We start from the raw sequence: 57,671 nt of genomic DNA, 5'->3' as shown, positions 1-57,671 counted from the left end.
AACCCCGAACTCTTCATTGTGAAGGGACTGATATAGATTGATCAATTCAGGAACTGAATCAACTTTCATGTAAATAACATTATTAACAGGCTGGAAAGAACTGATTTTGTAAGCCCTCAAAGTAAAAGGCTCAGCATCTTTAGCAATGCCTTCAATCTTTTTAGCGATCTTATTAATTTCTTCATCTGTTGCATCAAACGGTTCCTTTAATGTCAGGTGAGGCGGAATTAAAGAATAATGTGGATCATAACGCTTTCTGTACGAGTTAGCAAGATCCTGTAATTTTTTTGAAGGAAATACTGCGATACCGAACTTCATGATTTGTCAGCCTCCTCATATCAAACATAAATTGTGAGTTTCTTCATACAATTATATCAAACAAACGTGTCAAAATTGCCTCTATTAATAAGAAGTTTTTCTAAACATTTTTTTCATCACACGTGGTAAATCAGGCTGCCAGAATTTCCATGAATGATCACCATCAAATTCATCATAAAAAACACTGTATTTTTGCTCCTCCATGATTTGATGGAGTTCTCTGTTCGGCTCAAGGAAATTAGCTTCAGAGCCATCCGTCTTTTTAACAGCAGTTTCACCTGTTCCAATAATGTGATAAAAGTTAACCAATTGAACATCTTTAAATTGCTGAGCGTTATTCAATACATCATCATTTACCAGTGGTGACTGCATGATTACTCTCCCAAAGGTGTTAGGATATTTTAAAGCAGTTTGGAATGAAACCGTTCCAGCCAGAGAATCACCGATTAATGCACGTCCAATTCCGATATTATAAGTAGGATATTTATCATCAATAAAAGGAACCAACTCTCTTGCGATAAATCTCACATAAGCATCATGCTGGCTTCCCTGTGGATGATATTTGTCATAACGGTCTTTCACATTTTTATATGGGACTCCTATAAAGATCAGGTTTTCGATCTCTTCATCTTCATTTAATTGATCAAGCAGTCTGGGAATTCTTCCAAGCTGGAAGTAATCTTTCCCATCCTGAGCAATTAACACGGTGTATTTATATAGAGGTGAATAATTATGAGGAAGATAAACGAGCAGATCCATATCCTCCTGAAGTGCCTCACTGTAAAACGTATGTTCTTTCACTGTCCCTGTCTTAGGCATGAAAAGTCCTCCTGTTACAAAAAAAGTTTGAAGCGTTTACAAATAGATTGTATCATATCATTCTATAGAGTTCGCAAATTCAGTCTATCTGATCGTATCTCTTGAATCCCAGGCGACTTCGCTTAGTAGGCCAGTTATCATATGAAAGGCCGCTTGGATCTCCAAAAAAAATGATATATGAAGGAGTTTTAATATGACACAGGAAAGAGTCCATTCCCATGACGTAACTCAGGCAGCCCATGATGTATTGCTTGAAAGAGGCGTCAAGATCAGTGATATAGCAGAAATTGTTTTTGAAATGCAGGGGCCATATAATGAAAAGCTAAAAATGGAAGAATGCATTGAAAGTGTAGAGAAAGTGCTATTAAAAAGAGAAATGCAGCACGCAATCCTCGTTGCGGTGGAACTGGATCGTCTTGCAGAACAAAAAAAGCTTTCAGAACCACTGCAGACGCTTGTTGAAACAGATGAAGGACTATTTGGAGTAGATGAAACGATTGCTCTTGGCGCTTCTTTGGGATATGGAAGCATTGCTGTTACAACTTTTGGTCACCTCGATAAAAACAAAATCGGTATTATAGAAAAGCTGGACACTAAAAGAGGTGGAGGTATTCATACGTTTTTAGATGATATGGTAGCTTCAATTGCAGCTAATGCTTCCTCAAGGTTAGCGCACCGTTTGAGAGATATTGAAGAAAATCTGCCGAAAAATGAAAGAAGAATTATCGAAGACGAATAAAAATATTCAAATTTTATACAAAACCCCTTAATATTTTACACAAAATATTACAATTAGTGTCAAGTTCATTCACTTTTAGATAGCGTTTTCATTGCTGTCTTATCAATATTTAAAGAAACATGAATATTGACCGAAGTGTTTTAGGTTTGACACAAATGTAATAATGCATGATAAAATAGTATACGCAGTTATGCAATTTTATAAAAGGGGGAACTACTTTGAAAAACAGAAAGTTTTATCTAAGCATGATTCTGCTACTTGCAGTATCAATGATTCTTGCTGCGTGCGGCGGAGACGAGAGCGGCAGCGGAGATGGTGAAGACGGCGGTTCAGACCAGCCTGAATTTATTAACATTGCTACAGGCGGTACAGGCGGTACATACTACCCGCTTGGTGGAACATTTGCTCAGCTGATTGAAGACGAAACAGGTATTACAACTACTGCTAATACTTCAAACGCTTCTGCTGAGAACATGGCAATGATCGACAGTGAAGAAGTTGAAGTTGCATTTGTTCAGACGGACATTGCTTCTTACGCTGTTGAAGGGTCACAAATGTTTGATGCACCGATCGAAACAATTCAGGGGCTTGCAACACTATACCCTGAAACAATTCAAATCGTAACAAGTGCTGATTCAGGTATCGAATCAGTAGAAGACCTTGCTGGTATGACTGTATCAGTAGGAGAATCAGGTTCAGGTACACGCCTGAATGCAGAACAGATTCTTGAAGTCCACGGACTGTCATTTGATGATATGGATGTTCAAAATCTTTCATTCGATGATTCAACAACTGGTATCCAGGATGGATCAATCGATGCAGCATTCATCACTGGAGGAACTCCAACTGGAGCTGTAGAAGGTCTTGCTGCACAAGTTGATGTAGTAATCGTGCCAATTGAACAGGATATGGCTCAGTCTTTAATGGATGAATACCCATTCTATTCAGAGGATGAAGTTGCTTCAGGCACATATGGTCTTGAAGAAGCAGTTCCAACTGTAGCTGTTCAGGCAATGCTTGCTGTGTCTTCTGAGCTTTCAGATGATGTTGTTTACGACATTACAGCTGCAATCTTTGAAAACACTGACTCGATCACTCACCCTAAAGGTGAATTCATTACTGTAGACACTGCACTTGATGGCATTGGAATCGATGTACATCCTGGTGCTCAGCGTTACTTTGATGAGCAATAATTAAAGATTGTATGAAATGATATGAGGCAAACAGGTCCAATTGGGCCTGTTTGCCCATTCTTATGGAGTTGTAAATGAAATGCAGAAGAAAAAAATCATTCCGATACTGGTTATCATTGTAGCAGGAGTATTTTTTGCTGCTGTATTTCTACCATTCAAACAAGCAATTACGTTTCATCATCAGGAAACTGGAAACCTGATCAGTTATATCCCAATGACAAATCAGAATGAGTTCCAGTTGCAATACACGCATTCAATTCACAAGTCAGATGTCATTGATTACTATGAAATCACTGACACAAATGAGATTAGACAAATTGCACTTGAATATGAAGATATGGCAATTGGCATGCCATCGAATGCACTTTATGAAGGTGAAGAATTTGTTCAGGAAGATGGAAAATACAGGATAGAAAATATGAATCGTCTGTTTCCATCTATTAATCTGCATACAAGTCAGGTTGTAGTCAGTCATGTTTTTCATTATGATAACAGTGACTATGCCCTGCATGATTATATTGAAACAGGAACGTTTATTACAATATCTATTAATCAATTAACTTTATTGGATTTATGGAGAGGAGTTGGAATGGATGACTGAGGAAAAAAGCAAAGCCGAGCTGGAACACAAAGATGATGAACAGTTCGGAGAAAAAGAACAGAAAGACCTGTTAGCTAAATATGATCCGGATGCGAGAACCAAGCAATATAAAGGTATATTAAACTGGATCGTTTTTATAGGACTTATTACTTTTTCAGTTTTTCAAATTTATGCGGCAGTTACACAGTCTATTCCAAGACAAACGCTATTATCTATTCACCTGGGATTTGCACTCACATTAGTGTTCCTTTTATTTCCCGTTACAAAAAAGAAGGTTGGGCAAAACAAGCTGACCTGGTATGACAGCATTCTTGCATTGCTGTCTATATGGGTGGGCGCTTACTATCCATTGAATGAAGATCGAATCGTCAATACAATTGGTTCAATCTCACCGATGGATTTCTGGACGGGACTCATTGCCATTCTGTTAGTGCTTGAGGCCACAAGAAGAGCAGTAGGACTTCCAATTACGATCATTGCGATCACATTTATGGCATATGCCTATTTTGGACCACAAATGCCAGGTTTCCTGCGTCACAGAGGATTAAACTTGGAATCATTAGTCAATACAATGTTTATTTCATCTGAGGGTATTTTCGGGACGCCGCTATACGTCTCAGCTACTTTTATATTTCTATTCCTGTTATTCGGGGCTTTTCTTGTTAAAACAGGGATTGGTCAATACTTTAATGATCTGGCAGTTGCGTTTGCAGGTAAAGCAGTCGGCGGTCCTGCAAAAGTTGCTATTTTCTCCAGTGCAATGCAGGGAACAATCAGCGGGAGCTCTGTAGCTAACGTTGTAACTTCCGGTTCATTCACGATCCCGATGATGAAAAGACTAGGTTACAGGAAAGAGTTTGCCGGTGGTGTTGAAGCAGCTGCTTCAACAGGCGGACAGCTGATGCCACCGATCATGGGTGCAGCAGCTTTCCTGATGGTCGAATTCATCGGTGGGGTAACTTACTGGGAAATCGCTAAGGCTGCAACAATTCCTGCTTTACTTTATTTTGCAGGGATCTGGATCATCACACACTTTGAAGCAAAAAGAATCGGACTTACAGGTCTTCCTGATTCTGAAATACCGAAAAAATCAGAAGTTCTTAAAAAGATTTACTTACTGACACCGATTTTTGCAGTTATCTTCTTATTGCTCGATGGTAATTCAATTATCAGAGCAGCACTTTATTCAATTGTCATTACGATTCTGGTCAGTATGATTCGTAAAGACACGCGTATCAATATCAGAAAGTTTTTCGATGGACTGGCAGATGGAGCAAGAACAGCCTTGTCTGTAGCCGTGGCAACAGCCTGTGCAGGTATAATTGTAGGGGTTGTTACACGAACAGGGTTAGGTCTTAAGCTGGCAAATGGACTTGTAGATCTATCCGGCGGAATTCTGTTGCTTACACTTTTCTTTACAATGTTTGCAGCAATTATCCTTGGAATGGGATCACCAACGACAGCAAACTATGTTATCACAGCTACAATTGCAGCACCGGCACTGATCCTGCTGGATGTACCGCCGCTTGCAGCTCACTTGTTTGTGTTCTATTTCGGAATCGTTGCCGATATTACACCACCTGTAGCGCTTGCAGCGTTCGCCGCCGCAGGGGTCTCGGGGGGAGAACCGATACGAACCGGGGTCAATGCCGCCAAACTTGCCATTGGCGCATTTATCATCCCGTATATGTTCGTACTTTCCCCACAGCTGTTATTGATTGATACCAATGCCGGTGAAATTACACTGTCAGTTGTTACAGCTCTGGCTGGTATGACGGCCATTGGTGCAGCAGTTATTGGTTATTGGTACAGACCGGTTCACCCGATTGAAAGAATCCTGGCATTAGCAGCAGGATTAATGCTTATTTATCCTGAAGGCATCAGTGATTTACTTGGAGCGGGTCTTTTCGTAGCACTGCTGGTACTTCAGTTTGTATGGAATAGAAAAGATAAAGATAACTTACAAACAGCAAAAGCATAAAACAGCATTCTGTTCCCGGATTTATATTCGGGAGCAGAATTTTTTTGTTAGCGCTGTTCAGCTGAAATATAGTCATATTTCATCAGAAAAGAGAATCTGAATTTCAAAAGGAACCTTTCTGTGCTTTACCTGATTGACAATGAAATCACTAAAAGGTATTATAATATTTGTCCTTATACATATTTTGATTCCGTAGCTCAGTTGGGAGAGCGCCACCTTGACAGGGTGGAGGTCGCTGGTTCGAGACCAGTCGGAATCATATCCTGAAACGCCTGAACCAATTGGTTTGAGCGTTTTTTTTGTATAGGCTGTGTTAATGATTTCCGCTTCAGGCGGACGCGCACGGACGGCGGTGAGCCTCCTCGAGCTGAAGCTCTGCGGGGTCTCACCTAACCGTCTTCTCATGCTGGAGTCGCCGCCTTACGCTGCAATCACAGCTGTGCTAAAACAACATTAGATTTTAACATAGCTTTTGTATAAAAATACTATTTGTAAGTTATGGGGTGTTAGCATGAAAAAAATCATTGTAATTGGTGGAGGTATTGCGGGTGCATCTGCAGCATATTATTTGTCAAAACAGTACTGTGAGGTCATATTAATTGATCGTGAAGATGCTGGCCAGGCAACTAATGCTGCAGCAGGAATCATCTGTCCGTGGCTTTCACAACGCAGAAATAAAAAATGGTACTTTCTCGTAAAAGAAGGAGCGGCCTACTATCCTGATCTTATCAGAATGCTGGAGGATGATGGAGAAACAGATACGGGATATAAAAAAACCGGTGGAATCGTACTTCACAAAGAAGAAAAGAAAAGAGATAAAATGATTGAGCGGGCTAAACAGAAGGTAGAAGATGCACCGGAAATAGGAGAGGTGACATCTATGGATGCCTCTGAAGTAATGAAGATGTTTCCATACGTATCAACAGAATTTTATGGGGTTCATGTCTCAGGGGCTGCAAGAGTAGACGGCAAAAAGCTCAGAAATTCTTTGATCAATGGAATGAAGAAGAATGGAGGGCAATTGATTACCGGTGAAGCAGAATTAGTGATGAATAATGACTCTGCGACAGGTGTAAAAGTCGATCACGAGGTCATTTCAGCAGATCGAGTGATTGTAGCGGCAGGGGCCTGGGCTCCACATATTTTTAGACAATGTGATTTTGAGCTGGATGTATCTTTTCAGAAAGCTCAAATTGTTCACCTGGGTGTTGAAGAGGACACAGATATGCTTCCTGTTGTCATGCCGCCTGGAGATCAGTATCTACTGGCGTTTGATGAGCATCGTGTTGTGGTTGGGACTACCCATGAAAATGGAGTGAAAATGGACGATAAAGTTACTGCCGGGGGTGTGCATGAAGTGCTTGGAAAAACACTTAACATTGCAGCAGGTCTGGCGCACGCAGAGCTGATTGAAACGCGGGTAGGTTACAGACCGTTTACTCCGGATTTTTTGCCAGTAGTGGGTCCGTTTCCTGATATTCATCATGTATATTTTGTTAATGGCTTAGGTTCTTCCGGGCTTACTTCAGGTCCATTTATAGGTAAAGAGATTGCGAAAATGGCTTTAGATGAACATTCCCTGCTAAATCCAAACGACTATCCTGTTCAAAACGTAATTAAAGAGCGCTAAAAAAGCGCTCTTTATTTTTTTACTTCATATACAGGGAGGGAGATATCAAAACTGGTCCCCTGATTTTTTGCACTGGACACTTTAATAGTCCCGCCTATAGCTCTGATAATGCTGTATGACACCATCAATCCAAGACCGGTTCCTTTTTCTTTTGTTGAAAAGTAAGGTTCCCCGAGTCTGTTCATTTCCTCAGCCGTCATCCCTACACCCTGGTCTGTCACACGAATAGCATATCCATCGATTTGCTGAGCTGCATAAACCTTTAATATTCCGCCTTCCGGCATCGCTTCAATTCCGTTTTTAAAAATATTAATTAAACCCTGTTGGAATTGTTTTTGTTCAGCTCTTAACATAGCGTTTTCAGGCAGGTTTTCATTGATGATTATGCTGACATTATTCATATTAGCCAGAGGTTGTATCACTTTGATGGAATGATTGATTTCTTCTTTTATATTAATTAAGGTGTGCTGTTCTGTAGCCGGTTTAGCGAATGTTAAATAATCATTAATAATATCTGTTGCATGATCGATTTCTTTCAAAGCAGTGTCGAGATAATACCGCTGTTTTTCATTATGAGTATCATCCTGAAGCGCCATTTGAATAAATCCTCTGCTGACAGTAAGAGGGTTTCTGACCTCATGTGAAATACTGGCTGCAAGGTGACTGACAACAGATAATTTTTCAGCTCTGATCAAATCATTCAAAATGAGAAAATTGGATCTGATAATTTCCCATAAAATTAATGCGATCATTAGTCCGACTATATTAATAAGGGTGAAAGTGATCCAAACATCAAGCGGCATCATCACATCAAATATAATATATGACAAAGTTAGATTGCATATAACCAGAAAAGACACCAAAAGTGTTGCAATGAGTATTTTACCCGGAATCTGCGAACGTTGAAATTTTTTCATGAAAATAAAATAAAAAACCCACATCAATAATAACGTGATTGTAGATATTAATACGCCATCTCCGCCAAGCAGTCCCCGGCTGAATATAGTGAAAACAGTTAAAAATATACCCATTGGATACCCACCGTATAGCGTACCTAAAATGATTGGGGTGGCGCGGAGATCCCATAAGAATCCCTCATTGATTGTAAAAGGGAAGGATAGGCATAATAATATCGAAATGGCCGGGAAAATTGCAGCCAGTTTCCCTTCTTTATTCTGAAGCCGGTTACGATAAGAATAAAAGTAAACAATTTGTATAAATAACAAAGGAAGGATCATTAATAAAAAATTTACGAGTAAGTCTTTAGTTAAAACATCCATATATCATACTCCATCATATTAGTCAGTACGTATCATAACATACATTTTAAGCAATAAGATTGAAAATTTCCTGCTGTTGAGCTATGATTTTTATTCAGGCTGCGTTGTTCGTATGTTCTAAGTAAGTTTTAACCTTTGATCTATAAACGGGAGTTTTAAATAAAAGCCGGATTGCCATGCCTCATCAGCGTATGAGGACGCGCATGAACGCTTTTGCGAACACCCACTTTGAGGAGTGGTGGTTTAAAAACTTTCTTAATAAAACTACGGCAAAAGCGGCTGTAAAAAACCGGGGAGTTTTCCCCGGTTTTTTTGATTCAAAATATGATCTAAAGTTCGGTTCTTAATTCCCAAAGCTCCGGAAAAAAATATGTGTCCAGCACACTTTTTAAATAATTGACTCCAGAAGAACCACCAGTACCTTTTTTAAATCCAATGATTCTTTCAACTGTTTTCATATGGCGGAAGCGCCATTGCTGATGCCAGTCTTCCAGGTCTACTAATTTTTCAGCAAGCTGATAGAGCGTCCAGTACTTTTGACTGTCTTTATAAACTTCGCTCCAAGCTGCTTTAACCTCTTCGCTTTTCTCATATGGTTTCGAAAAATCTCTGTTCAGCAGACCCTCCGAAATTGAAAAACCTGCCTGTGAAAGTTTATCGATTGCAATATCGTACAATCCTTTATTTTGATAAGCTTTTTCAAGCACACTGTATACTTCCTGATCCTGTTGATAAATTTTAAGAATATGCGGAATTTTATAACCCAAAGAAAATTCAATCAACCGGTATTGATAAGATTGGAACCCGGATGCTTTCCCTAGAGAATCACGAAATTCAATATACTCTGAAGGTGTCATCGTCGCAAGAACATCCCAGGCTTTAATGATCTGTTCCTGTATTTTAGAGACACGTGCGAGCTGTTTGAAAGCAGGCTCGAATTGATCGTTTATTAATGATTTACAAGCAGCCTGAATTTCATGGATGATCAGCTTCATCCATAGCTCGCTAACCTGATGAATCACGATAAAAAGCATTTCATCATGATGTCCGGATAGACGATTTTGTGCTGAAAGTAATTGATCCAGTGATAAATAATCGGCATAAGTCATATCATCTTTAAAATCGGTATAGACTTGCTGGTCACTCATATTCTGCACATCCTTTTAATTTATTCTTAACCGCTTATCATTTTAACAAATTTCGTTATAAATTTAAGAAATATTAAAAATAATTTCTAACTTATATGAGAAATGTGGTAAAATTGTTTCATTACATAAAAATATATAGGTCTTTATACTTTGTTTGACGTCGATTACTCAATATGTTTGAAGAAGGTGTACAAAGTGTCTAAAATCGATCATTCCCTCTTTAGAATTCAGCAGCAGCGTCTTTTCCAGCTGGCAAAAGCAAAAAAGATATCGGCACATGAACTTCAGTCCACTGTAGAACAGCTTTGTGAAGCGATGTCTGAAATGATTCAATGTGAAAGAGTAGGTGTTTGGGTATTTGACAAGGAAAGGCCTGCCTTAACAGCATTAAACATTTATGAAGATGGACATTCAAAAGGTGATGTGCTGCATAAAAAAGATTTCCCGAAATATTTTAAGTTACTTCAGGGAACAAGAGTGTTATCTATTTGTGATGTAGCGACAGATGAAAGAGTGAAAGAACTTTACCCTCATTATTTTGAGTCGGCGGGAAACATCAAGTCATTAATTGATGCTCCGATAGTCATGGCCAACGGCGTAATGGGTGTTATTTGCTGTGAGACATCACAACAGATTGAATGGGGGAAATTGGAGGAGTCACTCGCAGGTACTTTTGCAGATTTGATTGCCTTTCTTTTTGACAGTATTCAGCAGCAGGAGCTTGAACAGAAACTTGAATCTCTCGCTTATTATGATCGGCTCACCACACTGCCAAACCTAAATATGTTCTATAAAGAAGCAGAAAAACGCATGACTTATTCATGGAATCCTTCTGTTTGTTATATAGAAATTGATCAACTGAATCAGATGATAGATGCACTCGGGTATGATTCGGGAGATGTCATTGTAAAGGGGATTGCAGATAGATTTATACATTTACTCATAGATGGAGAATTTCTGGCAAGGGCAGATCAGGCACATTTTGTATTATTCATGAATCATACTAATATCAAAGAAAGAATAGAACAAATACAATTCTTATTAACAACACCGTTTAAAGTGAATGATCTTGATGTTACTGCTTCGTTCAGCTTTGGGATCAGTCAATTGCAGGGGTCTGTGAAAGAATTGCTGCAAACAGCGCAAATTGCTTTAAACAGAGGGAAAATGAAATCCTCGAGAAGCAGTCTGACTTATTTTACGGAAGATATGAAAGAGTCCAGCCGTGATTTTTTCGAAATAGAAATGAACCTGAGAAAGGGGCTGGAACTGAACCAGTTCACATTGTATTATCAGCCTCAAATCTCAGCTGTAAACGGTCAAATTGAAGGTTTTGAAGCGCTTGTCAGATGGAATCATCCTGAGATAGGGCTTGTACCTCCTAATGTTTTTATCCCACTTGCGGAATCTACCGGATTTATTGTTCCTTTAGGAGAATGGATCATAAAGGAATCAATAAAAAAACTTCAGGAACTTCATCACAACGGAATGGAAGAAATGATCATCTCGGTGAACATATCTCCAAGACAGTTTATTCATGAAAATCTGCCACATGTGATCGAGCACACTTTGGAACAATATGAAGTATCGCCGGATAAACTATGTCTTGAAATTACAGAATCAGTTGCAATGGAAGAAAACAAGCTGGTAATTGAGAGATTAAATCTGTTTAGTGAAAAAGGGATACAGATTTCAGTAGATGATTTTGGAACCGGGTTTTCGGCCTTTGTCTACTTACAGGAATACCCTGTAAACGAAATCAAAATCGACAGAGAGTTTATCAGGCTTTTAACACAAAACAAAAAAAGTGAGGCACTGGTTAAAACGATTATAGACCTGGCAGAAAACTTGGATCTGTCCGTTATAGCTGAGGGGGTTGAAACGAAAGAACAATTGTCCATACTCCGTGATCTTGGCTGTCAGAGGTTCCAGGGATACCTGATCAGCAAACCGATCCCTTCAGAGGAATTGAATATGTGGATGAATAGTTTTGAGTTCAGCTATTTTAAGCAATGAACCGCGTGTTGGAATAAGGCTTCCTGTGAGGTAGCTGAAAGTGTATAGAGATTATTTTACATGAGAAAGTCGGACAAATTTCATTTGCCCGACTTAGAGACTTAGAGTGCATGAATCTATTCAAAGGATTGAAAAGTGACGTTTCTAGGGTTTTTATAAACTTCTCTGCCTGCTATTTTGTTAATGATATGTACATTTCTGTTCACAGCCATTCCCATGTTAGTCGCTTCGGCACCATGGGTTTTTTCAATTGATGTAAGCAGGAAAACATTTCCGGGACGGTTTTCGTTAAACTGCAGAGAGTAATCTCTTGATACTGCAAAATGCCCGTTCTCCATTTTTGCATGATTGAAAGCCTTGCTGAAAAAGGATGGCAGGTTTGGCTGGTAGCCTGTGGCTGCGATTATTTTGTCAAAGGATCGTTCGAACGATATATGAGACAGCTGATGCTCGAAAGTGCTTGTCAGCATATGATCTTTTTGATAAATATCTTTCAATTCTGCATTTGGCTGGATCGTAATGTTGAGCTGTTTTCCTCCGGATGAACGGTGATACATCCAGCGGTAAATAGAGTTGAGTGTAGCGGGAGCAATTCCATTTCTAACGTAATCGAGCATAGATAATGCATGTTCTCTTTTTTCTAAAGGCAATTGATGAAAATAGTCAGTAAAGTCAGGCGTGAAAAATTCCTGGCCGAATTTTGACGATTCCAGCTGAAGAATTCCGGGTGATCTTGTATACCAGGACAGGTGATAGTTGTGATAGGGCTGAGACTCTAATAAATCTAAAAAGATTTCAGCTGCACTCTGACCGGATCCAATGATCGCTATAGACTCCGAATTTTTATACTGTTCTTTAATATTTGTGTATTCAGATGAGTGACTGAGCCCGGGAGTATTTCGTGCAGGGGAAGGCAGATAAGGATTACTGCCGGTTCCCAGACTGATATTTTTTGCAAGATAAGTTTCATTTGTACCATGTGCAGTCCCGACAGTAACTTCATAATATCCTTTTTCAGATTGATCCTGAATGGAAACAACGCTGCGGCTGTATAAGCAATTATCTAACCGGGAAGCCGCCCATTTTGCATAATGATTGTATTCTTCTCTCGGCATTTCAAACTCTTTAAATGAAAAGAACTGATACATACGGTTGTGTTCATGTAAGTAGTTCAAATAGGTGAACTGACTCTTGGGATTCGCGAAAGTGGCTAAATCTGCAAGGAAAGCAACCTGTAAATCGGTGCCATCAATCAGCATGCCGGGATGCCAATTAAACTCATCATTCTTTTCGAAAAACAGTGCGTCAAATGCATCAGCTTCCTGAATTAATGCTGCCATCCCCAAATGGTAGGGCCCCAGACCAATGCCGATCAGATCATATATTTTCATTCCATCATCTCCTGCCCTCATTCATTAAAATACCAATAAAAAATGGCTCCTGCTATATCAGCAGAAAACCATTAGAGGTTGTTATTATTGTAAATGATTAGATACTAGTAAGAAAGAGTAAAAGGGCAGTAATGACGCCTGTTCCGGCAAATCCTGTAAGTATATCCGACTTTGTATATGAAACGTTTTCTTCTCTCATGATGATGTCCTCCTATGTTAAACGTTATGTTTTAGTGATATTAGTCCATTCCCGGACCATACCTGATTAAACAATTTAAGAGCAAAAAGAAGAAAAAAGACCCATGCTTTTTTATCGCATGGGTCTTTTACCATATTACTCTGTTTTATACTGCATATACGCAACATGTGTGACAAGGAAGTCATCAAGGCCATGTTTGCCGTCAGCTCCGCCCAGCCCTGACTTGCGAACACCAGCGTGATATCCCTGCAGCGCTTCAAAATTTTCACGATTGACGAAAGTTTCACCAAACTTCAAACCATTAATGACTCTCATTGTTTCATGATAGTTTTCTGTATAAACAGAGGAAGAAAGTCCGAATTCAGTATCATTACTCATTTCAATTGCTTCATCCAGAGTTTTGTAAGTGACAATCGGTAGTACAGGTCCAAATATTTCTTCTTTAATAATTGACGATTCATGCTTTACGTTACCCAGAACAGTAGGAGGATAGAAGAAGCCTTTTTCTCGGTCAATCGGTTTTCCACCTGTTAAGATTTCTGCGCCTTCCCTAACAGCTTTCTCTACCATCTCGTGGACTTCATCAAGTCGATCTTTACTGACGAGTGGACCGATATCCAGGTCAGACTCTTCGTTAGGGTTTCCAGCCCGAGATTTTTCCATCGCTTCAGTCAATTTTTTTGTGAAATCTTCAGCAACGGATTCCTGTACGTATACACGTTCAGCATTCGTACAAGCCTGACCGGAGTTTGTTAACCTTGAAGTCACAATATGTTTGACTGCAAGATCCAGATCTGCATTCTCCGTTACAATCGCAGGTGCTTTACCACCTAATTCTAAATTGACTTTAGTAATATTCTGAGCAGCAGCTTCCATTACTTTTGTTCCAGCACCGACGCTGCCAGTCATTGTAACGATTCCAACTTTTGAATGTGAAGCCATCACGTTACCAATTGTAGAGCCAGTTCCAGTTACATAATTGTAAACACCTTTAGGGATCTCTTCCATACCATCAATGATTTTGGTGAACTCGGCGGCTGTGTTTGGCGTCTGCTGACTTGGTTTCAATACAATCGTGCATCCTGCTATAAGTGCTGTCGCAACTTTTCTTGCGAGGATAAAAACCGGGAAGTTCCATGGTACGATTCCGGCTACAACACCAATAGGTTTTTTATAGATTAAAATATTCTCATTCGGTCGGTCACTTGGGACGATCTCACCTTCAATTCTGCGTCCCCATTCTGACATATAATGAAAATAATCAATCGCTGTATCTACTTCATCAGAAGCCTGATCCTTTGGCTTACCCTGTTCCTCGATTAACAGATTAATGAAAGTCTCACGTTTTTCTTTTATTTGATCCCCAAGCTTTCTTACAATTTTTCCGCGTTCATTGGAAGGAACCTTTTCCCATTGTTTTTGAGCTTCAAAAGCTGCGTCAATTGCTTTGTTCACATCTTCTTCTGTTCCTTTTGGCGTCTGTGAAATAACTTCTTCAGTAGCTGGATTAATAATATCAATCCATTCATCACCGGTTGAGTCTGCATATTGTCCGTTTATATAAAGTTTATGTTTGATCATTATAAATCCTCCTAATTGTGTAATACTCTATGTTTTCCACAATTAGAAAGATAGAAACATTTTGATGCTCTAAATAGATTGAAAGTTTTTCTCAAGCCTGATTTCAACATTTCCTTTTAACGCACGTGAAATCATACAGCTTTGTTCGGATTGCTCCATATAACGCTCTATCTTGTCCTTATATTTGGCCTCTGCTTTTACGAAAGGCCGATGAATAATTGTTTTATAAGTGATAACACCTTTAGAATCCACTTCAACAATGCCCTCAGAACCCATAGACATTTCTTCAACTGAAATATCTGCACGTTCAAGCTTTGCAGCAAGTGTAATGATATAGCAGGTAGCTGCAGCACCCAGCAGCATTTCATCAGGATTTGTTCCGATACCCGGACCGTTCATTTCAGGAGGGATTGAGATTTCTGTCTTCAAATTTCCGGACTCAATTGTTCCGACATTATTCCGTCCACCTGGCCATTCAGCTTGTAAATGAAAAGTATGTTCAGCCATCAAATCTTCCTCTCTTAATAAAGTTCATCAATATTGTAACATCGAAGTTCAAAAAGGAAGCGTTATGAAACCTGTGCTACAATATTTTTAAAATGAACCGGGAGAGATCGTCATGAAGAAAAAAGTGCTGATCGTTGAAGATGAAGAAAAAATCGCCCGTGTATTGGAGCTTGAACTGGGCTTTGAAGGGTATTCAACCGAAAAAGCGTTTTCGGGCTATGAAGCACTTGAAAAATACAGATCAGGGGAATGGGATTTGATTCTGCTTGATGTCATGCTTCCTGAAATGACAGGGATCGAACTGCTTCGGAGAATCCGCTCTTCAGACAACCAGACGCCGGTAATTTTGCTGACTGCAAAAGATTCAGTTGAGGACAAAGTTTCGGGGCTCGATCTTGGCGCCAACGACTATATTACAAAACCATTCCAAATTGAAGAGTTGCTGGCCCGGGTAAGAGCAGTACTGCGGACTAAGAGATCTGATCTGCAGTCAAATTTGTCTGCAGGGGATCTTGTGTTGAATGAACAGACCAGAGAAGTAAAAAGAGGCTCAAATGAAATTGATTTAACACCGCGTGAATTTGATTTGTTGGTGTATATGTTGAAAAATATCAGACAGGTATTAAACAGGGAACAAATATTGAATGCAGTGTGGGGATATGATTATTACGGTGATACAAACGTTGTTGATGTATATATCAGATACTTACGCAAGAAGATAGACCTCGGGGAATGCCCACAGTTAATCCATACTGTCAGAGGGGTCGGGTATGTATTGAAGGTGACTGAATGAAGCTCCAGCATAAAATCCATTTATATACGTCTGGAGTATTTGCAATTCTCCTGTTTTTAATCAGTCTGGCCATTTATTTCACGTTCAGTAATGTTACTTATAATAGTGAGCTTAACTCGGCTGAAATGAATGCATCCAATACGGCGGCGGGCATGATTAGTAGTGCAGGACTGATTCCTGAAGAAGATTTATTAAGAGCTTTTGGTCCTCTAAATGGTGCTGCTTCAATCGTCACTAATGACTCCGCCTCTCTTGGAACAGCAATATCAGCGGGGCAAAATGAGTTGAGAAATACCGAAAAAACTTTTTACAATAATCAACTTGCTGAAATAGTGGATTTAGATCACGGAAAATATACATTTGTATCGATACCAGTCATATGGACGGATGGCTCAGTTGTGAATCTGCAAATGTATGAAAGTATTGATACGGCTGTATCAAATTTGCAAGTGTTACGAAATACGCTTGCAGGGGTAATGATACTTGCACTTATTCCTGTATTCATTTCAGGCAGGCTTTTAGGTAATGTCATAATGGGACCAATCAGGGCAATGACAGGGACGATGAAAGAAATACAAAAGAGCGGTGAATTTAAAAGAATTCCTCTTGAAGAGAAATCCAAAGACGAATTGTATGAGATGGGAGACAGTTTTAACCATATGATGAATCTCCTTGAAACCAACTATGAGAAGCAGGAGCAATTTGTTGCTAATGCATCTCATGAGCTGAAAACGCCTCTCACAGTCATCGAAAGTTATGCCAGTTTGATTAAGCGCAGAGGAATTGACAACCCGGAAGTGGTAGGGGAATCGGTTGAAGCGATTCACTCCGAGGCTATCAGGATGAAAGATTTAACTCAACAGCTGCTATTGCTTGCCAAGCACGGGGAGCAGTGGAAACTTTCGATCGAAGAGTTTGACATCAAGTATTTATTGGAGGAATCTGTTCAAGGTTTCAGAAATGCATACAGAAGAGAAATTGTATTTGAAGCGGAAGAAAGTATTGTTGCATCAGCAGATAAACAAAAATTAAAACAGCTTATTTATATCCTTATGGATAATGCCATTAAATATAGTAAACAGGAAATCAAAGTGAAATTAAATACTGAGGGTCAGCAAGGGAAAATCACCGTGGAAGATAAAGGAATCGGTATCCCGGAAGATGACCTGCCGAAAGTATTTGACAGATTTTACAGAGTAGATAAAGCAAGAACAAGAGCGTCGGGTGGTTCGGGTCTTGGTTTATCACTGGCAAAAGAATTATCAGAGGCTCTCGGCATGGAGATTTCGCTTCAAAGTACAGAAGGAAAAGGCACGACTGCATCAATCCTTTTTCAAATTAATTTTTAATGGGTTTCTCATTAAATTCTAATTTGTACCGGGTATGATTAAGGAAAAAGCTGAGGTGAAAACGGTGAATAAGCAAAGGATTATATGGATGACCGGTGGTGCCCTCATCGTTCTGATTCTGATTGTAGTCGTTCAGCAGTTTATGACTTCAGGTACTTCAGCTGCTCCAATGTCTCAAGAAGAAGCCATTCAACTCATTAATGAAAGATATCCGGGAAGCAATGCAGAACTTGTTGAAGAAAGCGGGAATACTTTTTTATTCAGCCTGGAAAATGACCAGGGTTTTTATGAGTTAGAAATAGACCGTGAAAATAACAGTGTTGCTTATCTTGAAAATATATCTTTACATGATCGTCAATCTGAAGCAGACCAGAAAGAAATAACTGAAGAGGAAGCAATTGAAGTTGCCAGGCAGCGAAGTGATGGTGAGGTGGTATCAAGTACGCTATCGGAGTCAAATGGACAAAAAAACTTTGAAGTTGTGCTAGAAGAGGAAACACGTATCGTGACACTACTTGTTAATGCGATATCAGGAGAAGCAGAAGTAACAAATGAAGAGTCGAAAGAAACCGAAGAACCTGCAAGAATATTATCTGAACCGGAAGCCATTGAAATTGCGCTCGACGCAGTAAATGGTGAAGTTGATGATGTTGACCTTGAACAGTCAAATGGTGTAACTTACTTTTTGATTGAGATTGAATCAGATGATGATGATGAAGCAACTGTTCAGGTCAATGCCATTACCGGAGAGGTTATGAGTACTGTATGGGATGATTAAGACAAAGCGGACTCAGGTAGTCCGTTTTGTCTTTTTATAACAGTGTAGTAAACTGGTCTATAGATGAAATTTTACAGGAGGTTCAAATATGCAGCCCAACTCAAAAGAAACAGTGGATTTACTAAAGGAACTGGTATCTATTCCAAGTCCATCAGGAAACACTTTTGAAATCATTACATATATCAAAGACTGGTTTTCAGAACGAAACATTCCGTCAAGGATTACCAACAAAGGCGGGCTGATTGCCACATTTCACGGTGAAAACATGAATGAGCACCGCGTTTTGACTGCGCATGTAGATACACTTGGTGCCATGGTGAAGGAGATCAAATCTGATGGCAGGTTAAGGCTGTCTATGATCGGAGGATTTCGCTGGAACGCTGCAGAAGGGGAATACTGCACAGTTGAAACATCAGAAGGCAGTAAATATACCGGCACTATTTTGCTCCATCAGGCGTCAGTTCATACATATAAAGATGCCGGATCAGCTGAACGTAATGAACAGAATATGGAAGTAAGGCTGGATGAAGTCGTTCATTCAAAAGAAGATACAGAAAAATTGGGTATATCAGTTGGAGATTTCATTTCATTTGATCCACGCCCTCAGATTACAGAAAGTGGATTTTTTAAATCACGCCATATCGATGACAAAGCGAGTGTAGCCATGCTGATGAAAGCTGCAGAACAAATCAAAAATGATGGAATCACACTTCCTTATACGACGCATTTCATCATTGCGAATAATGAAGAAATCGGCTTTGGGGGCAATTCAAACATTCCTTTCGAGACAAAAGAATATATTGCAGTGGATATGGGGGCGCTGGGAGATGGTCAGAGCTCCGATGAATTTACAGTATCGATCTGTGCAAAAGACAGCTCAGGCCCTTACCATTATGGCTTAAGAAAGCATCTCGTTCAGTTAGCAAAAGAAAATAATATTGCTTATAAAGTCGACTTATATAATTACTATGGTTCTGACGCTTCTGCTGCAGTGAGAGCGGGAGCAGACATCAAGCATGGATTAATTGGTGCAGGGGTGGACGCGTCACATGCCAATGAACGTACACACGAAAAGTCACTGTATAACACTGAGTCTCTCATTCTTCATTATCTCCAGTCTTCTTTAAGTAAAGATTGAAGTTATAGAAAAAAAGAGTAAAATATCAGATGAAGAAACCTTCTAACGAGTGAGGAATTAGAGATGAAAACAAATGAATTCATAGAAAACCTGAAAATTATTAAACAAATAGGGATACTTCCTGAAGAAATAAATGAACTTGAAGTCGATTCAAGAGCTGTGAAGGAAGGAGCGGCCTTTATTTGTCAAAAAGGTTACACAGTGGACGGTCACGATTTTGCCGGACAGGCCGTTAAGCAGGGAGCAAAACTGATTATCTCAGAAAAAGAGCTGGATATATCTTCTGCAGAAGCTGCTCAGGTGATCGTTAAAAACTCTTCACGCGCACTTGCTGTGTTATCTGACCGGTTCTACGGTTCACCATCTAACAATATGAACGTATTTGGTGTAACCGGAACAAATGGTAAAACATCAGTTTCCACGTTAATTCATGAATTGATCAGAAAACTGGGTGGGCGCTCTGCACTCTCAGGCACGATTGGATTCGATCTGGATGGAGACCTTCGCCAAAGTGCGAATACTACAAGTGATCTGTTGACAACACAAAGAATGATTCATACAGCAGAGAAGCATGGTGTTGATAATATGATATTTGAAGTATCTTCACACGGGCTTGTTGAAGGGCGTTTGTGGGGGATTGATTTTGATGTGGCCGTATTTACTAACCTCAGTCATGATCATCTTGATTATCACCATACTATGGAGCATTATGGTTACGCCAAAGGACTTTTGTTTTCACAACTTGGGCAGGATTTAACAAAGAAAAAAGCTGCGGTACTGAATCTTGATGATGAGTGGTTTGAGCGGTTTGCACAAATGACTCCTCATGAAGTGATCAGTTACAGTATGGAAAAGCAGGCAGATTTCTATGCCGAAGATATTCAATATATGTCTGATCGCACATATTACAAACTTTTATCACCTGAAGGCGAGTTTCAATTAGAAACGCAGCTTCTTGGTACATTCAATGTATCAAACACGCTGGCTGCCATCGCGGCACTCTATGCGAAAGGCTATCAAGTATCAGACCTTGTGGAAGCATTAAAAGACATTGCGCCTGTATCAGGCAGAATGCAGCTGGTGCCGACTGAAGCACCATTGTCAATCTATATTGATTATGCACATACACCGGATGCAATTGAGAAAGCAATTAAGTCTGTCATGCCATTTAAGAAAAACAGAATTCTGTTTTTAATTGGAACTGGTGGAAACCGGGATAAGACTAAGCGTCCTGCCATGGCAAAAATGGCTTCTCTTGCAGACTATGTTGTACTAACTACTGATGATCCGCGTTATGAAAGCTATGACAGCATCACGTCAGATCTTGAAAAAGGAATGATGCACAACGGCTATGCATGTATTGGTGACAGAGGAGACGCCGTCAGACATCTGATGCAGCAGGCAGAACCGGACGATATTATTATTTTTGCAGGTAAAGGACATGAAGACTATCAGATCATTGAAAGCACTAAATATCCGCATAGCGACAGTGATATTGCGCTGAATGTTATTGCAGAGAGATTTTAAATCACAAAAAGGGTTGTCCAATTAAAATGGACAACCCTTTTTACTATCTTGTTTATTAGAAGAACATACCTGCGATTGAAGCAGAAAGCATAGATGCAAGTGCACCAGCTGCTACCGCACGGATACCCAAGCGTGCAATGTCAGGACGTCTCTCAGGTGCAAGGTTACCAAGCCCGCCAAGCAGGATAGCCAGAGATGAAATATTGGCAAATCCACAAAGTGCGAATGTGATAATGGCAACAGATTTATCTGAGAAAGTATCTATTTCAGGAGCGAAATTTGCATAAGCAACAAATTCATTCAGTACTAGCTTTTGACCAATAAAATTACCGGCACGGATTGCTTCATCCCACGGAATACCAATTGCAAATGCGAGAGGTGCGAAAACATAACCAAGGATCAATTCAATTGATAGCTGTTCGAATCCAAACCAGCCACCAATTCCGCCAAGAATTCCGTTTAGCATTGCGATTAGAGCGATAAATGCAATCAGCATTGCACCTACGTTCAAGGCAAGCTGCAAACCTGTAGAAGCTCCTTTTGCGGCTGCATCAACCACGTTAGAAGCATCTTCATCTGCCTCCATTTTAAAGTCATCCGGGTCAGGTGTGTTATCTGTTTCAGGTACAAACATTTTTGCCATAACTAGTCCTGCAGGAGCAGCCATGAAACTTGCTGCTAACAAGTATTCCAATGGTACGCCTAGCGCAGCGACCCCTACAAGAACAGCACCAGCTACTGATGCAAGTCCTCCTGTCATAACTGCAAAAAGCTCTGAGTTTGTCATGTTTTTAAGATAAGGTTTAATAACCAGCGGTGCTTCAGTCTGACCAACAAAGATGTTTGCAGCTGCTGACATAGACTCTGCTTTTCGTGTGCCAAGTAACCACGATAGTCCACCACCGAGAAATTTAACAACAACCTGCATTACTTTCAAATAATACAGTACAGAAATAAGAGACGAGAAGAAAATAATAATTGTTAATACATTAAATGCAAAAACCATAGGATTGTCCGGATTTGCGTACGCGAATCCTCCAAGCACAAAATCAATACCTGCATTTGCATAGTTAATGATGTTATTAACGCCAAGAGTCAAAGTTTCTAAAAACTGTGCTCCAAAACTTGTCTGAAGAACAATAAAAGCGAAAGTTAACTGAATGGCCAGTCCCCCGAGTACAGGACGCCATTTAATCTGCATTCTGTTATTAGAAAAAATAAAGGCGATGCCCAGGACGGTTAAAATCCCTGCAAATCCCCATAAAATGTTCATGTTGACAGCTCCTAACAATTATTGTTGTGTGTGTTGCTTTATTGCTTTTCTCATTCTACAATGCAAATGCAAGCGTTTCAATAAGCGTCACAGAAACGTCAAACAAATGTATGATGTCTGACATCTGAGGAGGAGAACTACTTGAAAATCAGAAAAAGCTATGGTTCAAACGGCGAAAGATCCGTGTATATTCATGAGAACAAAAAAGAAGAATCGATCCTTGTTGCAATTCCATCTTTAGAGTGGTCCTATTTTTTCAAATATGATGAAGCAGGGGAAGAACTTTACACGAGTATCAAACATTCTATTACTAAACAAACAGATTCAAATGAAGCGGAAGAATTATCATCACGCATTCGTCAATGGACGAGTGAAATGTAATTAATTTAAAGGCTGATCATGTCTGATCAGCCTTTAATTCTGTATAAACTACTAATCTTTCAACATATCCACCATTGCCACGATCAAAATAACCTGTACATGTAATCAGGTTTAATCCTCTTTCAGGCGAGGAACCAAAAATATCTTCAATTGGTGCCTCACCAGTATCGTAAGCTACTGAATCTTTCACCACAAAAACGAGTGTTTCTCCATTAGCATCAGTCACTGTAATTTCATCACCCGGAGTCAGTTCTTTGAGATCCCAGAAAACAGCGGGAGCTTTTTCGCTGTCTACATGACCGGCAAGAACTGCATTTCCTTTTTGCCCGGGCTTGTATCCCGGTGAAAACCATGCAACTTCTTCGCCATTATCCGGTACTGCCATGCCGCCGGATTCATCAAGACCATAAGGATTAATAACAGCATCTACACCGATTGCCGGAATTGTCACTCTATTTGGTGTGAGTGAAACATTCTGCACGATTGATTTAACTGTAGCTTCATTCGTTCCAACTGTTTCAGTAGTTTCATCATTTTCCTGGACTTGTGGCTCAGTCGAATTCTGTTTCAACTCTTCACTCATTTCAGGTTCTTCTGCAGGAGGAGCAGCCGTATCTGCAGAAAAAAGCTGATCAGATGATGAGCAGCCGCCCACCATCAAAATCAGCCCTGTAAATATCAATAGTTTTTTCATTGTTTAATTATGATTGGAATACGCGCTTGCGGAATACAACCAGTAATGCTGCTCCAGCAGCCATAGCTGCAACTGCCATCATACCTGCATTCGACTGGTTAGCTGCTCCACCCATACCTGTTTCAGGCATTTCAGAAGGCATGCTTTCAGCTGCAGCTGCAGTGACCACTAATGGCTCAATGCTATCAAGCGTATTAACTGCATATACGCTGTATGCTGTACCAGCTTCTAGTGCTGTACCAGACAGATCAAGTACCTGATCACCTTCTGGCGTACGTACTTCTAAGTCATATGTGCCAGCTTCAAGTTCTACAAAATCAGTAACACCAGGGAATTCTGCTCCTGAGAATACTGCATCTCCATCGATTAGACCAACATCAACTGCCGGTGCATCCGGAGAGAAGTGTCCTGCACGAACTTTAGTCATTCCTTCACCAATTGTAAGGTCATCTTGTGTTACATTAAGCTCAATGCTATCAAGTGTTCCTACAGCAGCTGCAGTATAGTACATTCCTTCTTCAACTGTAAGAGTTTCAGAAATGACAGCTGTTTCAGTATCTCCGGCAGGGAAGATTTCAACTTCGTGATCTCCTGCAGGAAGTGCTAAGTAATCTGTGAATGCTTTAAATTCTGCGCCTTCAACGACTGCATCACCATTGACGTATACATCTACTGCCGGTGCGTCAGGTGATGCGTGAATGACTCGAACCCAACCTTCTCCGCCTTCGTGATTGTCAGCCAGAGCTGCGCCTCCCATCATTGCCATAACCATGATTGCTGCAGCGATTGAACTAAAAAGTTTCTTCACACAAATCACGCTCCTTTTTTTAATTGGTACAAGTAATGTACAACTTATTTATACAACGTGTTTAATTTTTGCACAACTCTGAATGTGCTTTTTTGCATATCGGGTTACATTGCAATATGCTATAGAAACTAATATGATGTTAAATGTAGAAATTAATACATGAGAGGAAATGGATATGACACTTATAGATGATGTAAATTCACGCCGGACGTTTGCGATTATTTCTCACCCGGATGCCGGTAAAACCACTTTAACTGAACAGCTTTTACTTTTTGGAGGAGCCATCAGAGCAGCTGGTACTGTTAAAGGAAAAAAAACAGGAAAATATGCAACGTCTGACTGGATGGAAATTGAGAAACAGCGTGGGATCTCAGTTACATCTTCAGTGATGCAGTTTGACTATCTGGATAAAAGAATTAATATTCTCGATACACCTGGACACCAGGATTTCAGTGAAGATACTTACCGCACATTAATGGCTGTTGACAGTGCGGTTATGATTATTGATGCTGCAAAAGGGATCGAAGCACAAACCTTAAAGTTATTCAAAGTTTGTAAAATGAGAGGCATTCCAATTTTCACGTTTGTAAACAAACTTGACCGTCAGGGAAGAGAACCACTTGAAATTATGGAAGAGCTTGAAGAAGTACTCGGGATAGAATCGTATGCGATGAATTGGCCAATTGGGATGGGGAAAGAATTTTATGGCATTTATGACCGTTATCATAAAAGGATTGAGCAGTTCAGAGTAGAAGAGGATCAACGTTTTCTTCCATTAAATGAAGAAGGTGAACTGGACGGCGATCATGAGATTAAAAACTCGTCATTTTATGACCAGGCACTTGAAGACATTATGCTACTTAATGAAGCAGGAAATGAATTTACAACGGAACGATTGAAGAATGGTGAAGTTACGCCAGTATTTTTCGGCAGTGCTTTAACTAATTTCGGAGTTCAGACATTCCTGGAAACCTACCTCCAGTTTGCTCCGGCACCTCAACCGAGAAAAACGGATCAGGGAGAAATAGAAGCAACTGAAGAAGAATTTTCCGGCTTTATATTTAAGATTCAGGCGAATATGAATCCTGCCCACCGTGACCGAATCGCCTTCCTGCGAATCTGTTCAGGAAAATTTGAAAGAGGAATGCCAGTGCAATTGAGCAGAACCGGTAAAACGATCAAGCTCAGTTCCTCAACATCATTTCTTGCAGATGACCGGAACACTGTTGATAATGCAGTGAGTGGAGATATCATCGGAATTCACGATACAGGCAACTATCAAATCGGTGATACGCTGACCGGCGGGAAGAAAAATTTTGCTTTTGAAAAACTTCCACAATTTACTCCGGAATTGTTTATGAGAGTTACAGCTAAAAATGTGATGAAACAAAAACACTTTCATAAAGGAATCAATCAGCTTGTTCAGGAGGGTGCTATTCAGCTGTACAAAACATACAGAACGGATGAAATCATTCTTGGAGCAGTCGGTCAACTGCAGTTTGAAGTGTTTGAACACCGGATGAAAAATGAATATAACACAGACGTCATGATGGAAAACATCGGTTCAAAAATTGCCCGCTGGATCGAAAACGAAGAAGATGTCAAAGATTCAATGTCTTCACAGAGAAGCGTGCTGGTTAAAGATCGCTATGGTAAGCTTGTTTTCTTATTTGAAAATGATTTTGCAATGCGATGGTTTTCGGATAAACATCCGGAAATTAAACTTTATAGCCTGCTTTAATCAAAGCTATCTTACAGTCCAGTGTTATTTTTTGGCAGCTGGTGATTGGAGCGTAAGGCGGTGACTCCTGCGCCCGGCCGCTGAAAGCGTGCGCCTGAAGCGGAAATCAACAGCCAACTTTAACAGAGCTTTAACTTAAAATAATTTAATCAAAAAACCTGCCTCCTTAGGAATTTATAAGGAGGCTTATTTATTTTTAAAAGCATTATCTTTTTACTAATCAGTAGGAATAAAGTATGCTTTTATAGGGTAGATATATAGCAGTATAAATGAAATTAAAAATGGGGGCGGACAAATGTTTACTAAATGTGTGAATTGCGGGGTCAGCATAAAATTTGCTGATGAGGGTACATTTCATTTGAAAAACGTGACTGAACAGGAGATTAACAGGCTATCATTTCCGGTTATCGGATTAGAAGGTACATATAAAACCGGATATCAAAGCTTGACTCAGCTCGAAGAAATGACTGGTGAAGTTACTGCACTCAATAAAAAAATTGACTGCGGAATATCATCTAAAAATAATCACGCTCAATTTATGACAGCTGAGTTATTCAAAACGAGACTTGAAAATAGAGATACGGTTGAATTTATTCAAGATGGAAAACTTGTCAGCCATCTTCAGCCAATTGTAAATATCTCAACAGGAGAAGTATACGCCTACGAGTCTTTATTAAGAGCTGACAGCAGCGAGAAAAACATCTCTCCTTATGAGCTGTTTCAAGTGGCAAGTCATGCCGAGATGCATTCACTTCTTGATCAACGAGCGAGAGAAGAAGCGATCCGTGCCAGAAAAAACCATATAAAGCCTGGTATCAAAAGTTTTATTAATTTCCTTCCTTCTACCATTTATAACCCGGAATATTGCCTTCAACACACATTCAGTGTAGTGAACAAATATAATGTAGATCCTGCAGATCTGGTTTTTGAAGTAGTCGAAACTGAAAAAGTACAAGATGTAGATCATTTGAAAAAAGTGTTTCAAACTTATAAGCGTGAAGGCATGAAAGTTGCCCTTGATGACGTTGGTGCAGGTTTTTCTACAATAGAAATGTTAAAATTGCTTGAGCCTAACTACGTAAAAATTGACCGGTCATACGTTGACCGATGTGATGAAAATATTAATAAACAGGATTTTCTTTCTGAAGTTACGCACGTATCGAAAGAACTTGGTATTACTGTATTAGCGGAAGGATTGGAAAGAATTGAAGAATTAAAAGTTTGTAAGGATATCGGAATTGACCTGTGTCAGGGATATTTAATCGGAAAGCCTGAGCCTACAGCAAAAACACCGATTATTAATACTTCAGCAGCATCATAATGATAAAGGGTTGACGGCTTAATCAATTCAATATAAAATCATCGTATGCTTTATTGCTTAAAAGCGTCTAAGTAAAACAGTATACTGCGATGATCCGACAGATTCAGTAGATTATTGACCTGCAGCAAACAGAGACTGGGAGAAAGCTGAAATCCCAGGCAGCCGGTAATTGAATTACGCCTGTTACAGTGGATGTACGATCAAAAGTGAGTGACATACTAATTTGGGTGGTACCGCGGAGTTTACTTCGTCCCTTCTGTGGGGCGATTTTTTTGTGTCTAAATTTATTCAGTCGGGAGGATTTATTGTGAAAAAGATACATCAGTCAGTAATGCCCTCTATTTCAGAGAGTTTATTAATAGTTGTAATGATTGTAGGGATTATGAGTCTGAGTATGATCGGATTTGGTTCAGTTCCGCATATTCCAATTATGATTTCAATTTTACTATTAGTTTTGTTCGGATTATTTAAAAAGATCAGCTTTAAAGAGTTGCAGGAAGGTATGACACAAGGTGCTGCTTCAGGAATGACAGCTATCTTTATTTTTTTATTTATTGGTGTTTTAATCAGTGCATTTATGTTGTCAGGGACCATTCCAACTTTAATGTTTTATGGCATGTATTTAACAGACTTTCCGTTTTTCTTTACAGCAGTTTTCGCGATTACAGCTGTGATCGGAATTAGTATAGGGAGCTCCCTTACAACTGTAGCGACAGTTGGTGTGGTGTTTATCAGTATAGCCGGTTCACGTGATTTCTCCCTGGCAGTTACTGCGGGTGCAATTGTCTCAGGCGCATTTTTTGGTGATAAAATGTCACCTTTATCTGATACGACAAACTTAGCATCTTCTGTGGTTGGAGTAGATTTATTTACTCATATACGACATATGTCATGGACAACCATTCCTGCATTTGTTCTTACAGCGATATTATTTCTGTTGTTTCCAACAAGTCAAAGTGCAGCTGGTGCTGAAGGAATTACTGTGATTAAAGATCAATTGATGGATACAGGACTGGTGCATTTGTATAGCTTACTGCCAATCGTTTTGCTTTTTATTTTTGCAGCAAAAAAAGTACCGGCATTACTGACACTGATCACAGCCATTTTGTTCAGTGTTGCCATTTCATATATTCACAGCAGTACTTCATTATCAGAGCTGTTTCAAATTCTATTTTCTGGTTATACAGGTGTATCTGACAGTGATCAAATAAATCAGCTGCTGAACCGGGGCGGAATGGAATCAATGATGTTTACAATTTCGCTTGTATTTTTAGCACTTGGATTAGGAGGATTACTTTTTACAACCGGTGTGATCCCTAAAATTTTTGCCCAAATTAAAGAGAGTAAAGGAACGCTTGTGAAAGCAGCAGGAACAGCGATTGGAACTAATATTTTAATCGGTGAGCAATACTTGTCAATCTTGTTAACTGGTGAAACGTTTGCTCATAGAGTGGACGCAGAAAAGATTGAGCGAAAAAATCTTTCAAGGGTGCTTGAGGATGCGGGCACTGTCATTAATCCACTGGTTCCCTGGGGCGTATGTGGTGTGTTTATTACCGGTGTACTCGGTGTTGAAGTGCTCGACTATCTTCCTTTTGCGTTCTTCTGTCTGATCTCACCAGTCATTACGCTTATCTATAGTTTGACTGGTTGGACCGTTACCAAAACCGACTGATATGATGATATTGTGAACGGCGCATTTTAAAATTGATTAGCGACAGGTTTGTCGGTATAGTGAAAAGTAGAGTAAAATGCTGGTCAATAAGGACTAGCGGAAGGAGCGTTTCACTTGAACATCAGTCGTTTTTCAATCAAACGGCCAGTATTTACAATCGTAACAATGCTGATCGTTCTCTTAATAGGTACAATTTCACTAACGAGAATACCGCTGCAATTGATACCTAACATCAATGCCCCGGTTTCAGTCGTAGTAACTTCATATCCGGGAGCAGGACCGACAGAAGTACTTGAAAAGGTGACGAAGCCCATTGAAGCTCAGGTTGCACAGCTGCCAGGCTTGGAAAATGTGCAGTCAACTTCAACAGAAGGTTCTAACCTAGTATTACTTGAGTTCAATTTTTCAACAGATATAGATGATGTAGAGCAGGATATCAGACGGGCAGTAGAACAGGTTCAGCTGCCGGATGATGCGAATCAGCCCCGTGTTCTAAAGTTTGATCCATCTCAGTTCCCAGTCATTCAAATGAGTCTGAGATCTTCAGATGAAAGCGAGAATATACGTAACCTTGCTGAAGAGTTAGAAGTAGAGCTTTCAAGAACAGAAGGCGTTGCCAGTGTAGATATTTCAAACTCTCTGTCAGAAGAAGTGAGAATTTCTCTGGACCAGGATGACCTTCAATCTTATGGTTTGACTCAATCAGACATTTCGAATGTCATTCAGTCAAACAATGTCTCATTTCCGGGAGATACCGTTGAAACAGATGGCAAAAGCCTGACAACAAGAATACTGAGCACATTAACCTCAGTTGAAGAAATTGAAGAGCTGGTTGTATCATCTGATCCTGAAACAGGTGATGATATTACAATCGCTGATGTTGCAGATGTACAGCTTGGTGAACAGGAGCAGTCAGTGATTACGCGTGCAAATGATGAGAATGCTGTGCTGATCAGCGTGTTGCAGGAAGCAGATGCAAATACAGCAGATGTTTCAACAGCTTTTCAAAATGCACTTGATTCACTACTGGAAGAAGAACAATATGAAAGTGTTACTGCAGATGTGCTGTTTGATCAGGGTGATTATATCCAGCTTGCGATTGGAAATATTGCGAGTGCATTGATTTTTGGTGGTATTTTCGCCATGGCCATATTGTTCTTATTTTTAAGAAATATTAAAAGTCCTATTATTATTGGCGTAGCGATTCCTTACTCAGTAATTGTGACTTTTGTATTGATGTATTTTGCTGACTTTTCACTAAATATTTTCACACTCGGCGCACTGGCTCTTGGAATCGGTATGCTTGTCGATAATGCGATCGTTGTGCTTGAAAATATTTATAGACATCTTGGAATGAAGAAAGATCCCAAATCGGCAGCGAGAGACGGGGCTAAAGAAGTTGCAAGTGCGATCACTGCATCCACGCTTACTACAATTGCGGTATTTATCCCTGTAGTATTTATTGAAGGTTTAATTGGAGATCTTTTCACTGAATTTGCTTTGACCATCTCATTCAGTTTATTTGCATCCCTTGTTGTTGCATTAACTGTTATTCCAATGCTTGCGAGTAAAATGTTAAAAGAACCGAAAGAAGATCTTGAGAAAAAAAGAAGAGAATCGCCATTTACAAAACGTTTTATGGGATCAGTAAAGTGGTCACTAAAACACAGATGGGCACCCATTCTGATTACACTTATTCTATTAGGTGCAGGTGGATTTGGTATTTCCGCCGTTGGAACTCAATTTCTTCCTGCAACAGACGAAGGCTTCTTCGATATAAGCGTATCATTAGAAAATGGTACTGCACTTGAAGAAACTGAAGCAGTGATTGCTGCGATCGAAGATGAATTAAGAGAAGAAGAATCAATTGATGTTTACCTGAGTCAAGCTGGTTCATCTGGTCAGGGTGGTATTGATAATTCGCCGGACGGCTCATCAGGGAATATTTTTGTTAAGATGAAGCCGCTTGATGATCGGGATACCTCAGTATTTGAACTGATTGAAGAGATTACCCCTGACATCGAAGCAGCAGCTACTTCGGTAAATGAAACTGCAGAAGTTTCGGCATCGCTGCAGACGGCAACGGGAACATCACCGCAGACGCTTTCATTCAGTGTGCGGGATACAAACGAGTCACGTCTGAATGAATCAATTGATCAAATCAGAGATGCATTAATCCAGCTTGATTCAATCACAGAAGTTGAAACAGATCTTGAAGATACAGTTGAAGAAGTCCAAATTGAAATTAATAGGGAAGATGCAAGAGAAGCAGGCTTGTCTCCCGCTCAAATTTCCCAGGAAGTGAATGCTGTTACACGAGGCGCACTAACGACACAGATTATCACAGATGATTCAGATGTATATGATGTGTATATCCAATACGATGAAGAAATCGCCAATACAATAGACGGACTTGAAGAACTTGCGCTAAGAGCACCTTCAGGAGAATTCATATCACTTGGCGATGTAGCGGAAATTACAATAGGTGAAGGTCCTGTATCAATTCAGAGAATTGATCAGCAGGCAGCTGTAGGGTTTACAGCTTCTTACACAACTAACTCAAATCTCGGCGCAGTGTCTCAGGAAGTAGATGAGGCAATTGCAGATCTGAATCTGGCTGATGAAACAGAAGTCGTATTCGGTGGAGACAGAGAATTGCTTGAAGATTCAATTATGGATATGCTTCTTGCAGTGGGACTGGCTATTGTTTTAGTTTACTTTGTAATGGCGGCTCAGTTTGAGTCATTTAAATATCCGTTTGTCATTATGTTTACAGTGCCGCTGATGGTTATTGGTGTGGCTATTGCACAATTTGTCACCCAGACACCTGTCAGCGTGACATCAATTATTGGTCTCCTGATCCTGACCGGGATAGTCGTCAATAACGGAATTGTACTTGTTGATTACATTAATCAACGTAAAGCATCCGGTATGCAGAGTTATGATGCAATCTATACATCTGTCAGAGATCGTGCCCGTCCAATTCTGATGACAGCACTGACAACAATTCTTGGACTTGTGCCACTCGCACTCGGTATTGGAGAAGGAACAGAAATTAATCAACCGATGGCAATTACTGTAATCGGAGGTTTAATCAGTTCAACATTCCTCACGCTTTACATTGTACCGATTGTATACAGCTTTTTAGATCCTGAAACTAGAAGAATGAATAAGAAAGCCAAATAAAAAAAGGCAGCCCCCATGTTTTAAATCTGGAGGCTGCCTTTTTCGAATGGAGTTTTTTTCTGTATAATTAAAAGCAAAGGAGTGATCATATGAAAACTGGATATTTCGTGACGGGCTTTCCCGGTTTTATCAGTGAAAAACTGCTAAGAAAATGGTTAAATGAAGACGATGAAAAGAATATTTATTTACTCGTACTGCCATCTTTTCAGCAAAAAGCTGCAGCGAGAATTGAACAGATCAGAAATGAGGTTTCAACTGCATCATCTATTCATATTGTCCAGGGTGATATTACAAAAAAAGATCTCGGGCTGTCAGCTACAGTCTCAATTCACTTGAGGGATAAGATACATTATGTGTGGCATCTTGCGGCTGCATATGACCTTGCGATTGATAAGCCAACTGCATATAGAGTGAACGTAACAGGGACTTACAACGTAAATGAATGGGTTAAGTCTCTCGCACAGTTAAAACGCTATATTTATTTCAGTACAGCATATGTAGCAGGGCGAAGAACAGGAGTGGTTAATGAACAAGATCTTATCAGGCCTGACCAGTTCAGAAATGCTTATGAAGAAACTAAGTTTGAAGCTGAAGTGCTGGTGGAAAATATGAAATCTGATTTTCCTGTAACCATTATGCGTCCCGGTATCGTCAAGGGAGATACTAAAACGGGTGAGACAAGTAAGTTTGACGGGCCTTATTACTTATTAAATATATTTGATAAAACAAAAAGGATTCCGCGTATCCCATACATCAGTCGCAGCAGTGCAACATTAAATGTTGTCCCGGTTGAGTATGTTGTAGAGGCCTCATCCTGGCTGGGGAGATCTGAAAAAAGCGCAGGGAAAACGTATCATCTGACTGATCCTAATCCTTATCCTGCAAGAGAAATTTACCGATTTCTTATGCAAAAACAAACAGGAAAAAGACCTTCAGGATTCATTTCTAATCAGCTGATGGATAAGATTTTGGCAATACCGGCAGCAAGAAAACATCTTGGAGCTGAAAGAGAAGGTTTGGAGTATTTCTTCTGGGAAGGTAAATTTGATCAATCCCAGGCTGCTGAAGATTTAAAAGAATCAGGTATTTTTTGTGCAGATTTCCTTGAGGGCCTGGATGCAATGGTTGCTTTTTATAATCGGCATAAGGATGAGAAAAGTTTCCATACATCAATAAAATAATCTTGTCAAAATCTGAGATAATGATATAATAAATTCAATTCAATAACGCTTTGACATTTGTCAAGGGGGAGTAGCTGTAGCTGTGTAATCAGCTAATTATAATCGTCACGACATGAACATAGCGGTTCATCGGTTATAATGGCATTTTAATGCTTAGCAAGACCTTTGCCTTTTATTAGGCAAAGGTTTTTTTATGTTCACTCATATTTTTATGAGGCGGACGATTAATTACTCTTGAGTTGGAGAAACTAAAAGGATATAAGAGGAGGAAGTAAGGAATGGATGCTGCGTTATTATTAGAATACGGTTGGGTGCTCATCATTCTTATAGGGCTGGAAGGAATTCTGGCAGCAGATAATGCTGTAGTGATGGCTGTCATGGTTAAGCATCTGCCGCCTGAGCAGCGTAAAAAAGCATTATTTTACGGTCTGTTTGGGGCATTTGTATTCCGATTTGCATCACTGTTTTTAATTGCAATATTAATTGATGTATGGCAAGTGCAGGCAATTGGTGCTGCTTATCTGTTATATATTTCAATCAGTCACGTGTTCAAACAGGTCCGTTCTAAGAAGGATGAATCTGTAGAAGCAGACGATGCAGAAAAATCTGCAAAAGGATCTGGCTTCTGGATGACTGTACTGAAAGTCGAGATGGCTGATATCGCTTTTGCAGTCGATTCAATGCTTGCAGCTGTTGCGTTGGCTCTAACTTTACCGGCAGTTGGTGCTTTTGAGATTGGTGGTATGGATGGCGGACAATTTATTATTATTTTCCTCGGCGGATTAATCGGCTTAATTATCATGCGATTCGCAGCTCACTGGTTTGTAAAACTGCTTGGAAAATATCCATTACTTGAAACTACAGCATTTTTAATTGTTGGTTGGGTAGGAGTAAAGCTTGTTGTGTTGACACTTGGACATCCTAACGTTCAACTCATTGACACTCATTTCCCGCACTCTACTGAATGGAAAATCATTTTCTGGTCAATACTCGTTTTAATTGCTGGAGGAGGATACATTTTGGCAAAGAAGCGTGGAGAGGAAAGTACCGCCTATTAATTGTAAGGTCTGCTCTGTTGTAGGAGCAGGCTTTTTTTATGCGACCACGCTGTGTCTCCGTAATATAATCAAACTTATGACAAAACCACCCCCTCTTGTGACAAACATATTACGTAAACTTTATTAAAATAAAGCGACCTTCCATTCGACACAAAATACCGGTACAATTTGTCTATGACGTGTTGAATAGAGGTGGAGAGATTGCTATCCTTCCTTTTGTTTGGATTATATAAATTTTCTTCAAAGCTTACCCTTGAGGAAAAAGTGAATCAAATACAAAAAGGGAATACAGAGCTTTTATCAGAAGTGTTGGAAGATTATAAGCCTTTTGTTAAAAAAGCAGCTTCAAAGGTTTGTCAGAGGTACATCTATGATTCTGATGATGAATTCAGTATCGCACTAATCGCATTTCATGATGCACTGATGAAATATCAGACTGATAAAGGAGCCTCTGTGATCAGTTTTTCAGAAGTGGTTATAAAAAGGCGGATCATTGATTATTTCAGAACGCATCAAAAAGAAAAACAGGAAATTTTATTCGAGCCTGGGGATTCTCAGGAAACGGCTGGATATTTGGAATACGACCAGTCTATGAAGGTCTATACCGCAGATTTGGAGTCTGAAGCAAGAAAAGATGAGATTGCACGCTACAGTGCTGTCTTGAAAGAATTTGGTTTAACGTTCAGCGAACTCGCCTCAAATTCCCCAAAGCACAAAGATGCAAGGCGAAATGCGATTTTTATAGCTAAATTAGTCAGTTCCAATCAGGAATGGTTTTCAGAATTAAAAAGTAAAAACAGGCTTCCTATTAAGAAAATTGAAAAAGATGTTGATGTAAGCAGAAAAACGATTGAGCGTCATAGAAAGTATATTATTGCGGTCTCAATTTTACTAAATGGACATTTTCCTTATCTTTATGAGTATGTGAAGGAGCAATTATAATGAAAAAAGGAATTGTAATAGAAGTAAAGAAAAGTCACCTCGTCCTCTTAACAAGCGATGGAGAGTTTTGCCGGGTAAAGAAAACAAATAGTCATGTTGATATTGGAGAAGAAGTCGTTTCACAGGTATCAAAAGTCCGGTCTGTACAGAGTTTTACTGCTGCTGGCTCGATGGTAGCGATTTTATTACTTACGTTTGTTTTACTACAACCATTTTTAAATCAAAAAACTTTTGCACACGTAGCTGTGGATATTAATCCGAGTTTTGAGATCGAACTGAACAAGCATAATAAGGCAGTGAACCTGGAACCGATTAATCAGGATGCTGAAGCGATTATAGCGAACCTTGATTGGGATCGAAAAGATATTCGGGATGTAATCGCAACAATAGTCAAAGAAAGTATTGATGCAGGTTATTTGTCACCGGAAGATGGAGAGATTACGATATCCACTGCTATTTCAGAAGGGACAGATGAAACTTTTGAAAAAGAGCTTCAATCTATATTGCAAGGCTGGTCTAAGCAATCCAACGTGCCAAACGTTGCATTTTTAAAGGGAAATATAGAAGATGTAAATCAAGCAAATGACAGAGGAATGTCATTCGGGCAGTTGATCTCTGAAAAAATGAGTAAGAGAGAAAAGAACACGACACCTGAAAATCCTGTACCATCTAACAAAGAAGAAACAGAAAGCGCGGAAGACACGAAAGAAGATACTAAAGATGTTACTGAAGAACCGGCTGAAAAGTCTCCCCAGGAACCGGTTGAAGAATCTCCTCCTGAAAATGAGCCTGCTAATCAAGAAGGTATGGATAAAAAGCAGAACAATGATGAAAAACGAGAAGAAAATACTCAGAATCAGGAAGAACGTAAAACTGAACAAAATGAACGAAAAGAACAGAAGCATGAAGAAGTAGAAGAACGATCCAATCAGGATAACAGCAGCAACGACAACAATAGCAATAATGGAAACAGCGGCAACACTGGAAACAACGGAAACAGCGGAAACAGCGGAAACAGCGGAAACAACGGAAACAGCGGAAATAACGGAAACAGCGGAAACAACGGGAACAACGGGAACAGCGGAAACAATGGAAATAATGGAAACAACGGAAATAACAATTAAGCAGGGATCCCCTGCTTTTTCTTTTTGCTGAATTTGCATCGGAATGCGTTATATTTAAAAAACCTATTTTAATATCAGTGTTTTTCATATAAGCTATGTATAGATTTGAATGAAAGGAATTACAACCATGTGGCAGAAGCTGAAAGACAGGATTAGAATGCTAAAACCTGCCCAACTGATTGTCACTTATTATTTCCTGGCAATCAGTTTATCATTTGGGCTACTGAGACTGCCATGGGTACATCAGTCGGGGCAGGAAGTTTCGTTAATTGATTCACTATTTACAGCAGTAAGTGCAGTAAGTGTAACGGGTCTCACGGTTATTCAAATTACAGAGACTTATACTGTTTTCGGGATCGTTATGGTCATGCTGATTTTGCAGCTTGGTGGAATTGGTATCATGTCTCTTGGGACATTTGTATGGCTGTTGATCGGTAAAAGAATTGGATTAAGAGAACGTCAGCTCATTATGCTTGATCATAACCAGTATAATTTGTCGGGCGTAGTGAAACTGATTATTGAGATTATCAAAATTCTCTTATTAATCGAGGCTGTTGGAGCCATCCTTTTAAGTTTATATTTTACACAGTTTTACGAAACCTGGGCCGAGGCTGTATTGCAGGGTGTGTTTGCATCCGTTTCAGCGACAACTAACGGCGGATTTGATATTACCGGACAATCAATGATTCCATATGCGAATGATTATTTTGTTCAGGTTATTACAATCTTGCTTATTATTTTAGGGGCAATCGGATTCCCGGTATTGATCGAATTAAAACAATTTTTAAGCCACAAATCAGGTCCTTTCAGATTTTCGTTATTTACAAAAATTACGACAATCACGTTCGGTATACTGCTTGTTGCAGGAACATTGCTTATTTACTTAATTGAATATAATAAACGGTTTGCTGATGTCAGTTGGCATGAAGGCCTTTTTTATGCATTGTTTCAGTCTGTATCGACCCGTTCGGGAGGTCTGGTGACAATTGATGTTAGTACGTTTTCTGAACCGACGCAGTTAGTATTAAGCCTGTTAATGTTTATTGGTGCTTCTCCGAGTTCGGTTGGAGGAGGAATCAGAACGACTACATTAGCGATTGCTGTACTTTTTCTGATTAACTTTTCACGTGGACGTCAGCATATTCAGGTTTTTGGAAGAGAAATTCATCTAGTCGATATTTTCAGATCGTATGTAGTCATTATTCTTGCGGTACTTATGTCGATGGTATCAGTGATCACGATCATGATCATTGAAGATTTAAGCGTGATGGCGGTAATTTTTGAAGTAACATCGGCTTTTGGAACTTCAGGGATGTCTATGGGAATCACGCCAACATTATCTACACCGAGTAAAGTGATATTAATGATTCTCATGTTTATAGGAAGAGTAGGGTTGATTTCATTTTTATTCATGATTGGTGGGAATAATAAAAAAGAAAAGTTCCGTTATCCGAAGGAAAGAGTGATTATTGGGTGACAAAAAACCGCTGTGGTGTATCCGCAGCGGTTTTTATATGGGCTTTCAATATCGTTGCCCATGATTAAAATGTGGTCGAGGTTGCTGTTTGTTCTTTAGTAAACTCAAATAGTGACGGGGACCCTGTTTTAGGGTCGTAATAAGCAAGGAGATAGACTTGTACAGGTTTACCCTCAATGCTTTTTAATCCTTCCACAAGTACTGTGTGTTTGTGCAATTCTTTTTGTTTTAAGTTAAGTGATGCAAAATGCTCACCCGCAATTTCAGGATTTGAAAGGAGTAAATCGTAAAGATTACTAAAGTTTATATCCTCCTTGTCCCACCACGGTTTGCGCGGTTTAAATTTATGTTTTTGAAGATAATCTTTCTTCATGAGATAAGTGGTATATGGGAGAGTCTCATGTTTAGATTCTTCAATAAATTGATAGAGACGCTTAAACAAATCTTCCAGCTGATGCCCGATACGTGACCAGCCTTTTTGATCCCAATAAGTACCGAAATCCTGAAAGAAATCAAAGGGTGTTTCAAAAACTTCAGTCGTTAAATAATGAATTGTGTCATCGAGCCTGTGGTCATTCCAATACTTTTCCAGTACGTCTTCCACATGTTTAATTCTTAATATATCATCAAAGGTAAGCTGGTTATTACTCAGAATTTCATAAGGAGCATGGTCCATATACACATACTGATGATCTGCTGCATTTATTCTCAGTCCTGTTCCTCTGAGCATTTTAAGAAAGCCCAGCTGAAGTTCTTCAGGTCCTAATTCATAGACGTCATTAAACGTCTGTTTAAAAGATTGATAGTTCTCTTCAGGAAGTCCGGCAATGAGGTCCAGATGCTGATCAATTTTTCCGCCGTCTTTCACCATCGTGACTGTTCTTTTAAGCTTTTCGAAATTCTGTTTTCTTTTAACAAGCTCGTTTGTGTGATCATTTGTAGACTGGACACCAATTTCAAATCGGAACAAACCTTCCGGCGCGTGATCATTTAAATACTGAATAACTTCCGGCCGCATAATGTCACCTGTGATTTCAAATTGAAAAACAGTACCGGGCAGGTGTTCGTCAATCAGGAATTCGAACATCTCCATCGCATAGCTTCTGCTGATATTAAAAGTCCTGTCAACGAACTTGATGATGCGAGCGCCATGCTTCATTAGGTAACGTATGTCTTCTTTAACAGCTTCCCGTTCAAAGTATCGAACGCCAACCTCAATTGAAGACAGACAGAATTGACACTGAAATGGGCACCCTCTGCTCGTTTCTACATAGGTAATTCTTTTTCTTAAATCAGCCTGATCTTCTGCAAATCTGAATGGAGAAGGCAGCGTTTTTAAGTCCGTTTTTTGAGGCTGAGGGGTCAGGTGCATCCTGCCATCAATTAAACTTGCGACACCACGCACCTGGTCATAATTGATTTTACCCGACAGATAATCCAGCAACTCTTTAAAAGAGGCTTCACCTTCGCCGACAACGATGTAATCTGCATCATGTTCAAGTCTTTTAAGCCAGTAAGGAACATCATATGTTACTTCCGGGCCGCCGAAGATAATTTTAATTTCAGGTAAAATCTTTTTAAGCATTTTTGCAACTTGGATCGTTTCTTCGATGTTCCATATATAACAGCTGAAACCAATGACATCCGGCTTTTTAGCGTATAAATCTCCGGTTATATTCAAGATCGGATCATTAATTGTGTATTCGGCCAGTTCGATTTGATATTCTGCGGCAGCAGCTTTCAAATATCTAATCGCTAAATTAGTGTGAATATATTTGGCATTTAAGGACGCCAGTACTGTGTTCATGTCTAAACTCCTTTATTTACAAATCAACTATATTTTACATGACAGTATGCGGCCTGACAATGGTTGTTCGTTATAATGAATAAACATTGTATGAAAAGGTTTATTTTATCAATTCATAGTGTTAGAATAGGATGAAATAATATCCGAAATTTTGGATAATGACTATTCTTTTTGATTAAGCATTTTTTTAGCTTTTGACGTTCTTAATTCAACTATTGGTTGTCCAAGTGCAGCGACCCATCTGGATGAAAGAAAGATTGTTAAGAGTAAAGACACTGCCAAAATAATGAGTAGAGAGAAATAAGGATTAATCATCAACCCCAGTCCGCTTTCCCGATAGAACTGAATAATAAATCCGTGAAAAAGATATACATACAAAGTATTCAGTCCCCATTTGGTGAAAAACATCTTATTCACTGGTGCAAGAGAAAAGAATGCAGTAACTAGCCAGAAGCTGACAGCATAAATCACTAATCTGAGCATTGGGCTTGCTTCAACCGGTGTGCCCAAATCTTCATATGAGTGAGAACCGAACAGCCACCTGCTGCTCCAGTCAGGTAAAATGTAAATAGATGCAAATGCGATCAGTATAGAAATAACAGAAATTATTTTTATTTTATTACTCTTCAGCACACTGAAGAAGTTCCGGCTTAAGTAATGACCGGCCAGGAAGAATGGAAAAAAGACAAACGTTCTTGAAAGACTCAGTGTAGAAGTATAATCATTTACAAAACCGACAATTACACCAAGAGTGATACTGATAAATAAAGCCATCTTCCACTTCAGCTTTAAAATGTCAACAAATAAAATCAACAGTAAACTCCAGAAAAATAGACTGATTAAAAACCATAGTGCCCACTGCGGGTTTAATGGGTCTATGTCAATGTTGTTTTGATTTCTAAGGAAATAATAGTAAATTGTATAAATGAATTGAAATATTAAATATGGCACAATCAACTTTTTCAGCAATTTTAAGAATAATCCTTTTGTATAGTTTGCCTTGGCAAAATAGCCGGCAATTAAAATAAACGCAGGCATGTGAAAAAAGTATATCGTTTGATAAGTAGTCATTAATAAAGGATCTTCCTGGATGATGCTTTGAATCGCATGACCGAAAACCACTAAAAAGATTAAAATAAATTTAGCATTATCAAAATAATAATCTCTCTCAGACATCATTACACCGCTTTCTATTACACTTCATTCAGTTTACATACCCGTTTTCGCTATTAATAAATCCGGTGAAGATGGCATAAACATTAATGAAGTTCATTCTAGCGAAAAGAAGGGATATTAATATGCTTTCTAGACATTTGTCACAATTAGAGCCTTTTCAGGATTGTGGAGAACAAATAGACCAAGCTAAATTTAGTTCACGAATATTGAATCATATTAGTGAGTGTGCTTTGTTGACTGACCAAAATGGAATTATACTCAATTTTAATGAACAGAGCAAACAATATTTCGAGATGAGAGCTGGAATCAAGATCTATACATATTTGAAACCTGAACATGTTGAATGGCTAAAATCCTGTATGATGAATAACAAAGCCGATGAGAGGGAAATACAGTTACTTTTTGTGGACTCGGATCATGAATGCACTTGTGAATTTATCCCTGTAACAGGAGAGGAAAGATTCATCCTTATATTTAAAGACATAAATAAAGGTCCTGAAGATGAAATCTTTACGACTATATTTGATAAAGCAATTCATGGTCTTATGCTTATCAATGCCAATGGTTCAGTAGTCAGATCCAACCTTTTTGCAAATAAGCTATTAAACCTTCAAAACGGAAGAAAGGTCAACATCTATCGCTTGTTGGATGAGTATGAAACTGAGAAGAATATACCTGGATTCGATCAACAGTTTGCTCCTCAAGCAACTGAAAATATAGTAAGTGATGTGATTAAGATCAGATCACATTATTTTGAGTTTACAAAGGTTAATGAGATATCTCAGGGATACGATTTGATTGTGATCAGGGATATAAGCGAAGTTGTGGAATACATGAGACGGGTTGATCATCAGGATACGCTCAAAGTAGTGGGTCAGCTTGCGGCAGGGATTGCGCATGAAATCAGAAATCCGATGACTTCTCTAAAAGGCTTTATTCAGCTCCTTGAACCTAATTTAAAAGATCATCAAAAAATGTACTTTGAAGTGATTAATTCGGAGCTTAAGAGGATTGAGACGATTATGACAGAATTCTTGATGCTGGCAAAGCCTAAAAACACAGTGTTTGAAAAAATTAATTTGACCAGGGTGCTTGCGGATACTGTTGACATGATGAAGCCACAGGCAATTTTACATGATGTAGATATTAAATTTAATGCCCGGCAGTCAGAACACTTAACGTTTGGTGATGCAAACCGTCTCAAGCAAGTATTTATTAATCTTATAAAAAATGCACTTGAAGCGATGCCGGATAAAGGAGAAATTTTCGTATCGGTTGAAACTTCAGGGAATCAGCATCTCATATCCGTCAAAGACAATGGATGCGGTATTCCTGAAGAAAAGCTGAATAAGTTAAATGAGCCTTTTTTTACAACGAAAGTAAACGGAACAGGTCTCGGACTGCCCGTCAGCCTGAAAATCATTGAGGAGCACCAGGGCACTGTAAATGTGATCAGCAGATTATATGAAGGAACAGAATTTAAAATTGGTTTGCCTCTGATGGAATAAAAGGATCTTGTTCAAAGTTCATTATGCTGAGCAAAATGATGCAAACAGCTGTGAGAATGCGGGACGGTGAATTCCGCGCCAGGAAAGAGCCCGTCCTGAAAATGTCAGCTATATAGGCTCACTTCCCGGCCCGAAAAAATAAGTCCCGTACATAAATGAGCAGCGGTTATGATTTAATAAAAATCCGCTCTCCTGTCGTCAAAAATTGGAATCCTTTTGCGAATTTCTTCGACTTCCTCTTCGTAAATATCACCGTACACAATTTCTTCCCTATCAGACCCCTCAGCAATTACTTTTCCCCAGGGATCAATCATGATTGAATGTCCGCCAAATTCATTTGCATGATCACTTCCAACGCGGTTACAGGCAATTACATATACCTGGTTTTCAATTGCTCTGGCTTTTAATAGAGTGGTCCAGTGATCAATCCTTGCGGCAGGCCACTCTGCAGGGATCACCACTACTTTCGCTCCACTCAGAACAGATTTTCTGATCCATTCAGGAAATCTGATATCATAACATATAAAGCCTGCAAAGTGAATTTGTTCAAGCTTAAATGAAGCATCATCAGCACCTTCTTTTAAATAGAGATGTTCATCCATTAACTTAAATAAATGCAGCTTGCTGTATTCGTGAATAAGTGAACCTTTCCGGTCAATGACTGGCATTGTATTAAAGATGTTTCCATCTTTAAGGTTAGCTGCGGATCCGCCAATAATATTTACGTTATATTGAACGGCCAGTTCTCTCAAAAAAGTAACAGTTTCATTGTAGTGATCCTGCATATTTTTCAGGTTTGGCAGATCATAACCTGTCGTCCAAAGCTCAGGTAAAATAATCAGGTCTGCCGTGTGCATTCTGCTTATCCAGCTTTTCACTTTTTCATAGTTTTTTTCAGGATCTCCGAATGCCAGATCCATTTGAAAGATTGCGATTTTCATATGTTCACCCACTTTTCAGAATCGTCTTTACAATTATACATTTCCGTTATAACATTTAGAGCAACAATTTGAAAGCGGGGCGTCCTTGTGAAAAAGTTTGAACACGCAGAACGTTTGCATCATCTTCCTGAACAGTTTTTTGCAAAACTTTCATCAAAAGTAATGGAAAAGGTAGCAGAAGGGCATGATATTATCAATCTAGGCCAGGGGAACCCTGACCTGCCAACCCCTGAACATATTGTCAAAAGGCTTCAAAAAGCGGCAGAAAATCCAATTAATCATAAATATTCACCATTTAAAGGGATGAAATATGCCAGAGAAGCTGCGGCAGCATTTTATAAAAGAGAATATGGTGTAGAACTTGATCCCGATAAAGAAGTTGCTTTGCTGTTTGGTGGCAAGGCTGGTCTGGTGGAACTGCCTCAGTGTCTCGTTAATCCTGGAGATGTTGTCCTTGTACCAGATCCGGGATATCCTGACTATTGGTCCGGGGTTTCTCTTGCTGAAGCAGAAATGGTCATGATGCCACTGCTTGAAGAAAATCATTTTCTTCCGGACTTAACAAAAATCTCTGAAGAACAAGCGAAAAAAGCAAAGCTGATGTTTTTGAATTATCCCAATAACCCAACTGGTGCACTCGCAAATCAGCAGTTTTTTGATGAAGTGATCGCTTTTGCTGAAAAATATAATATTTGTGTTGTACATGATTTTGCATATGGTTCAATCGGATTTGATGGACATAGGCCGATCAGCTACCTGCAATCACAAAGATCAAAAGTAAATGGTGTTGAAATTTATACACTGTCAAAAACGTTTAATATGGCTGGCTGGCGTGTAGGATTCGCAGTAGGGAATCCTTCAGTCATTGAAGCTTTAAATCTCCTGCAGGATCACTTACACGTTAGTTTGTTCGGTGCCGTGCAGGAAGCTGCTGAGGCGGCTTTGACTGAGTCTTATGAACCTGCTTTGGAGCTTTCAAATATTTATGAAAAAAGAAGAAATACAATGATACGGGCTTTTAATGAGGCTGGCTGGAAAGTTGAACCGCCAAAAGGATCTTTTTTTGCCTGGTTTAAAGTGCCGGAAGGCTTTACTTCGGAAGGTTTCAGTGATTATCTGCTTGAATATGCTGGTGTCGTCGTAGCGCCAGGGATCGGCTTTGGACAAGCTGGTGAAGGGTACGTGAGGGTTGCACTTCTTGCGGATGAAAAGAAAATAGAAGAAGCAGCACTGAGACTGTCTGGACTTGATATATTTTCAACAGATCATACATAAGACAGCTGCCATTCTTCAAATGGGGTGAAACCGTTGGTAAACGAACATGTTCAAATCACTATTCTTCAAACGAATGATATCCATGGCCATGTTAAATCATCTTCCCACTGGGGGACTGATCAGGAGGCTCACGGAATGGCACGTTTGTCGTCATTAATTAAAAACCGACGCATAGAAGATCCTGAACTGCTGCTGTTTGATACGGGAGATATGTTGAAGGGAAGTCCTTTAACCTATCATTATGCTAAATATAATGACCACATGCCGAACCCGATGATTTCAATTATGAATCACCTGCAATATGATTGCGCAACAATCGGGGAGTTTGATTTTGATTACGGAGTTCCTTTTCTAAGCCGTGCAATAGGCAGGTCTTTTTTTCCGTGGCTTGCTGCAAATGTCGTTCATAAAACGACGAAAGAACCTTATTTTGGATTTCCTTATACAGTAAAGACAGTCAAAGGTGTGAAAATTGCGATCCTTGGCGTATCAGCTACAAGAAAGACTGATGAAGGTCCATATATTGTGAAAGATATTTTATTTGAAGATGCCTACTTCTCCGCTAAACGTTGGGTAGGGTTCATCCATGAAAATGAAAGTCCTGATCTGGTTATATTGAATTATCATGGAAGTTTTAATGAAAAGTCTTCGCGCTCAATAGATCAGGCAGATCGCATTTGCACGATAGACGGGATTGATATTCTCCTCACTGGAAGAGAACATATTAAAATTTGCGAAGAACGCGATGGGAAATTTGTGATGCAATCCGGTTCGTTCGGTACGGATCTGGGTGAAATCCAGGTATCACTCTCAAGGTTCGGATCTTCATACAAAGTTGAGACAATAAAAGGTCAGTGGCTTTCAGCTGATCATGCGGAATCAGATAAAGAAGTAGAAAAACTCGTTCATTTTCAGGAACTTGAAACATTAAACTGGAGCATGTCTGAAACGGCTGAAAAACATTTTTCTGCTATAGATTCTGAAGATCAGCTAATCAAAGATTGGTTGGAAAATTTACGTCTAAAGGATTATATTGACTTCTTTTAGTACTCATCGCTATACTTTATATGATGAAACTGACAAAGGGATGACTGAAAATGACAGAGGAAGCGGACTATAATCAATCGTTAAAGCTGTTTATAGTTTTATCGAGAGCGTACAAAGCAATCAATGAATCCAGCAGTAAATTCTTTCAGGAGAATGGATTAAATCCTACTGAATTTGGTGTTCTTGAATTACTTTATCATAAAGGTAAGCAGCCGCTTCAGAAAATAGGCGGTAAAATTCTGCTTGCCAGTGGCAGTATCACTTATGTAGTGGACAAACTGGAGAAAAAAGGGCTGATCAGCAGAATTGCGTCTCCTGAAGACAGAAGGGTCACTTATGCTGAAATCACTGAAGAGGGTAATCGATTCATGAGCGAAATCTTCCCGGCACATGAAAAGAATTTGCATGAACTGATGACCGTACTTTCAGACGAAGAACAGAAAAAGGCAATTGAGCTATTAAAAAAGCTGGGACTTTCGATAAAAGACCTTTCTTATTAAAAGAGCAACAATCACATGACACCGGATCATTCCGGTGTTTTTTTATGGGAAGGCTTTGTTAAAGTCCATTGTTTTTTCTGCACGGCTGGTGATTGGAGCGTAAGGGGGTGACTCCTGTGGCAGGAAGGGACAGGTGAGACAATCACGGCGAAGCCTGGCAACGGAAAGCATCCCCCTGAAGCGGAAATCAACAGCCAACTTTAACAGAGCTTATTGTAAATAGCAGGAAAGCATGAATGATTAGTCGAAATGAATGAATGGAAGAATAAGTGGAGGAGACATAAAATGTTGAAATTTAAAGATTATGAATACAAGCGACCTGAATATGAACAGGTCAAAACTGAATTTACAGCATTACTTGAAGCATTCAGAAATGCAAAAAGTATGAAAGATCAGGAGCAGATCATATTAAAAATTAACCAGCTGAGAGATGATATATCCACTCAGGGAAATCTCGCTTTTATCAGAGCTTCGATTGATACAAAAGATGCATTTTATGAAAATGAAAGAAATTATTTTGATGAGACAGGACCGCAGTTTTCTGAGCTTAATACGCTATTTTATAAAGAACTTGTTACATCACCTTATCGCGGTGAACTGGAGAAGAAGTGGGGAAGCCAATTTTTCTCGCTGGCAGATTATACAATTAAGTCATTCAGTCCCGAAATTATTCCGCTGCTCCAGGAAGAGAATCGTCTGTCATCAGAGTATTCAAAACTTATAGCGTCAGCTGAAATCGAGTTTGAAGGTGAAACCCTGACACTGGCTCAAATTGATCCTTATACTGAATCGACAGATCGACAGGTCAGGGAAAAAGCAGTGAAAGCAAAATTTAATTTCTTTTCAGAAAATGAAAGCGCTTTTGATGAGATCTACGACAAACTTGTAAAAACGAGACATCAAATTGCTCTGAAACTTGGGTTTAAGAATTTTGTGGAAGTGGGATATCTAAGAATGCTGAGAGTGGATTATGATGCAGAGCAGGTTGACAAGTTCCGTGAACAGGTCAGACAATACGTTGTTCCACTCGCAACAAAGCTTAGGGAGCGTCAAAAAGAAAGAATTGGCGTAGCAGAGTTAAAGTTCTGGGATGAATCACTGGAATTCTTAACGGGAAATGCAAACCCAAAAGGTGGTCCGGACTGGATTATTCAAAAAGGTAAACAAATGTACCAGGAGCTTTCAGATGAAACAAATGAGTTCTTTACATTTATGAATGAGCGTGAACTGATGGACCTGGAAGCTAAAAAGGGTAAAGAAGCAGGGGGTTATTGTACGTTTATTGAAAACTATGAAGCCCCGTTTATTTTCTCTAACTTTAATGGTACTTCGGCAGACATTGATGTATTAACTCATGAAGCTGGACATGCTTTTCAGGTATACATGAGTAGAAGCACTGATATACCTGAATATATATGGCCAACTCATGAAGCGGCAGAAATTCATTCAATGAGCATGGAATTTCTGACTTGGCCATGGATGGAAAACTTTTTTGAGGAAGAAACTGAGAAATACAAGTTTTCTCACTTGAGCAGCGGAATCTTATTCCTTCCATATGGAGTGGCTGTAGATGAATTTCAGCACCGCATTTATGAAAATCCTGATATGTCGCCTTCAGAGCGCAAAGCAGTCTGGAAAGAACTTGAAGCCATCTACCTTCCGCACCGTGATTATGGCGATCATAATTATTTAAACAGTGGAGGTGTATGGCAGAGACAGGGTCATATATACGAAGTTCCATTTTATTATATTGACTATACGCTTGCGCAGATTTGTGCTTTTCAGTTTTGGGAAAAATCAACAGAAGATTTTGATGTTGCCTGGAAAGACTATGTCCATTTATGTACTTTAGGCGGGTCAAAATCGTTCACTGAACTTTTGAAAGAGGCAAATCTCAAATCGCCATTTGAAGAAGGCAGCCTTAAGTCTGTAGTAAATAAAATAGAAAATTGGCTTAACCGTGTGGATGATAAAGTGCTTTGACGTTAATAAAAATGAGAAGCTGCACATAAAGCTAATCAAATATGTAAAGTCATTCGTAATTGTCCAAATAAACATACGAACACAAAACAATCTCTTAAACAAAATTTTTATTGAGATCTAAGCTAAACAAGTAAGAGGATGGGACAGCTTTTTTTGTCCCATCCTCTTTTAATACTACTTTTTATAGATTTCAGTTCGTGTAGTTTTTCTTTTTAATTACATTTTTTCGATTTTAATATCATTTTCATCCAGCACTGCTTTTAACTGTTTTTCTTCAGGGAAATCGTACATAAAGTCAGTTACCTGATCCTCGATCGTTTCCTGAATGACTCTTCTTAAAGGTCTCGCACCAAAAGAAGGGTGGTAGCCAAGTTCAGCGATTCGTTCCTTTACTTCGTCTGTTACATCAAGCTTCATGTCCTGTTCTTCGATTAGTTCCTTTAATTCATTCAGCATGAGATCAACAATTTTGATCAAATGTTCTTTTTCTAGAGATTCAAACTCAATAATGCTATCAAACCTGTTTAAAAATTCGGGTTTGAAAAAGTCGCTTAATGATTCAAGAATAGAAGTTTCATCGGCAGTCTGAGTTGCTCCAAAGCCGACTGCTTTCTTTCTTGTACCTATACCTGCGTTACTTGTCATGATAATAACTGTTTCTTTGAAGCTTACTGTACGTCCCTGACTGTCAGTTAACCGTCCATCTTCCATGATTTGAAGAAACATATGCATCACATCGGGGTGCGCTTTCTCGATTTCATCCAATAGAAGAATCGTATAAGGAGATCGGCGAACTTTTTCAGTCAGCTGACCGGCCTGATCATGTCCTACATATCCTGGTGGCGAACCAATCAGTTTAGACACACTGTGTTTTTCCATATATTCGCTCATATCAAGTCGGACCATGTGATCCTTTGAACCGAATAATTCTTCAGCGAGCGTTTTGGACAATTCGGTTTTACCAACACCGGTTGGTCCCACAAAAAGGAATGAACCTGCCGGGCGATTTTTCGATTTTAGTCCTGCACGACTTCTGCGCACGGCTTTTGCTACACGTTTTACTGCTTCGTTCTGTCCAATGACATGAGTGCGCAGGTTTTCTTCTAGATCAGCCATTTTTTTATGCTCATCCTGCTCAAGCTTTCCAACAGGAATACCAGTTTTTCGTTCAATTAGTTTTTGAATCAACTCTATTTGTACAATTGGTTTTTCAGAAGAAGCAGGCTTTTCTAACACTTTTTCGAGTTCTGCTTCTTCATCTCTTAATTTGGCAGCTTTTTCATATTCTTCGTGTTTAAGTGCTTCTTCTTTTTCTGCATGAATAGACTTGAGTCGATCTTCAACAGCAGCTTTATCAGCATTGTCTAACGTAAGGTTCAGCTTTGATCCTGCTTCATCCATCAGGTCAATTGCCTTGTCTGGAAGGAATCGATCCTGAATATATCGTTTGGATAGCGTGACAGTCGCTTCGATTGCTTCAGCGCTATACGTAACAGCGTGATATTCTTCATATCTTGGAGCAAGTCCGTGAAGAATTTCAATTGCTTCTGGGATAGAAGGTTCTTTTAGGTGAATAGGCTGAAAACGGCGTTCTAGTGCTGCATCTTTTTCAATTTTACGATACTCAGTAAGTGTGGTAGCACCTACAAGCTGCAATTCTCCACGTGCAAGAGCAGGCTTCAGAATGTTTCCGGCATCCATTGATCCTTCCGCAGACCCCGCACCAACAATCTGATGGATCTCATCAATGAATAAAATAATATTTTTGCGCTGCTGCAGCTCACTGATGAGCTGTTTCATTCTTTCTTCGAATTGACCTCTGATCCCGGTATTTGAAACAAGTGATGCTACATCTAGTAAAATCACTTCTTTTTGCTCCAGCTTCTGTGGTACATTGCCCTCCGAGATTTTTAGTGCAAGACCTTCAGCAACAGCCGTTTTACCAATTCCGGGTTCACCGATCAGTACTGGGTTATTTTTGTTTCTTCTATTCAGAATTTCTATCATCTGCTCGATTTCCGCATTGCGGCCGATCACCGGATCAATTAAACCTGCATGTGCAAGGTTTGTCAGATTTCGTCCGTACTCTTCAAGGAGTCCGTTCTCTTTCTCCGGCTGCTGTTCCTGCTCCATTTGGTCAAAGGGCTGGAACTGATCGTGTCCTTTATTGTTCATCGCAGCATGTAGCTTAGATCGTTCTTCTTTATAGCATGCGGAGCACAAATGAAAATCCTGAACCTGATTATCCAATTGAACTCTGAATTTTATATTAGCTGTGTTACTCTGGCACTTTTGACAAATCATTGTGACTCCTCCTCGTAAGTTCATCTGTTATAGTCTGACTAACTTTGACTTTCTGTTTTCAGTATACTTTGACCTTAATTGACTTTCAATTAATTTGCTTCACAAAGATGATTAACATATAAAAAACCGCTTCCCGGTTAAGGAAGCGGTCAAACAATTATTCAATTGTTTCTGCCATTTGAAGAAATGCATTTTCAAGGCCTGAATCGGCTTTTGCATGAATGGCAATCCTTACATACATGTCATCAATTTCATAAAGGTAAGTTTTGAACTGGTCATCGCCAACAGCGGCTTCATACCCTGCGATCATATCATGTGAGGCATCTTCCGGCATCCAATCAGCAGCTTCTTCACCCTGGATTGCTTCAGCCTGACCTTTCATTTGATCCTCAATCAGTGCTGCTTCTGATTCAGAAACAGGATAAGTGTGAACCCGCATAAACTGTGATCCATCTTCATCAAAATAAATCTGATCAACGTTTGGTTCTTCAGGCGTAAAAGTAAAACCATCAGCTACGTATAAACTGTAATTGTTTTCTTCACTTTCCTGAAGGAATGCAGTACGCTCAGTTTCTTCACCGTTAATTGTAAATGTCATCGGCTGTTCAAGGAGACGAACTTTGCCTTCACCAGAGTCAGCTTCTTCAGTTCCTTCTTCTGTCACTTCTTCTTCAGCAGGTTCTTCTTCAGCAATATCTTCTGAATCAGTCTCAGATTCAGTTTCTTCAACTGTTTCCTCTTCATTCTCTTCTTCAACTGTGTCTTCCGGTGCTTCAGCTTCTTCAGTACTTTCTTCCTGATTCTGCTCACCGGCAGTATTTTCTTCCCCGGTATTTTCGGTGCCGCATGCAGCCATAAAAGCAGCCAGCATGGAGATCAGCAGTAACATCATAAACTTTTTCATATGATTTCCTCCATTCTATATGTATGCTGTTATTGTAGTAGACGTGTAAGAAATAAAAAAGTTTCAAAATACTCATAAAGTGATATAAACAATTTAATATGAAAAAGCAGGTGATGAAGAATGAATAAAGAAGAGGCATCAGTATTACTGGACCAATTAAAATCAGGTGAACTTGCAGAAATCGTAATTGAAAAAGAAAACTTTGATCTTTTTAGAAGTGTATTACTTTCACGGGAGGACTTTAAGCATTTTCGTGGAATCGCCAGGCACCACGGGAAAACAGTGTATCAATATCAGGAAGAAGCGAGAAGCTGAGGAGGAAATCATATGAAAACTGTAGTTGTAACTGGTGCAGCAAAAGGAATCGGACTGGCCATTGCAAAGGCATATGCTGAAGAGAAAGCCAATGTTTATATGGTTGATGTTAATAAGGATAAGCTGTACGAAGAAGCGGGAAAACTTGAACATGCTGAAGCAATAGTAGCAGATGTTTCCAAGTATGAAGAAGTAAAAAGAGTATTTGAGATCGTAAAACAACAATCCGGGATACTTGATATACTGATCAATAATGCAGGTATTTCTGAATTTAAATCGATCTGGGATGTAACGGTTGAAGACTGGGAAGGTATACTGCATACCAACTTATCAAGTGTATTCTATTGTTCAAGGGAAGCGGCAACCTTAATGGATCAGGGTGGCTCGATCGTTAACCTGTGTTCTACCAGGGCACATATGTCAGAACCGGATACTGAAGGGTATGCGGCAACTAAAGGTGGAATTTTTGCGCTCACGCATTCACTTGCAGTTACTCTTTCCGAAAAAAATATTACGGTTAATGCGATCAGCCCGGGATGGATTCAAACTGAAGACTATGACAGTTTAAGAGAAAAAGACCATGATCAGCACCTTTCAAACAGAGTTGGAAAGCCTGAGGATATTGCACGTGCGTGTCTGTTTTTAACTGATGAAGCGAATAACTTTATTAATGGCGAGAACCTCGTGATTGATGGTGGAATGACCAGAAAGATGATCTATGAACATTAATTTCATGTTGAAATAATATAAGCAGGACAGACGTAATAAGTTCTGCAGATTAGCACCTGCTATCCCTTTAAGTGGAATATGATCGGGAAATGTAGCAAGTACGTCCGCAGAACTTATAACTAAGTCTATTTTTTTTGAAACTTTTTATCAGAATTTTAAGTATAGTTAATTATATACAATAAAGAACTGGGAGTGATGTTATGAGAAAGACACTGATCGATGAAGTAGGTAAATCAGTTGTTGGTAGGGAAAAAGAGATTGAATTATTAACGATTGCTTTGCTTCAGGGAGGACACGTATTACTTGAAAGCGTTCCGGGCACGGGCAAAACCCTATTGGCAAAATCATTTGCACAGGCAGCAGGCGGAGATTTTTCACGTATACAGTTCACTCCTGATGTTTTACCTTCAGACGTAACAGGTCTTCACTATTTCAACCCGGAAACGAGAAAATTTGAGTTGAAAAAAGGTCCTGTTATGACAAACTTTTTATTAGCAGATGAAATTAACCGGGCTACACCGAGAACTCAGTCGAGTTTACTTGAAGTGATGGAGGAAAAACAGGTAACAATTGATGGAGAAACATTGCACTCAGATTTTCCTTTTATGGTGATTGCTACACAAAATCCTGTAGAGTCACAACAGGGAACTTTTCCACTGCCATATGCTCAGCTTGACCGTTTCATGTTCAAATTACCTGCTGATTATCCTCAGTTTAATGAAGAGTCACTAATATTAAAGCAGTGGATCGCTAAAGAAGATCAACCTTTGTTAAATGAAGTTCTGACAATAGAAGAACTGAAAAAAGCAGCTGCTGAAGTGAGGGATGTTTCAATTCATAATGAAATGGTTGACTATATTCTAACCCTTATAAGAACGACACGGTCACACCCTTCGATTGAGTGGGGAGCAAGCCCGAGAGCAGCAGTTACACTATTAAAAGCAGCACAGGGTTCAGCGTTTATACATAATCGGAATCACGTCATCCCGGAGGATGTGAAAAATCTTTTTCACTATGTTCTCGGTCATCGCATCCAGCTGACTGCTGAAGCCTCTTTAATGAAAAACAATGAACAGATTTTATCTGAAGTTTTACTCTCGACTGATGCGCCAGTGGAACTGAGGTTATAGGATGTGGCTGGAAGTGAAGTCTGCTAACAGGAACATCAATGCACTTGGTGTAATAAGTTTTCTCAGTGGATTGTTTTTTTTCCTTGGCAGTCAGTTTGCAGTATCAGCTGCTTGTGTTTTAATTCTGATTTATATCAAACTTCACTTACATTATAGCGAATATGCTGGTTCTGACCTGAAATTTCTTCAGGAAGATCCACCGGAAAGGCTAAATGTAAACGATGATTCAATCTGGACGATTGTTTTTCAAAATGGTCGATACCCTATTAGAAATGTAGATTTAACGTTGACTTTTACTGATCAGGCAGATTTTTTGAATGAACCTTCAAGCAAAGTTGGTCATACGATTCAATGGACCGGCAGTTTGTCAATGGACAGATATGAAGAGGTTCAGATTAACATTCCTTTTAAAGCAGTGAGAAGGGGAAAATTAAAGATGGTATCCTGCCAGTTGATTGTTCCACATCTATTTGGTCACGGATATAAAATTCTGCAATATAAAGGTCATTTTAAGCAGGAAAAGCGTATTTATCCGGAAATTGAACGAGTGAAGTTCTCAACCGTATCTCCTTCTCAACTTCCAGGAGGTGAACTGGCACCTTATTCACTTTACGAAGATCTGACAATGCCATCCGGTACGAGGGAATATAGATCCGGAGATACAATGCAGCGTATTAATTGGTCTGCTTACGCAAAAACCGGCCAGCTTCAGACAAATATTTATGAACCTGTTATTGAAGAGAAATCAATGGTTATCTTAAATGTAGCCTATGGCCACTCAAAAAATATTCACTTCGAAAATCTGATTAAACAGGCTGCTTTTATGATTACAGAGGCACATCGCAATAACAGAGTGATCGGACTATGTGTAAACATCAGAACAAAAGAATCACCGAATTTTTACTACATTGCGCCAGACAGAGGGATAAGCCATAGTAGAAAATGCCTTGAAATACTCAGCATCCTTTCAATTGGAGATGTGACACTTCCAGTGAATGCGATGATAAACCAAATTTCATTAATGCAGGTTCGTGTTACAGACACGATTTACATTGGGAGTCTGCAACCGTCTGTCAACCTGACACTATTGAAAGGAAGAGTATGGGTCGTCAGTGAGAATGGGGGAGGTGCGGTCAGGTGGAATCAACAGACAGGCATTCAATAAGGGTATCAATATCATTAATATTTGACTCCTTATTTCCTCTATTAGTATTTACAGCATATGCATCAAACGGAATTTTTCCTATACACTACGTTGCTATGATATTTGGGTTAACGCTCGCAGTGCTTGTGCTGTTTTTGAAAAGTGAATCATCCAAAAAAGGGTTGATCACCGCTTTATTTATTCTGACATTGATCTCGGCTGCAGCCGGTAATTGTCCAATTATATTAATAGGTGTATTATTCATTTTCTTCCTGTGGAGATTACAAGCAAGGACACAAAACAAAGATTTAACTCAAATGACAACAGGTCAATTAATCGCATTTTTTCTTGTGTTTATGTCCATGTTCATCTTCCAGTTAACTTATGGCGTTTACCCGTCGGAAATTTTAATCGTGTATTTAATTCTTGGTTTTTTACTTTACAGTTCTGGGCCATTCTTCAGCAGTTACTCGGGTAAAAAAGCGAATTTGCTTTTTGTTAAATGGACGATGCTTTTCAGTGCTTCATTCATTTTAATTTATTTCCTTGCTGAACCTTTAAGAAGGATCATTATGCTGATAGCGAATCAGGTCAATTATGGCATCATCTATCTTCTGTTACTAACTGGACTGGATATCAGTCTTCCACAGGTTGATGAAGAGGCTTTTGAGTCTGAGTCATCATCAGTTGAAAATATGAATGAGACGAATCCTTTTGAAAGAACGGATATAGAAGAAACTGTTAAAATAGAGACTTTAGAATTGATTGTGTTAGTCGTTGGCATTGTCATCATTGTCATGCTGTCTAAAATTATTTTTAGTAAATTCAGTCAATCAACGATGAAAGAAACGAACCACGATGATACTGTCACAATAGAAAGGAAGAAATTTAAAAAAACTGAACCGGAAAAAATCAGGATTCCAAATCACAAAGTCCGAAAAGAAATATTAAAAATTGAACAAAAGGCACAACTAAATGAAGCTCACAGATTCAAATCTGAGACAGTAAGAGAATGGTTTTCTAGATTAGGTTTTGAAAATGCCGCTTATTATGCTGGTATCTATGAAAAAGTGCGATATGCAAATGAAAACATTTCTGAAGATGAATTAAACGCATTTGAACAATTTGTTAAGGTATTCGATAAAAGAATGAAATCAATGTAGCTTTCAAAAGAAGATAAGTTCAGCAAATTTATTGTGCTTATGCTGGTGTCATGCTATTCTTATGATTTAAAGAGCTAGTTTAATTTCATTACCTATAAGTGAAACAATTTTTGTTGACGGCAACGTCTGAATTCGATAACTTATTAAGGTGATGTTGTAAATACAAGTGTAGAAAAGGAGAAGATATATCATGACACAGAAAACTTTTACAGTAACAGCAGAAACTGGGATTCACGCTCGTCCGGCTACAATTCTTGTACAAAACGCAAGCAAATTCGATTCTGATATCCAGCTTGAGTATAAAGGGAAGAAAGTAAACCTTAAATCAATCATGGGTGTTATGTCTCTTGGTGTAGGTAAAGATGCTGAAATCACAATTTTTGCAGATGGAAGCGACGAAGAGGAAGCGCTGGCAAGTCTCGAAGAAACACTTAAATCTGAAGGTCTGGCGTAAGAATGTCTTCAGTATTAAAAGGAATTGCGGCATCAAGCGGAATCGCGATTGCAAAAGCTTACCGTCTAGTAGAGCCTGATCTTTCATTCGAACAGACGAAAGTTGAGGATGCGGGTCAGGAAGTACAGCGCTTCCAGGAAGCTTTGCAGACTTCTAAAAATGAGCTTGAAGTGATACGTGACCGTGCCAAGGTTGAACTTGGTGAGGATAAAGCTGCAATTTTTGAAGCGCATCTTCTTGTATTGAGTGATCCCGAGCTAGTGTCACCAATTGAAGAGAAAATTAATCAGGAACAGGTTAATGCAGAAGCGGCACTTAAAGAAACAGCCGATATGTTTGTGACAATGTTCGAACAAATGGATAACGAATACATGAAAGAACGTGCTGCAGATATCCGTGACGTAACCAAACGGGTACTTTCGCATCTGCTTGGTGTAAAAGTATTAAACCCAAGCATGATTTCAGAAGAAGTGGTCGTTATAGCTGAGGATTTAACGCCTTCTGATACGGCACAGCTCAATCGTGAATTTGTTAAAGGATTTACAACAAATATCGGTGGGCGTACGTCCCACTCGGCCATTATGGCACGCTCTATGGAGATTCCGGCGGTTGTAGGTACGAAAGAAGCAACAGAAACAATTGAAAACGGTGATATAATCATTGTCGACGGGCTGAATGGAGAAGTTCATATTAACCCTTCAGATGATATGATCCGTAAGTATGAAGAAGAAGCTGCAGGTTTTGCTGATCAAAAAGCAGAATGGGCTAAGCTTGTTGATGAAAAAACAGTTACTGCTGAAGGCAGACACGTAGAGCTTGCTGCTAATATTGGTACACCTAAAGATCTTGAAGGGGTAGCCAACAATGGCGGCGAAGGAATTGGGCTTTACCGCACTGAATTTCTTTACATGGGACGGACTGAGCTTCCTTCTGAGGATGAGCAGTTTGAATCTTATAAAGCAGTACTGGAAGGTATGAAGGACAAGCCGGTAGTTGTCCGAACACTTGATATCGGCGGAGACAAAGAACTTCCTTATCTTAACCTGCCTGAGGAGATGAATCCTTTCCTTGGTTTCCGTGCAATTAGACTTTGCCTGGAGCAGACAGATCTTTTCCGTACACAACTGCGTGCGCTTCTGCGTGCAAGTTCATATGGAAACTTAAAGATCATGTTCCCGATGATTTCAACTCTTGGGGAATTCAGAGAGGCTAAATCACTCCTTCTTAAAGTAAAAGACGAATTGGCTCATGAAGGCATTGAAGTTTCTGATTCAATTGAAATTGGTATTATGGTGGAGATTCCATCAACTGCTGTAATGGCTGACCAGTTTGCTAAAGAAGTAGACTTCTTCAGTATCGGTACCAATGATCTAATTCAATATACAATGGCAGCTGACCGCATGAACGAAAGAGTTTCTTATCTTTACCAGCCTTATAATCCG

At 39.4% G+C, this 57,671-nt stretch carries 48 protein-coding genes, 1 tRNA gene, 1 other RNA gene and 1 riboswitch (2 of these 51 running past the window's edge); of the genes, 35 read left to right on the top strand and 15 right to left on the bottom strand.

The features are described 5' to 3' along the window. Together E2626_RS12950 and E2626_RS12945 are read right to left on the bottom strand one after the other, a co-directional pair. A protein-coding gene (locus E2626_RS12950; RefSeq protein WP_134382189.1) for a YjcG family protein crosses the window boundary here: on the bottom strand, nt 1–318 show its 5' portion. Its footprint begins 201 nt before the window's first position; 318 of the gene's 519 nt are visible here — the first part of the coding sequence; it begins with the start codon at nt 316–318; its stop codon lies beyond the left edge, outside the window. An 84-nt stretch (nt 319–402) separates the two neighbouring features. Then, complete coding sequence (locus E2626_RS12945) at nt 403–1,137, bottom strand: alpha/beta hydrolase (protein ID WP_134382188.1); 735 nt, start codon at nt 1,135–1,137, stop codon at nt 403–405. Nucleotides 1,138–1,330: 193 nt separating this feature from the next. On the opposite strand from E2626_RS12945, the gene E2626_RS12940 reads away from it, so the two are divergent. The 6 genes from E2626_RS12940 to E2626_RS12915 all read left to right on the top strand — a co-directional run bounded on the left by E2626_RS12940 (nt 1,331) and on the right by E2626_RS12915 (nt 7,281). Further along, nucleotides 1,331–1,876, top strand: a complete 546-nt coding sequence (locus tag E2626_RS12940) for a phosphatidylglycerophosphatase A family protein (RefSeq protein WP_134382187.1) — start codon at nt 1,331–1,333, stop codon at nt 1,874–1,876. A 218-nt stretch (nt 1,877–2,094) separates the two neighbouring features. Then, nucleotides 2,095–3,069 carry a TAXI family TRAP transporter solute-binding subunit gene (locus E2626_RS12935; protein WP_134382186.1) on the top strand — a complete coding sequence of 325 codons (975 nt, stop codon included), beginning with the start codon at nt 2,095–2,097 and terminating at the stop codon, nt 3,067–3,069. Nucleotides 3,070–3,148: 79 nt separating this feature from the next. Next, complete coding sequence (locus tag E2626_RS12930) at nt 3,149–3,670, top strand: DUF1850 domain-containing protein (protein WP_134382185.1); 522 nt, start codon at nt 3,149–3,151, stop codon at nt 3,668–3,670. Further along, entirely contained in the window at nt 3,663–5,651 is a 1,989-nt protein-coding gene (locus tag E2626_RS12925; RefSeq protein ID WP_134382184.1) for a TRAP transporter permease, read from the top strand. Before E2626_RS12930 ends, E2626_RS12925 begins: the two co-directional genes overlap by 8 nt. A gap of 186 nt (nt 5,652–5,837) precedes the next feature. Then, nucleotides 5,838–5,910, top strand: a tRNA-Val gene (locus E2626_RS12920). Between the two features lie 252 nt (nt 5,911–6,162). Next, on the top strand, nt 6,163–7,281 hold the full coding sequence (locus tag E2626_RS12915) for an NAD(P)/FAD-dependent oxidoreductase (RefSeq protein WP_134382183.1): 1,119 nt from the start codon (nt 6,163–6,165) through the stop codon (nt 7,279–7,281). 11 nt (nt 7,282–7,292) lie between these two features. On the opposite strand, the gene E2626_RS12910 is transcribed toward E2626_RS12915, so the two are convergent. Further along, nucleotides 7,293–8,561 (bottom strand): ATP-binding protein, encoded by a 1,269-nt coding sequence (locus E2626_RS12910; RefSeq protein ID WP_134382182.1) that lies wholly within the window; start codon nt 8,559–8,561, stop codon nt 7,293–7,295. Nucleotides 8,562–8,654: 93 nt separating this feature from the next. Here E2626_RS12910 and ssrS point away from each other — a divergent pair. Beyond that, nucleotides 8,655–8,847, top strand: a non-coding RNA gene (gene ssrS, locus E2626_RS12905) — 6S RNA. A gap of 43 nt (nt 8,848–8,890) precedes the next feature. Here the strand turns inward: ssrS and kynA are convergent. Beyond that, nucleotides 8,891–9,709 (bottom strand): tryptophan 2,3-dioxygenase, encoded by an 819-nt coding sequence (gene kynA, locus E2626_RS12900; protein WP_134382181.1) that lies wholly within the window; start codon nt 9,707–9,709, stop codon nt 8,891–8,893. Nucleotides 9,710–9,904: 195 nt separating this feature from the next. Here kynA and E2626_RS12895 point away from each other — a divergent pair, with 195 nt between their 5' ends. Beyond that, a complete protein-coding gene (locus tag E2626_RS12895) occupies nt 9,905–11,725 on the top strand; it encodes a sensor domain-containing phosphodiesterase (RefSeq protein WP_134382180.1) in 1,821 nt (606 codons plus the stop codon). A 116-nt stretch (nt 11,726–11,841) separates the two neighbouring features. On the opposite strand, the gene E2626_RS12890 is transcribed toward E2626_RS12895, so the two are convergent. The 3 genes from E2626_RS12890 to E2626_RS12880 form a co-directional block, all read right to left on the bottom strand. Next, complete coding sequence (locus tag E2626_RS12890) at nt 11,842–13,116, bottom strand: lysine N(6)-hydroxylase/L-ornithine N(5)-oxygenase family protein (protein WP_166786823.1); 1,275 nt, start codon at nt 13,114–13,116, stop codon at nt 11,842–11,844. A 334-nt stretch (nt 13,117–13,450) separates the two neighbouring features. After that, nucleotides 13,451–14,896 (bottom strand): aldehyde dehydrogenase, encoded by a 1,446-nt coding sequence (aldA, locus tag E2626_RS12885; RefSeq protein ID WP_134382178.1) that lies wholly within the window; start codon nt 14,894–14,896, stop codon nt 13,451–13,453. Nucleotides 14,897–14,965: 69 nt separating this feature from the next. Further along, a complete protein-coding gene (locus E2626_RS12880) occupies nt 14,966–15,403 on the bottom strand; it encodes an SACOL1771 family peroxiredoxin (RefSeq protein ID WP_134382177.1) in 438 nt (145 codons plus the stop codon). Nucleotides 15,404–15,515: 112 nt separating this feature from the next. Between E2626_RS12880 and E2626_RS12875 the strand changes: the two genes are divergently transcribed. The 5 genes from E2626_RS12875 to E2626_RS12855 all read left to right on the top strand — a co-directional run bounded on the left by E2626_RS12875 (nt 15,516) and on the right by E2626_RS12855 (nt 20,988). Continuing rightward, a complete protein-coding gene (locus E2626_RS12875) occupies nt 15,516–16,196 on the top strand; it encodes a response regulator transcription factor (protein WP_134382176.1) in 681 nt (226 codons plus the stop codon). After that, nucleotides 16,193–17,545, top strand: coding sequence for a sensor histidine kinase (locus E2626_RS12870; RefSeq protein WP_134382175.1), 1,353 nt, complete (start codon nt 16,193–16,195; stop codon nt 17,543–17,545). Before E2626_RS12875 ends, E2626_RS12870 begins: the two co-directional genes overlap by 4 nt. Before the next feature lie 64 nt (nt 17,546–17,609). Beyond that, a complete protein-coding gene (locus E2626_RS12865; protein WP_244094326.1) occupies nt 17,610–18,323 on the top strand; it encodes a PepSY domain-containing protein in 714 nt (237 codons plus the stop codon). Nucleotides 18,324–18,411: 88 nt separating this feature from the next. Then, complete coding sequence (locus tag E2626_RS12860; RefSeq protein ID WP_134382174.1) at nt 18,412–19,461, top strand: M42 family metallopeptidase; 1,050 nt, start codon at nt 18,412–18,414, stop codon at nt 19,459–19,461. Between the two features lie 63 nt (nt 19,462–19,524). Further along, complete coding sequence (locus E2626_RS12855) at nt 19,525–20,988, top strand: UDP-N-acetylmuramoyl-L-alanyl-D-glutamate--2,6-diaminopimelate ligase (RefSeq protein ID WP_134382173.1); 1,464 nt, start codon at nt 19,525–19,527, stop codon at nt 20,986–20,988. A gap of 55 nt (nt 20,989–21,043) precedes the next feature. Here E2626_RS12855 and E2626_RS12850 read toward each other — a convergent pair whose 3' ends face one another. Then, nucleotides 21,044–22,261 carry a NupC/NupG family nucleoside CNT transporter gene (locus tag E2626_RS12850; protein ID WP_134382172.1) on the bottom strand — a complete coding sequence of 406 codons (1,218 nt, stop codon included), beginning with the start codon at nt 22,259–22,261 and terminating at the stop codon, nt 21,044–21,046. Nucleotides 22,262–22,402: 141 nt separating this feature from the next. Here E2626_RS12850 and E2626_RS12845 point away from each other — a divergent pair, with 141 nt between their 5' ends. Then, nucleotides 22,403–22,642, top strand: coding sequence for a YueH family protein (locus E2626_RS12845; protein ID WP_134382171.1), 240 nt, complete (start codon nt 22,403–22,405; stop codon nt 22,640–22,642). A gap of 16 nt (nt 22,643–22,658) precedes the next feature. Here the strand turns inward: E2626_RS12845 and E2626_RS12840 are convergent, their stop codons facing one another. Beyond that, nucleotides 22,659–23,336 carry a class F sortase gene (locus tag E2626_RS12840; protein WP_134382170.1) on the bottom strand — a complete coding sequence of 226 codons (678 nt, stop codon included), beginning with the start codon at nt 23,334–23,336 and terminating at the stop codon, nt 22,659–22,661. A gap of 7 nt (nt 23,337–23,343) precedes the next feature. After that, on the bottom strand, nt 23,344–24,144 hold the full coding sequence (locus tag E2626_RS12835; protein ID WP_134382169.1) for a DUF4397 domain-containing protein: 801 nt from the start codon (nt 24,142–24,144) through the stop codon (nt 23,344–23,346). A 175-nt stretch (nt 24,145–24,319) separates the two neighbouring features. On the opposite strand from E2626_RS12835, the gene E2626_RS12830 reads away from it, so the two are divergent. The 9 genes from E2626_RS12830 (at nt 24,320) to E2626_RS12790 (ending at nt 37,849) form a co-directional block, all read left to right on the top strand. After that, nucleotides 24,320–25,885, top strand: a complete 1,566-nt coding sequence (locus E2626_RS12830) for a peptide chain release factor 3 (RefSeq protein WP_134382168.1) — start codon at nt 24,320–24,322, stop codon at nt 25,883–25,885. A gap of 295 nt (nt 25,886–26,180) precedes the next feature. Continuing rightward, the gene (locus tag E2626_RS12825; RefSeq protein ID WP_134382167.1) at nt 26,181–27,206 is read left to right on the top strand and encodes an EAL domain-containing protein; all 1,026 of its coding nucleotides are present in this window, start codon (nt 26,181–26,183) and stop codon (nt 27,204–27,206) included. A 307-nt stretch (nt 27,207–27,513) separates the two neighbouring features. After that, entirely contained in the window at nt 27,514–28,881 is a 1,368-nt protein-coding gene (gene nhaC, locus E2626_RS12820) for a Na+/H+ antiporter NhaC (RefSeq protein WP_244094325.1), read from the top strand. 114 nt (nt 28,882–28,995) lie between these two features. Continuing rightward, a complete protein-coding gene (locus E2626_RS12815) occupies nt 28,996–32,067 on the top strand; it encodes an efflux RND transporter permease subunit (RefSeq protein WP_134382166.1) in 3,072 nt (1,023 codons plus the stop codon). 89 nt (nt 32,068–32,156) lie between these two features. Then, the gene (locus tag E2626_RS12810) at nt 32,157–33,248 is read left to right on the top strand and encodes an SDR family oxidoreductase (protein ID WP_134382165.1); all 1,092 of its coding nucleotides are present in this window, start codon (nt 32,157–32,159) and stop codon (nt 33,246–33,248) included. 53 nt (nt 33,249–33,301) lie between these two features. Then, nucleotides 33,302–33,403, top strand: a riboswitch (yybP-ykoY riboswitch). Between the two features lie 123 nt (nt 33,404–33,526). Beyond that, on the top strand, nt 33,527–34,306 hold the full coding sequence (locus tag E2626_RS12805) for a TerC family protein (RefSeq protein WP_134382164.1): 780 nt from the start codon (nt 33,527–33,529) through the stop codon (nt 34,304–34,306). Between the two features lie 264 nt (nt 34,307–34,570). Then, nucleotides 34,571–35,248 carry an RNA polymerase sigma-I factor gene (gene sigI / locus E2626_RS12800; protein WP_244094324.1) on the top strand — a complete coding sequence of 226 codons (678 nt, stop codon included), beginning with the start codon at nt 34,571–34,573 and terminating at the stop codon, nt 35,246–35,248. Then, a complete protein-coding gene (locus tag E2626_RS12795) occupies nt 35,248–36,372 on the top strand; it encodes an anti-sigma factor domain-containing protein (RefSeq protein WP_134382162.1) in 1,125 nt (374 codons plus the stop codon). The genes sigI and E2626_RS12795 overlap by 1 nt, the downstream gene beginning before the upstream one ends. Nucleotides 36,373–36,499: 127 nt before the next feature. Further along, nucleotides 36,500–37,849: a TrkH family potassium uptake protein gene (locus E2626_RS12790; protein WP_134382208.1), complete on the top strand. Its 1,350-nt coding sequence runs from the start codon at nt 36,500–36,502 to the stop codon at nt 37,847–37,849. Nucleotides 37,850–37,913: 64 nt separating this feature from the next. Here E2626_RS12790 and E2626_RS12785 read toward each other — a convergent pair whose 3' ends face one another. Both E2626_RS12785 and E2626_RS12780 read right to left on the bottom strand, forming a co-directional pair. Then, the gene (locus E2626_RS12785) at nt 37,914–39,656 is read right to left on the bottom strand and encodes a B12-binding domain-containing radical SAM protein (protein WP_134382161.1); all 1,743 of its coding nucleotides are present in this window, start codon (nt 39,654–39,656) and stop codon (nt 37,914–37,916) included. A 162-nt stretch (nt 39,657–39,818) separates the two neighbouring features. Continuing rightward, nucleotides 39,819–40,832, bottom strand: coding sequence for an acyltransferase family protein (locus tag E2626_RS12780; RefSeq protein ID WP_244094323.1), 1,014 nt, complete (start codon nt 40,830–40,832; stop codon nt 39,819–39,821). Between the two features lie 233 nt (nt 40,833–41,065). Here E2626_RS12780 and E2626_RS12775 point away from each other — a divergent pair, with 233 nt between their 5' ends. Then, a complete protein-coding gene (locus E2626_RS12775; RefSeq protein ID WP_166786822.1) occupies nt 41,066–42,340 on the top strand; it encodes an ATP-binding protein in 1,275 nt (424 codons plus the stop codon). A gap of 173 nt (nt 42,341–42,513) precedes the next feature. On the opposite strand, the gene E2626_RS12770 is transcribed toward E2626_RS12775, so the two are convergent. Then, a complete protein-coding gene (locus E2626_RS12770) occupies nt 42,514–43,281 on the bottom strand; it encodes a carbon-nitrogen family hydrolase (protein ID WP_134382158.1) in 768 nt (255 codons plus the stop codon). Between the two features lie 87 nt (nt 43,282–43,368). Between E2626_RS12770 and E2626_RS12765 the strand changes: the two genes are divergently transcribed. The 4 genes from E2626_RS12765 (at nt 43,369) to E2626_RS12750 (ending at nt 48,086) form a co-directional block, all read left to right on the top strand. Then, the gene (locus E2626_RS12765; RefSeq protein WP_134382157.1) at nt 43,369–44,556 is read left to right on the top strand and encodes a pyridoxal phosphate-dependent aminotransferase; all 1,188 of its coding nucleotides are present in this window, start codon (nt 43,369–43,371) and stop codon (nt 44,554–44,556) included. A gap of 33 nt (nt 44,557–44,589) precedes the next feature. Continuing rightward, nucleotides 44,590–45,603 carry a bifunctional metallophosphatase/5'-nucleotidase gene (locus E2626_RS12760; protein ID WP_166786821.1) on the top strand — a complete coding sequence of 338 codons (1,014 nt, stop codon included), beginning with the start codon at nt 44,590–44,592 and terminating at the stop codon, nt 45,601–45,603. Nucleotides 45,604–45,653: 50 nt separating this feature from the next. Next, on the top strand, nt 45,654–46,103 hold the full coding sequence (locus E2626_RS12755; protein ID WP_134382155.1) for a MarR family winged helix-turn-helix transcriptional regulator: 450 nt from the start codon (nt 45,654–45,656) through the stop codon (nt 46,101–46,103). A gap of 285 nt (nt 46,104–46,388) precedes the next feature. Beyond that, a complete protein-coding gene (locus E2626_RS12750) occupies nt 46,389–48,086 on the top strand; it encodes a M3 family oligoendopeptidase (RefSeq protein ID WP_208528150.1) in 1,698 nt (565 codons plus the stop codon). 216 nt (nt 48,087–48,302) lie between these two features. Here E2626_RS12750 and E2626_RS12745 read toward each other — a convergent pair whose 3' ends face one another. Continuing rightward, complete coding sequence (locus E2626_RS12745) at nt 48,303–50,390, bottom strand: ATP-dependent Clp protease ATP-binding subunit (RefSeq protein ID WP_134382154.1); 2,088 nt, start codon at nt 50,388–50,390, stop codon at nt 48,303–48,305. A gap of 157 nt (nt 50,391–50,547) precedes the next feature. Beyond that, the gene (locus tag E2626_RS12740) at nt 50,548–51,294 is read right to left on the bottom strand and encodes a hypothetical protein (RefSeq protein WP_134382153.1); all 747 of its coding nucleotides are present in this window, start codon (nt 51,292–51,294) and stop codon (nt 50,548–50,550) included. A gap of 120 nt (nt 51,295–51,414) precedes the next feature. Here E2626_RS12740 and E2626_RS12735 point away from each other — a divergent pair, with 120 nt between their 5' ends. The 7 genes from E2626_RS12735 to ptsP form a co-directional block, all read left to right on the top strand. Beyond that, complete coding sequence (locus E2626_RS12735; protein WP_134382152.1) at nt 51,415–51,609, top strand: hypothetical protein; 195 nt, start codon at nt 51,415–51,417, stop codon at nt 51,607–51,609. Between the two features lie 12 nt (nt 51,610–51,621). Next, a complete protein-coding gene (locus E2626_RS12730) occupies nt 51,622–52,338 on the top strand; it encodes an SDR family NAD(P)-dependent oxidoreductase (protein ID WP_134382151.1) in 717 nt (238 codons plus the stop codon). A 200-nt stretch (nt 52,339–52,538) separates the two neighbouring features. Continuing rightward, entirely contained in the window at nt 52,539–53,468 is a 930-nt protein-coding gene (locus tag E2626_RS12725) for an AAA family ATPase (RefSeq protein WP_134382150.1), read from the top strand. 1 nt (nt 53,469) lies between these two features. Further along, on the top strand, nt 53,470–54,633 hold the full coding sequence (locus E2626_RS12720) for a DUF58 domain-containing protein (protein ID WP_134382149.1): 1,164 nt from the start codon (nt 53,470–53,472) through the stop codon (nt 54,631–54,633). Continuing rightward, nucleotides 54,606–55,775: an MFS transporter gene (locus E2626_RS12715; protein ID WP_166786820.1), complete on the top strand. Its 1,170-nt coding sequence runs from the start codon at nt 54,606–54,608 to the stop codon at nt 55,773–55,775. Before E2626_RS12720 ends, E2626_RS12715 begins: the two co-directional genes overlap by 28 nt. A 190-nt stretch (nt 55,776–55,965) precedes the next feature. Continuing rightward, nucleotides 55,966–56,229, top strand: a complete 264-nt coding sequence (locus E2626_RS12710; RefSeq protein WP_134382147.1) for a phosphocarrier protein HPr — start codon at nt 55,966–55,968, stop codon at nt 56,227–56,229. A 2-nt stretch (nt 56,230–56,231) separates the two neighbouring features. Further along, on the top strand, nt 56,232–57,671 hold the 5' portion of the coding sequence (gene ptsP, locus E2626_RS12705) for a phosphoenolpyruvate--protein phosphotransferase (protein ID WP_134382146.1). 279 nt of this gene lie beyond the right edge of the window; the window shows 1,440 of its 1,719 coding nt (coding positions 1–1,440); it begins with the start codon at nt 56,232–56,234; its stop codon lies off the right edge, out of view.

Origin of the sequence: Jeotgalibacillus salarius (genome assembly GCF_004405125.1) — a bacterium.
GTDB lineage: Bacteria > Bacillota > Bacilli > Bacillales > Jeotgalibacillaceae > Jeotgalibacillus > Jeotgalibacillus salarius.
Note: the sequence above shows the minus strand (reverse complement) of the source record. Positions and strands in the feature narration are given on the sequence as shown.

Excerpts from the sequence above, each read along its gene's own strand:
- E2626_RS12785 (WP_134382161.1), bottom strand. The coding sequence starts at position 39,656 with ATGAACACAGTACTGGCGTCCTTAAATGCCAAATATATTCACACTAAT.
- E2626_RS12890 (WP_166786823.1), bottom strand. The coding sequence starts at position 13,116 with ATGAAAATATATGATCTGATCGGCATTGGTCTGGGGCCCTACCATTTG.
- E2626_RS12925 (WP_134382184.1), top strand. The coding sequence starts at position 3,663 with ATGACTGAGGAAAAAAGCAAAGCCGAGCTGGAACACAAAGATGATGAA.
- E2626_RS12745 (WP_134382154.1), bottom strand. The coding sequence starts at position 50,390 with ATGATTTGTCAAAAGTGCCAGAGTAACACAGCTAATATAAAATTCAGA.
- E2626_RS12825 (WP_134382167.1), top strand. The coding sequence starts at position 26,181 with ATGTTTACTAAATGTGTGAATTGCGGGGTCAGCATAAAATTTGCTGAT.
- E2626_RS12730 (WP_134382151.1), top strand. The coding sequence starts at position 51,622 with ATGAAAACTGTAGTTGTAACTGGTGCAGCAAAAGGAATCGGACTGGCC.
- E2626_RS12930 (WP_134382185.1), top strand. The coding sequence starts at position 3,149 with ATGCAGAAGAAAAAAATCATTCCGATACTGGTTATCATTGTAGCAGGA.
- E2626_RS12710 (WP_134382147.1), top strand. The coding sequence starts at position 55,966 with ATGACACAGAAAACTTTTACAGTAACAGCAGAAACTGGGATTCACGCT.
- E2626_RS12850 (WP_134382172.1), bottom strand. The coding sequence starts at position 22,261 with ATGAACATTTTATGGGGATTTGCAGGGATTTTAACCGTCCTGGGCATC.
- E2626_RS12780 (WP_244094323.1), bottom strand. The coding sequence starts at position 40,832 with ATGTCTGAGAGAGATTATTATTTTGATAATGCTAAATTTATTTTAATC.
- E2626_RS12840 (WP_134382170.1), bottom strand. The coding sequence starts at position 23,336 with ATGAAAAAACTATTGATATTTACAGGGCTGATTTTGATGGTGGGCGGC.
- aldA (WP_134382178.1), bottom strand. The coding sequence starts at position 14,896 with ATGATCAAACATAAACTTTATATAAACGGACAATATGCAGACTCAACC.
- E2626_RS12810 (WP_134382165.1), top strand. The coding sequence starts at position 32,157 with ATGAAAACTGGATATTTCGTGACGGGCTTTCCCGGTTTTATCAGTGAA.
- E2626_RS12830 (WP_134382168.1), top strand. The coding sequence starts at position 24,320 with ATGACACTTATAGATGATGTAAATTCACGCCGGACGTTTGCGATTATT.
- E2626_RS12945 (WP_134382188.1), bottom strand. The coding sequence starts at position 1,137 with ATGCCTAAGACAGGGACAGTGAAAGAACATACGTTTTACAGTGAGGCA.
- E2626_RS12720 (WP_134382149.1), top strand. The coding sequence starts at position 53,470 with ATGTGGCTGGAAGTGAAGTCTGCTAACAGGAACATCAATGCACTTGGT.
- E2626_RS12860 (WP_134382174.1), top strand. The coding sequence starts at position 18,412 with ATGCAGCCCAACTCAAAAGAAACAGTGGATTTACTAAAGGAACTGGTA.
- kynA (WP_134382181.1), bottom strand. The coding sequence starts at position 9,709 with ATGAGTGACCAGCAAGTCTATACCGATTTTAAAGATGATATGACTTAT.
- E2626_RS12875 (WP_134382176.1), top strand. The coding sequence starts at position 15,516 with ATGAAGAAAAAAGTGCTGATCGTTGAAGATGAAGAAAAAATCGCCCGT.
- E2626_RS12740 (WP_134382153.1), bottom strand. The coding sequence starts at position 51,294 with ATGAAAAAGTTTATGATGTTACTGCTGATCTCCATGCTGGCTGCTTTT.
- E2626_RS12770 (WP_134382158.1), bottom strand. The coding sequence starts at position 43,281 with ATGAAAATCGCAATCTTTCAAATGGATCTGGCATTCGGAGATCCTGAA.
- E2626_RS12790 (WP_134382208.1), top strand. The coding sequence starts at position 36,500 with ATGTGGCAGAAGCTGAAAGACAGGATTAGAATGCTAAAACCTGCCCAA.
- E2626_RS12855 (WP_134382173.1), top strand. The coding sequence starts at position 19,525 with ATGAAAACAAATGAATTCATAGAAAACCTGAAAATTATTAAACAAATA.
- E2626_RS12915 (WP_134382183.1), top strand. The coding sequence starts at position 6,163 with ATGAAAAAAATCATTGTAATTGGTGGAGGTATTGCGGGTGCATCTGCA.
- E2626_RS12735 (WP_134382152.1), top strand. The coding sequence starts at position 51,415 with ATGAATAAAGAAGAGGCATCAGTATTACTGGACCAATTAAAATCAGGT.
- E2626_RS12725 (WP_134382150.1), top strand. The coding sequence starts at position 52,539 with ATGAGAAAGACACTGATCGATGAAGTAGGTAAATCAGTTGTTGGTAGG.
- E2626_RS12870 (WP_134382175.1), top strand. The coding sequence starts at position 16,193 with ATGAAGCTCCAGCATAAAATCCATTTATATACGTCTGGAGTATTTGCA.
- E2626_RS12940 (WP_134382187.1), top strand. The coding sequence starts at position 1,331 with ATGACACAGGAAAGAGTCCATTCCCATGACGTAACTCAGGCAGCCCAT.
- E2626_RS12805 (WP_134382164.1), top strand. The coding sequence starts at position 33,527 with ATGGATGCTGCGTTATTATTAGAATACGGTTGGGTGCTCATCATTCTT.
- E2626_RS12880 (WP_134382177.1), bottom strand. The coding sequence starts at position 15,403 with ATGGCTGAACATACTTTTCATTTACAAGCTGAATGGCCAGGTGGACGG.
- E2626_RS12795 (WP_134382162.1), top strand. The coding sequence starts at position 35,248 with ATGAAAAAAGGAATTGTAATAGAAGTAAAGAAAAGTCACCTCGTCCTC.
- E2626_RS12750 (WP_208528150.1), top strand. The coding sequence starts at position 46,389 with ATGTTGAAATTTAAAGATTATGAATACAAGCGACCTGAATATGAACAG.
- E2626_RS12755 (WP_134382155.1), top strand. The coding sequence starts at position 45,654 with ATGACAGAGGAAGCGGACTATAATCAATCGTTAAAGCTGTTTATAGTT.
- E2626_RS12910 (WP_134382182.1), bottom strand. The coding sequence starts at position 8,561 with ATGGATGTTTTAACTAAAGACTTACTCGTAAATTTTTTATTAATGATC.